Origin of the sequence: Enterobacter sp. T2, assembly GCF_010692925.1 — a bacterium.
Classification (GTDB): domain Bacteria; phylum Pseudomonadota; class Gammaproteobacteria; order Enterobacterales; family Enterobacteriaceae; genus Enterobacter; species Enterobacter kobei.
On sequence record NZ_CP048736.1, the window covers coordinates 2,461,028 to 2,518,698 of the forward strand.

Here is a 57,671-nt window from a genome sequence, read left to right on the forward strand (position 1 = left end):
AACGCCCAGGAAAGTGCTGGTCAGTTCCAGACGAAGGACAAGGCGCGTCTGGCGCACAGAGTATGGATAAATCATCTGCGTCAGTGGAGCCGTAATGAGGCCACGGCCGCCCGTCTCGGTCTGGAACCCGCAGTATTACAGCAAATCGCGGATGTTCTGGTGGTCACCAGCTACCGGCTTAAACTGGCGCAACAGCTTCAGCGTATTGTCGAAGCGGATAAGAGCAGCGCCGCGCAACTGCACGCCGTGATGGGCAATTTCGTTGGCTGGCTGGGGTATGACCAAACGCCTTCAGCAGAGCGTCCGGCAAGCCGCATCCGCAAGGGACAGGCTATCTTCGTTACGCCCGTCGTCAGCAGCGCCGCGCCACGTCTGACGCGTCTGGCGGAACAGCCAGTCCATGCGGCCACCGCGTACGTTTACGACTGGCTGGTTGCCCTCTATAGCCGGGCGATAGAGAACATTGATTACCAGCATCCGCATGATATTCAACCTGACGCACGTCAGGCATTACGGGCTTTAATCATGTAGTTGCCATTCTTGCCGGGTGGCGCTGCGCTTACCCGGCCTACATTCCGCCATAATATCAATACCTTGCAAAATTCATCGTAGGCCCGTGCAAGCGTCGCGCCGCCGGGGGAAACTTTTGCGCACATCACTCCGCCATACACCCGGCTAACGTCTGAGCCAGTGCTGACGGATTTTCCCACGACATAGAATGCCCCGCCGCAGGGATAATTTTTACCTCAACGCCTTTCTGCTTCAGATTATCAACATCGTCGTCAGGCAGAGAATGTTCGCCGAAGATCAGCGTCACCGAGCACGAGAGCGACAGGAATTGCGTTTCCCATACCGGCATTACACCCTCAACCAGGCTCTTTGCTCCGCGCCAGACTGCATACGGCGCATTGCTTTGCAGACACCCCGCCCACGCTGAGGTTTCTGCGCTGAGCATGGCGTCATAACCCTGTTCCAGAAACTGCTGTTCGGTTTGCGCCGCAATCGAGCGGCTGAACATCCCACCACCCGCGTGAAAATTAGGTTCCGACACCATCAGTCCTTTAACACGCGTTACCAGCATTGCCGCCGTTTCAATCGCGATACTGCCGCCCATGCTGTGGCCGTATAACCAGAAGGCATCCAATTCAAGATGGTCAATCAGCTCTGCCACCACGCGGGCCTGGTCAGTGGTGTGATAGCTGTAATGCTCGGGTTTATCGCTGTAACCGCTGCCGGGCAAATCAATGAGAATGGCCCGGCGTGCGCCAAACTGAAGGTCACGGACAACGCGGGGATATTCATAGGAAGAGGCACACCCCAGCCCGTGGATGAAGACCACGGGCTCGCCTGAGCCGGGCAAATCATGCCAGCGCACGGTGCAACCCGCCTGCTGCGAGTAAAAACTGTTCATAAGCACTCCTTTTACGATGCACTGTGTATTTATACAGTTATCGAATCAGGAATGCCATGTTCATCTGGAAAAAGTGGAAGCGTGCTTCAGAAAAGCGAGATCAGGAGCGCAACGGGGAAGCTCATCGGCCAGGTCGACCCCACCAGAAACGCGCTGAGCAGGCGGATGCGTTTGCGATCTTTTGAAAGGAACCAGGTAATTAATGCACAGATGGAAGCCATCACTGCGTAAAAAACCAACATCTTTTGATACAACGTCATTCTGTATACCAGAGCCGAAAAAATAACCGCACGCAATATGCGTCATATGTTGATACAGATCAAGTTTTTTCGTTACAGAATAACCACTTAAATATTATGGCTAATAACAATGGAGTAGCTTGCTTAACACGCAGGGCGAAGAAGGAGAATGCCCGGCCGCGCAAGCGGCCAGGCAGGATGGCTTAGTGTTTGATCATCACATGCCGGACGACCGTATAATCCTCAAGCCCGTACACCGACATATCTTTGCCGTAGCCGGATAACTTCATGCCGCCGTGCGGCATTTCGCTCACCAGCATAAAGTGGGTATTCACCCAGGTACAGCCGTACTGCAACCGCGCGCTCAGACGATGAGCACGGCCCACGTCTTTGGTCCAGACCGATGACGCCAGGCCATACTGTGAATCATTCGCCCAGGCCAGCACCTGCGCTTCATCGTCAAATTCAGTGACGCTCACCACCGGCCCAAACACTTCGCGCTGAACAATGGCATCGTCCTGTTTTGCCCCCGCCAGCAGGGTCGGCTGGAAGTAGTAGCCAGCCCCCTCCTTTTTGCTTCCGCCCGTCACAACGCTGATATGACCGAGCGCTTTCGCCTGATCGACAGCCTGACAGACGCGTGAAAGGTGAGCGGCCGAGCTGAGCGGCCCTAGTTCGGTAGCGGCATCTTCCGGCGCCCCCATTTTGAGGCTGGCGACCGCAGCTCCCAGCTTTTCAACCAGCGCAGGATATATGCCTTTCTGGGCATAAATGCGGCAGGCCGCCGTACAGTCCTGCCCGGCATTGTAGAAACCAAACGTTCGCACCCCTTCGACAACCGCGTCCAGGTCAGCATCATCAAAAACGATCACCGGAGCCTTACCGCCCAGCTCCATGTGGGTGCGCTTAATGGAGGACGCCGTATGGCCGATGATATGCTCGCCGGTGGCAATTGAACCGGTCAGCGACACCATGCGGACTTTGTCATGCCCGGTGAGCGGATCGCCAACCGTCTTACCACGACCAAATAACACGTTCACAACGCCTGCCGGGAAGATATCTTTCGCCAGTTCTCCCAGTTTTAACGCCGTCAGCGGCGTGATTTCAGAGGGTTTTATCACCACGCAGTTACCGGCAGCCAGCGCGGGTGCCAGCTTCCATGCTGCCATCATCAGCGGGTAGTTCCACGGCGCAATCGATGCAACTACCCCCACCGGATCACGGCGGATCATCGAGGTGTGCCCCTCAAGGTATTCACCTGCGGCCAGACCGTTCAGGCAGCGGGCCGCCCCGGCGAAGAAACGAAACACGTCGACCACCGCCGGAATTTCATCCCCCAGAGCACAGTGGAGCGGCTTCCCGCAGTTGAGCGATTCAAGCCTGGCAAATTCTTCACCCTGCGCCTCAATGGCGTCAGCCAGTTTCAGCAGACATTCCGCACGCGCTTTGGGCGTGGTCTGCCCCCAGTCGATAAAAGCCCGATCGGCGGCCTGAACAGCCGCGTCAACTTGCGCGACAGAGGCTTCAGCAATCTCCAGCAGTACTTCTCCGGTGGCCGGGTTATATACCGGCTGCTTTTCGCCTTGTCCGGCGACCAGTTCACCCTTTATCAGCAGATGTGTTTGCATAGCATTGTCCTGTTCAAATCAATGTTATTTCCCGCTGCCGGCGATGTTCTCGCCATCGCGGGTTAGCCACCAGGCACCCAGAATGGGGAAAGTTGTCACCAGCATGACCAACAGTGCAACAACGTTGGTGACCGGCACGTCGCGAGGACGGCCGAGCTGATTGAGCAACCACAGCGGTAACGTGCGCTCGTGTCCCGCCGTAAAGGTTGTGACGATGATTTCGTCAAACGACAGGGCAAAGGCCAGCATTCCGCCCGCCAGAAGTGCTGAACCCAGATTGGGCAACACCACATAGCGGAAGGTTTGCCACCCGTCGGCCCCGAGATCCATTGACGCCTCCACCAGACTCCAGGAGGTGCGTCTGAACCGGGCAATGACGTTGTTGAACACCACCACCACGCAGAATGTGGCGTGCCCGACAACGATGGTGAAAAAACCCGGTTCAAGGTTGATCGTTTTAAATGCGGTCAGCAGCGCCAGACCGGTAATGATTCCCGGTAAGGCAATGGGCAACAGCAGCAACAGTGAAATGGCGTTTTTGCCAAAAAAGTCGCTTCGCCACAGTGCCGCTGCAGCAAGCGTGCCAAGCACCAGGGCAATGGCGGTGGAGAGCGCGGCAATCTGAAGTGACAACGTCACGGATTCAATGATATCGCCACGCCCCGCCGCCACGCTAAACCACTTGAGCGTCAGCCCCTGCGGCGGGAAGCTGAAGGCAGCATCTTCAGTGTTAAAGGAGTAGATCGCGATAATCAGCAGCGGGAAGTGCAGGAAGATGACGCCTCCCCATGCCGCCACTTTCAGGAACAACGGTGCGCGTTCAGAGTGCATCGAATGCTCCCAGACGTTTCACGAACGCCAGATAAAGCGAAATCAGCACAATGGGAACCAGCGTAAACGCAGCCGCCATGGGCATATTGCCGATAGCGCCCTGCTGAGCGTAGACCATGTTACCGATGAAATAGCCCGGCGGCCCCACCAGCTGCGGGACGATGAAATCCCCCAGCGTCAGGGAAAAGGTAAATATCGAACCCGCGGCAATTCCCGGGATCGCCAGCGGCAATACAACATAGCGAAAGGTCTGGCGGGGGCGCGCGCCGAGGTCGGCTGAAGCCTGCAGTAACGACGCTGGCAGACGTTCCAGCGCGGCCTGCACGGGCAGGATCATAAACGGCAGCCAGATATAGACAAAGACCAGAAAGCGCCCCAGCCCGGAGGTGGATAACGTGTTACCGCCTATCGCCGGGAGCGTAAGAAGTGAGGTGAGGATCGGCTCCAGCCCCATATGACTGAGAAACCATTGCGCCACACCATCCTTCGCCAGCAGCAACGTCCAGGCGTAGGCTTTGACAATGTAGCTCGCCCACATCGGCAGCATCACGGCGATATAGAAGAACGCTTTCCACTTGCCGCGGGTGTAACGCGCCATATACCAGGCCATCGGGAATGCCAGAATGGCGCTGGCCAACGTGACCGCGATCGCCATCGTTAAGGTGCGCAGGATGATGTCGTAGTTTGCCGGATTGAAGAGCGCCTGAATATTCGCCAGCGTCAGGTCCGGCGTGACCGCCATGGTGAAGTCGTCAAAGGTATAAAACCCCTGCCACAGCAGGGTCAGCAGCGATCCGAGATAGACGATGCCAAACCACATCAGCGGGGCAAGCAGCAGCAGGAACAGGCCGAGCGACGGCTTACGCCAGAACAGTGCCGTCATGCGGCTCAAGCGGCCGTGCGGTGCGGGAGGATGAGCGACACTCATATCCATTTCACCTTTCCTCATGCAGGCGAATCATCGCCTCGCGTGACCACGAGGCCATCACCGCCTGCCCCGGCGCAATGCCGCTCAGCAGCGAGACATCGCTGAGGTTGGCCTGGCTGACCAGCAGTTTGGCCCCCTCGGCAAGCTTCAGCTCCAGGCGCGTGGCGGCTCCCTGATACTGAACGGCCTGCACGATACCCTGAACCTGAACCTCACCGCCCTCGTTCAGGCGAATATGTTCCGGGCGCAGGGAATAGATGCCTTCCATGCCGCAAATTTTCTGCGCAAGCGCTGCATCAAAGACGTTGGACGTGCCCACAAAACCGGCGACAAACGGCGTGCGCGGACGCATATAGAGATCGCGCGGGGTATCCACCTGCTCGATGCGGCCGTTATTGAATACCGCCACCCGGTCCGACATGGAGAGCGCTTCGCCCTGATCGTGGGTGACGAAAATAAAGGTAATGCCGAGTTCCTGCTGAAGTTTCTTCAGCTCGAATTGCATCTGTTCGCGCAGTTTGAGATCGAGCGCGCCCAGCGGTTCGTCCAGCAGCAGGACGCGCGGTTCATTGACCAGCGCCCGGGCGATGGCTACACGCTGGCGCTGGCCGCCGGAAAGTTGCGAAGGTTTGCGGGCGATGGCAAAGCTCAGCCCCACTTTTTCCAGGGCATCACGCGCCTGGGCATGGCGTTTCTTCTTGTCGACGCCTTTCACCATCAGTCCGTAGGCGACGTTATCGAGGATCGACATATGCGGGAACAGCGCATAATCCTGAAAGACGGTATTTACATCCCGCTCCCATGGCGGTAGCGCACTCGCCTCTTTGCCGAAAATAGAAATCGTGCCGCCTGACAGCTGTTCAAAACCCGCTATCAGGCGCAGGCAGGTGGTTTTGCCGGAGCCCGAAGGCCCCAGCATGGAGAAAAACTCCCCGTCGCGAATGGCAATGGTCACCCCGTCCACCGCCCGCACATCGCCATACAGCCGGGAAACATTGTTAAATTCTACTGCGTACGTCATGTTCTGCTCCCGGGCGATTATCGTCCACCCATGATGGCGATGTAATCCTGCGTCCAGCGGCTGTACGGCACGAACTTGCCACCTTGAGCGGTCGGGGTTTTCCAGAACAGGATTTTGTCGAACTCGTTATAACCGTTTGTTTCACAACCTTTATCACCCAGCAGCGTACTGGCTTTACACCCTTCAGGCACGACGGGCAGTGAGCCGAACCATGCCGCCAGATCGCCCTGCACTTTTGGCGTCAGCGACCAGTTCATCCATTTGTAGGCGCACATCGGGTGTTTTGCCTGGGCGTGGAGCATGGTGGTATCCGCCCAGCCGGTTACCCCTTCTTTCGGGAAGACGGTGGCGATGGGCTGGTTCTCAGCCTTCAGCGCATTTGCCTGATATGGCCAGGCGCTGGAAGCCACAACGCCTTCATTTTTGAAGTCGCTCATCTGGACGGTGGTGTCATGCCAGTAGCGGTGGATCAGGGCATGCTGGTCGCGAAGCACTTTCAGCACCGCGGCATATTGTTCTTCGGTGAGCTGGTAGGGATCGCTGATGCCCAGCTGTGGCTGGGTGGCTTTGACGAACAGCGCCGCATCGGCGATATAAATTGGACCGTCATATGCCTGCACGCGACCCTGATTGGTTTTACCGTCCGGCAGATCCTGTTTGGTAAAGACCACACTCCAGCTGTCCGGTGGCGTCGGGAAGGTTTTGGTGTTGTACATCAGCAGGTTAGGCCCCCACTGATAGGGTGTACCGTAGACCTTGCCGCCCACGTTAAACCATTCCCCCTTCACAATGCGCGTGTCGAGGGTTTTCCAGTTCGGGATGAGTTCGGGATTTATCGGCTGAACGCGTTTGCCCATGATCAGGCGAAGCGATGCATCGCCTGACGCGGTGACCAGATCGTATCCCCCTTTCGCCATCAGGCTGACCATTTCATCTGACGTGGCCGCCGTTTTCACGTTAACGGCACAACCGGTCTCTTTTTCAAACTGGGTGACCCAGTCATAGTTTTTATCGGTCTGCCCACGCTCGATATAGCCCGGCCAGGCAATAATATCCAGACGACCTTCCCCGTCACCTATCGCCTTAGGTGGTTCTGCGGCGTGCGCTGTCATGATAGTCATGCCGAGCGCGCACAGGCTGCTGCGGGCAAATTTTTTGCTCATAAGAATTACTCCTGTCGCAATGAAATTTAGCGGCAGCCGTGCCGTAAAAATATCTCCCTTATTAAACGTAGACCGCGCAATTGCGCCGCACCGTTTGGCTTCAGGAAATTTCATCAAGGTGTGACCGAGGGCGCATTCCCCGTTAACTGGATTATAGACAAGGGGTTAGCGGCGCGAGGCAGTATGCAGATTTCCTATGACCGGGCACTGCGAAATATTCGTAGCGCCGTCATCAGGATAAGAAATGTTTATTTAATTAAGGGGAAAAAGATTATTTCAACATCGTGCTAATTAATTTTCCTAACTGAATCACCGCCTGCTCTTCTCGCTCTCCCCACGCCCAGGAGGTATTAAAACGGAAGAACGGTGTCCATGCGTCAGAAGTGGAAAACATTTTTCCTGGCGCAATGCTGATATGGTGCGTTAAGGCCTTTTCACTCAGCAGCCCGGCATCCAGCAGTGCCGGAAGCTCCAGCCATAAAAAGTAGCCGCTGTCGTTATGGTGAATTTTGACCCCGGCGGGCATATGGCGCAGCAGTGACTGCCAGGCTTGCTGTTTTCGCTCAGCGAGCGTTCGTCGCAGGCGGCGAAGATGGGCGTCGTAGCGTTTAGTCGCCAGGTAGTCCACCAGCGCCAGCTGCATAGGGGAGCTGGTCGATAACGTGCTCATCAGTTGCAACTGCTGAATGCGTCGCGCATGTTTTCCGGCCGCCACCCAGCCGATACGAAATCCCGCCACCAGACATTTTGAAAAAGAGGAGCAGTGAAGCGTCATGTCGTCCCGATCCCAGGCTTTTGCCGGAAGCGGTTTTTCGCGGCCGAAATAGAGCTCGCTGTATACATCGTCCTCAATCAGGGTGACGTTATGCTTCGTCAGGAGGGCGACCAGACGGGCTTTTTTCTCTGCACTTAGCGTAAAACCAAGCGGATTCTGGCCGTTGGTCATCAGCCAGCAGGCTTTTACCGGATAGTCATTCAGCGCCTGTTCAAGGGCGTTCAGGTCTATCCCCTCCCGGACGTCCGTGGCGACCGACAACGCTTTGAGCTTCAGGCGTTCCAGCGCCTGCAGCGCGCCATAAAAGCAGGGGTTTTCGACAATCACCCAGTCGCCAGGCTCCGTCACCGCCTGCAAACTCAGGTTCAGCGCTTCGAGCGCGCCTGCGGTAATGACAATTTCGTCCGGCGAGATGTTCATCCCCTGCTGCGCATAGCGGCGCGCAATGGCGTGGCGGAGTTCAGCGTTACCCGGCGGCAGGTTTTCAATCACGCTCATCGCAGTCGCCGTTTTGCTGACGTTAGCCAGCGAGCGGTTGAGCTGCTGAAGCGGGAAAAGCCGGGGATCGGGAAAGGCGGATGCGAAAGGAACGACAGACGGATCGCGGCTGGCCTGAAGGACATCGAAGATATAGGTGTTGATATCCACCGCTTCGTCACGCATCACCTGGGCAGGCGGCACAGGCTGGTGCGTGGTCGGGCGCGAGGCAACGTAATAGCCCGATTGTGGCCTGGCGACAATGCGTCCCTGACTTTCCAGCATCTGATACGCGTGGCCAACAGTCATGAAACTCATGCCGCTGCTCGTCACCTGCTCTCGCAGGGAGGGCAGTTTATCGCCCGGCAGCCATACGCCAAGCTCAATTTGCGAGATAATTTGTTGCGCCAGACGCTGGTATTTTTTCATCAGATTCTCCTTATTGCCGACAGTGTATATCAGCAGGAGAAAAAGAGAAGATTTTGCTAACTGTTATGAAAAACCGGGTAGATTACTTACGGTACTCTGTGGTGTGATTCATCGCGGAGCGCGCAGCAGCGAGGTGGTCGAGCGTGATCATCGACGATTTGCAAAAAATGCATTTAGCGCCGAATGGGTTTTTCTCAGACACATCAAAGACTGAAGTGCGGTACTGCGAGCCATGACAGCATGGGCAGCGGAAATGGATATAAGAAGTCATAGGATTCTCCTGTTAACGTAAAAACGTAAATTACTAATGGGCCGATTGGGCAATATTGGTTTTAAACAAAACGAATCGGAATGTAGATAAAGACCCAAGAGAGGCTGCGGAGAGGCACAACGTGATGAGAACTGCTTTATAAAACTACGTCAGATATTTTTTTGGACTCAAAACCAGAAATCCATTAACGCATGTTGCTGACGGCAAAGCAAGCGGATTGATGCGTAAAATTCATAAAAATAATTTTTTTATTCCGTAACGGTAATCTATATCAGTTTGTAAAAGCGGGAGTCTGAATCAAACTGTTATGGTTAAAATTCGCTGTTCTGCGTCTGATAGTCCGATCTCTGCGCCTATACCATAACAACACACCGTTTGACATTGAGGCTGTGCATGTTTGGTTTGGATGCTTTTCACCTTGCGCGGATACAGTTTGCCTTTACCGTATCCTTTCACATTATTTTCCCGGCAATCACCATCGGCCTGGCAAGCTATCTTGCCGTGCTCGAAGGATTATGGCTGAAAACAAAAAATCCGGTCTGGCGCTCGCTTTACCATTTCTGGTCGAAGATTTTTGCCGTTAACTTTGGCATGGGCGTAGTCTCCGGCCTGGTCATGGCCTACCAGTTTGGCACCAACTGGAGCGGCTTTTCACAGTTTGCGGGCAGTATTACCGGCCCGCTCCTGACCTACGAAGTGCTTACCGCCTTCTTCCTTGAGGCCGGTTTCCTCGGCGTGATGCTGTTCGGCTGGAAGAAAGTCGGACCGGGACTGCACTTCTTCTCCACCTGCATGGTGGCGCTGGGGACTATTATCTCCACCTTCTGGATCCTCTCTTCGAATAGCTGGATGCAGACCCCGCAGGGCTATGAGATTGTCAACGGCCAGGTGGTGCCGGTGGACTGGTTCGCTGTGGTGTTCAACCCCTCCTTCCCTTACCGCCTGCTGCATATGTCGATCGCCGCGTTCCTCAGTAGCGCCCTGTTTGTTGGTGCATCCGCAGCATGGCATTTACTGCGCGGGAATAATAATCCTGCCATACGGGCAATGTTTTCAATGGCACTGTGGATGACGCTGATTGTCGCTCCCCTCCAGGCTATGGTTGGTGATATGCATGGGTTGAATACTTTAAAGCATCAACCCGCCAAAATTGCCGCCATTGAGGGCCACTGGGAAAACCCACCGGGTGAGCCGACCCCGTTGCTGCTGTTTGGCTGGCCTGACATGGAGCAAGAGCGCACCCGCTTTGGTCTGGAGATCCCGGCGCTGGGAAGTCTTATCCTGACGCACAGCCTGGATAAACAGGTCCCAGCCCTTAAGGAGTTCCCGAAAGAAGATCGCCCAAACTCGACCATCGTCTTCTGGTCATTCCGCATCATGGCGGGCTTAGGCATGCTGATGTTGCTGCTTGGGGTGATAGCGCTCTGGTTGCGCTACAAAAAGCGCGTTTATTCATCCCGCCCGTTCCTGTGGTTTGCCCTGTTAATGGGCCCATCCGGGCTGATTGCGATTCTGGCAGGCTGGGTCACCACCGAAGTGGGCCGCCAGCCGTGGGTGGTCTATGGACTCCAGCGAACGAAGGATGCGGTATCAGCCCACGGCGATCTGCATATGAGCGTGAGTTTGCTGGCCTTCTTCGTCGTCTACACCTCGGTGTTCGGCGTCGGCTACAGCTATATGGTTCGCCTCATCAAAAAAGGCCCGCAGCCACACGAATCTTTCGCCACCGCGTCCGATGGACGTCCTGCGCGCCCGCTTTCAGCCGTCACTACTGAACATAAGGAGCAGCCGTAATGGGTATCGATCTTTCCATTATCTGGTTTGTGATCATCGTCTTTGCCACGCTGATGTATATCGTCATGGACGGCTTTGATCTGGGGATCGGGATGTTGTTCCCCGCAACGCCAAACGCTGACGATCGTGATGTGATGGTCAACAGCGTCGCGCCGGTATGGGACGGCAATGAGACCTGGCTGGTGCTTGGCGGCGCCGCCCTGTTCGGCGCATTCCCGCTGGCGTATGCGGTGATCGTTGATGCCCTCACCATTCCGCTGACATTAATGCTGATCGGACTTATTTTCCGTGGGGTGGCATTCGAGTTTCGTTTTAAAGCCACGCCCGCCCACCGCCCCTTCTGGGATAAAGCGTTTATTGGCGGTTCCATTCTGGCAACGTTTACCCAGGGCGTGACGGTGGGCGCCGTCATTAACGGTTTTACCGTGACAGGCCGAACGTATACGGGTGGTCCGTTTGACTGGTTTACCGCATTTAACCTGTTCTGCGGTGCAGGTCTGATGGTGGCCTACGCGTTGCTGGGATCGACGTGGCTGGTAATGAAAAGCGAAAATGCGCTGCAGCAAAGGATGCGGGCGTTATCCAAAACGTTACTGATTATCCTGCTGGCATTTATTGCGGCGATCAGCCTCTGGACGCCGCTTGCCCACCCGGCCATTGCCGCACGCTGGTTTACGCTGCCGAATCTGTTTTATCTGTTGCCGGTTCCTGCGCTGGTCGTGATTTTTAGCCTGTGTCAGTGGCGCTGCCTGAATAATCCTGACAGCCATAACCGTCCGTTTATCCTGACGTTAGGGCTGATATTCCTTGGTTTTAGCGGGCTTGGGATCAGCATCTGGCCGCATATTATTCCGCCATCCATCACCTTGTGGCAGGCCGCTGCGCCAACGCAAAGCCAGGGCTTTATGCTGGTGGGTGCGCTGTTGATCATCCCCGTCATTCTGGTCTACACCTTCTGGAGTTACTACGTATTTCGCGGCAAAGTTCAGCATGGGGAGGGTTATCACTGATGCAACAACCGGTCTGGAAAAGAGTGTTGTGGCTGGCCATTATCTGGGGCGGCAGCGTACTGGCGCTGGCTGCGGTCAGTATGCTCTTTCGCATATTGATGACGGCAGCCGGGTTTAAATCTCATTAATCGTCATTCCGGGCAACCGCTGCGTTGCCCGGCTCTCCCCGCACTTTCAGATAAACCCCATTAACGCACGTCAGCGTATCGTTACACTGGTAAAAGATTCACAGTTGTACACAGACATTAAAGTTGTCTCCTTTAACATGAAAAAGACTTTAAAGTTGTCTACTTCTTCAGATAGACCTACTTAACAGGATACTAAGTAGGTCATCTCCTTTCTCGCGTAGCATCTCTCGACGTTCACAGCAGAGGACACGTTTCAAAATGTCATCCAAAATTTTTTTCCATTATCTGACGTTGGGTGATTTTGATGGTCAGCGAGTAGAGGCTTTAACAATGTGGGTTGCCCTGAGCAAAGTAAGGGAAGTAGATGTACCAGAAATGTACGCGTTGCCTTGCATGAAGGGGGGCATCTTAAAGCTCATTGATTAAACAAACTCACTATGCCGCTACAAACAGCCCAAAACCGTCACTTGATAACGTGTTATTTAGATAAATTAATGCTCAGGGCTTTTAGCCAAACTGTCACTTGATGTAAGAATCCAGAACCTTCAGCACAACGTCCAGGTCTTCTTCTCGTTTCTGTTCTTCACTTTCATGAACAATATGTTCAGTCAAATGTCCTTTAATCACTTCACGCAATAAACCATTCACGGCACCACGTATGGCGGCTATTTGTTGCAGTACAGCGGCACATTCGTGAGGTTCATCAAGCATTTTTTTCAGCGCAGCAACCTGCCCCTGGATCTTGCTTGTACGTGCTTTCAGTTTTTGTTTATCGCGGATGGTATGTGACATGTGGGCTCTCACTCTCCTGGATATTTTATGTAACTATACCAGCGTTATTCTACTGGGGGGTAGTATATTTTACTGGGGGGGAGTAGAATCCGGCCTACACTTAATAACCAAGAATGATTCTCATGAACGAATTTACGACACTTCTTCAGCAAGGCAACGCATGGTTTTTCATCCCCAGCGCCATTCTGCTTGGCGCGCTTCATGGACTGGAGCCCGGGCACTCCAAAACAATGATGGCAGCATTCATCATTGCTATAAAAGGCACCGTACGTCAGGCCGTGATGCTGGGTGTCGCGGCAACATTGTCGCACACTGCAGTCGTATGGCTGATTGCTTTTGGAGGGATGTATATCAGTAATAAATTTACCGCAGAATCAGCCGAACCCTGGCTACAGATGGTCTCTTCAGTGATCATCCTTGGTACGGCTTTTTGGATGTTCTGGCGAACCTGGAGCGGTGAGAAAAACTGGCTGGAGGGAATGCAGGAGAATGAACATCATCACCATGACGAAACAAGGTTGATCGATACTGGCCATGGAAAAGTTGAACTGTCCATTTTTGAAGAAGGACAACTTCCCCACTGGCGGCTACGCACTCTTAGTGGCCAAAGATGGGCTTCTGAAGATATCTCATTAACCACACTTCGGGAAAACAGTACGATCTCTCAGACTTTTGAATTTGTTGATCATGGTGATTATCTGGAGTCAACATCTCCCATCCCTGAGCCTCACAGTTTCAACGTACGTCTGTCTCTGGGACATCGTGGTCATGTCCATGACTATGATGTGGCGTTCGCTGAACACGACCATGACCATGACCACTCTGAGCTTGATGGGCTGGATGTGAATTCGAAAGAGTATCAGGACGCTCACGAACTGGCTCATGCCAATGACATAAAACGCCGCTTCGACGGGAAAGAAGTAACCAACGGGCAAATCCTGATATTTGGACTGACAGGAGGGCTTATCCCTTGCCCGGCAGCTATAACTGTATTGTTGATCTGCCTTCAGCTTAAAGCGCTTACGCTGGGTGCCACACTGGTTGTTTGTTTCAGTATCGGCCTGGCATTGACCCTCGTAACGGTTGGAGTGGGTGCGGCGATCAGCGTTCGTCAGGTCGCCAAACGCTGGAGTGGCTTCAATACCATCGCCAGAAGAGCCCCCTATATTTCAAGCGCCCTGATTGCTGCTGTTGGGATTTACATGGGTATACATGGCTGGAATGGGCTGGTGCATTAACACCGGTACTGATGACACACACTCTGGGTACTTACAAAGTACATCCTAAGCGCCACCGTTGAGGTTATGAGCAGAAAAACCCGGAATATAAAGCTGCTCTTTCCGGGACTTGTTGCTGAGGCAGGGATTAAGTAACTGATTAAATCCATTCCCATAAGACTCAATGATAAATGAAAGAATAAAAAAAACGCTCCCGGACGGGAGCGTAAGCCAGTGACTTCGGCGTCAAATGAGGGTCTAACAAGTGGAGCTGCGGGTTAATTCTGGGTGATCTGGCTGCGATGCTTTTCAGCCTGCTGCTGATGAATAACGGAAGACTGACCATTATTCGCCTTCTCGTGCACAACAGCGGCTTTTTCATGCTCGTTCATTTCTGAAAATGACGTTGCTGATTCGTTGGTGGCCCCTGGTTTGCCTTTCATCATTTTTTTATGCATCTCCGCCATGTCCTGGTGGGCAGAAGCGTTGCCGTTTTGCATCATTTCATGGGACATTGCAGCCTGATCGTGTCCGCTCATATCCATCATTGTCATACTGTCTCCCTGAACAGCGCTTTTTTCAGAGGTTGACTGCATCTGATGGGCGGGTGCCTGGGCATTATTTACCTGGTCATGCATGTTCATTGTCTCTGCAGCCATGGCGGATGAAGCGACAGCCATAATGGCAACAAATGATACAAGGATCTTTTTCATGGTTGGGTCTCCGGTGTTTTCATACCCAAACAATCAACGGCTTATAACAGAGAAAGCATTTGATCTCAGGGCGGGTTATTCATCACTCCAGGAACCAGGCGATTGCGTTATCACTCTGCTCCTGATTTATGTATGATTATAAAAAACCGCCTCTGTTTATCGCGTGACTGAATGATGACAATTTTGTCACCTTCCAGGTTTCTCCTGAAGAACGGGATTAATCCATTAACAGGCGCACACTGAACACAATTTCCCGCCCCTGCTGTTCTGCTGACAGCTCGCCGCCATGAGCATGAATGATCGACCTTGTAATTGATAATCCCAGCCCCGCGCCTTCCGTGTTGTGGACCCTTGATGAATCAGCTCGATAGAACCGATCAAACAAACGTTCCAGATTAGCGGGAACCTGGCCGGACATCGTATTCGTAATCATCACGTTCACACAGTCACTGTCACGCTCAAGGTGTATCGCTGTACAGGTGTTATCGGGAGAATACTTGATTGCATTGGAAAGCAGGTTACTGAAAGCACGTCGCAGCATATCGCTGTCTCCGGCAACAACGCCCTCTCCTTCAACGGTGATTGTCTTTCCTGTTTCGTCTGCCAGAGGCTCGAACAGCTCACGTAATTCATTCAGTTCGGCGGCCAGATCCACATCATGTTTATCCAGCTGCAGCAGACCATGCTCTGAACGTGCCAGAAAAAGCATATCACTGGTCATTCGTGACAACCTTTTCAGTTCTTCCAGGTAAGCGAATAAGATTTCGCGGTAATGCGAAACATCCCTTTCCTTAGCCAGTGCAAACTGCGTCTGCATCATCAGATTACTGACCGCTGTGCGCAGCTCATGCGCGATGTCAGACGAGAAATCTGACAGTTTCCGGAATGACCCCTCCAGGCGATCGAACATGTTATTGAACTCCTGCATGGTCTCAGAAATTTCCGGCGGAGCCAAATCGGGATTAAGACGCTGATCCAGGCTGTGTACGGTCATGGAGGAAGCCAGACTGGTCATTTCCCGTAGCGGTTTCAGACCAATACGTGTGGTCAGCCAGCCCAGAAAAACAGAAATAAAGACCAGACCGATATTGAACCAGAACAGCCAGGTACTGAGCTTATCCATAAACAGGGTGTGATACCCAGTATCCGTGGCAACCGTAATGATGACATGTTTGCTTTTACCCTGTTCCGGCGTCACGGCAACCCGCCGCGAGATACTGCGGTACACGGTGTTATTTTCTTCCGTCTGGATCATATAGTCGAGAATATCACCCGACTTATTAAGCAGGACCGCTGGAACAACAGAATTTTTGGCATAGAGTTCAACAATTTTTTCATTTTCCATGTTTTTTATAGAAATGAATAAACCATTGTGCCCTACCATCGCATCGTTTATTTTTTCTGATAATGACTTAATATCCGTTTTGTTCCGGAACGTCTCTGTTTTAAGAAACTCTTCGGTGAGCTGAAGTTTACCTGTCAGAAAATCGCGGTCCTGATTATCGAAATAGCCATTAAGGGTGCTAATCAGGATAAAACTTGATAACCACCATACCGTAAGCATCACCGCGGCTTTGTTGAATAAATCGAACTTTTGCTGAGTTGAAGGATCAGATCACGCATCTTCCCGACAACGCAGACCGTTCCGTGGCAAAGCAAAAGTTCAAAATCACCAACTGGCCCACCTACAATAAAGCCCTCATCAACCGTGGCTCCATAACTTTCTGGCTGGATGATGAAGCTATTCAGGCCTGGTATGAGTCGGCAGCGCCTTCTTCACGAGGCAGACCTCAGCGCTATTCTGACCTTGCCATCACGACTGTGCTGGTCATTAAACGCGTATTCAGGCTGACCCTGCGCGCTGCGCAGGGCTTTATTGATTCCATTTTTTCTCTGATGAACGTTCCGCTACGCTGCCCGGATTACAGCTGTGTCAGCAGGCGGGCAAAGTCGGTTAATGTCAGTTTCAAAACGCCCACCCGGGGTGAAATCGCACACCTGGTAATTGATTCCACCGGGCTGAAGGTCTTCGGTGAAGGCGAGTGGAAAGTCAAAAAGCATGGCCAGGAACGCCGCCGTATCTGGCGTAAGCTGCATCTCGCCGTTGACAGTAAAACACATGAAATCATCTGCGCTGACCTGTCGCTGAACAACGTTACGGACTCAGAGGCCTTCCCCGGGTTAATCCGGCAAACCCACCGGAAAATCAGGTCAGCCGCCGCCGATGGCGCTTACGATACCCGGCTATGTCACGATGAACTGCGGCATAAGAAAATCAGCGCGCTTATCCCTCCCCGAAAAGGTGCGGGTTACTGGCCCGGTGAATATGCAGACCGTAACCGTGCAGTGGCTAATCAGCGAATGACCGGGAGTAATGCGCGGTGGAAATGGACAACAGATTACAACCGTCGCTCGATAGCGGAAACGGCGATGTACCGGGTAAAACAGCTGTTCGGGGGTTCACTGACGCTGCGTGACTACGATGGTCAGGTTGCGGAGGCTATGGCCCTGGTACGAGCGCTGAACAAAATGACGAAAGCAGGTATGCCTGAAAGCGTGCGTATTGCCTGAAAACACAACCCGCTACGGGGGAGACTTACCCGAAATCTGATTTATTCAACAAAGCCTCGTTAAGGTTAACCTAAGATTTCAGAATGATAATCTCTGCTTTGCAGCGAATAAGGCAATCATAATATTAGATTGAATTGTTGTAATTATCATCAATGTTTTTACTGGTTTACTATTTTCCGGAGGTGTTAATGCCTGTACTTTTCAGGGTGAAAGTTATTCCGCTGGTTTTACTTCTGGCAATGATCTTTGCGTTTTTACTTAACTGGCCAATATTGCTGCATTTTTACGAGATTTTGTCGCATTTAGAGCATGTCAAAATTGGTTTTGTCATTTCTATTCCCTTTGTTCTGGTTGCGGCGCTTAACGTTGTTTTTATGCCTTTCTCAGTTCGTTTTCTGCTGAAACCTTTCTTTGCTTTACTGTTTATCACTGGCTCACTGGTCAGTTATTCGACACTAAAATATAAAGTAATGTTTGATCAAACGATGATTCAAAACATTATTGAAACTAACCCCCAGGAAGCGCATTCCTATCTTAATGGCTCAATTATTATATGGTTCGTCTTTACCGGTATCCTTCCTGCCATCCTCCTTTTTTCAATAAAAATTCAATATCCTGAAAAATGGTATAAAGGCATTGCTTACCGTTTGCTCTCCGTGCTGGCATCGTTGAGTTTGATTGCAGGTGTTGCCGCACTTTATTATCAGGATTATGCCTCTGTCGGCCGCAATAACTCGACATTGAATAAAGAGATCATCCCGGCGAACTACGCTTACAGCACTTTCCAGTATGTTAAGGATACGTACTTTACGACTAAAGTGCCTTTCCAGACGCTGGGGAATGATGCTAAACGCGTCGTCGCTCACGAAAAACCCACGCTGATGTTCCTGGTGATTGGCGAAACGGCACGCAGCCAGAATTTCTCGATGAACGGTTATTCGCGTGATACCAATGCCTTTACCAGCAAATCCGGCGGCGTTATTTCGTTTAAAAATATGCATTCCTGCGGTACCGCTACCGCAATATCCGTTCCGTGCATGTTCTCGAATATGAATCGCACCGAGTACGACAGTAAAAAAGCATCTAACAGTGAAAATTTCCTCGACATCGTGCAGAAAACCGGTGTCTCGCTGTTATGGAAAGAGAACGATGGCGGTTGTAAAGGCGTATGTAGCCGCATCCCGACTGTCGAAATTAAGCCTAGTGATAACCCGAAACTGTGCGATGGCAAAACGTGCCATGACGAGGTGATGCTGGAAAACCTTGATGATGAAATCGCCAAAATGCCAGGTGATAAGCTTGTCGCCTTCCATATCATTGGCAGCCATGGACCGACTTATTACCTGCGTTATCCGGCTGAGCATCGCCACTTCATGCCCGAATGTGCACGTAGCGATATCGAAAACTGTACTCAGGAACAATTGGTCAACACCTACGACAACACCCTTCGTTATACAGACTATGTATTAGCTGAGATGATTGAAAAGCTAAAAAATTACAGCGATCAGTACAACACCGTGCTGCTTTATGTGTCCGATCATGGTGAATCATTGGGCGAAAGCGGGCTATATCTGCACGGCACGCCGTACAAACTGGCACCGGATCAGCAGACGCATATTCCGATGCAGGTCTGGATGTCACCGGGCTTTATCGCCGGGAAACACATCAACATGTCTTGCCTTGAAAATAATGCGGCGAAAAAATCATATTCCCACGACAACCTGTTCTCATCGATTTTGGGGCTGTGGGACGTAAGCACCAGCGTCTATAATCCTGACCGCGATTTGTTCCGCGAATGCCGTGGCTAATCGATTGTTAGTATAACAAAAAGCCTTACGGCAACCTGGTTGCCGTAAGCTGCAAGAATGCAATAAGGCTTATAATATGAAACAACTTACTTTCAACGACCTACGCAAGCAAAGCGCACAAGCCGCAAATTCCCCCCGCTTACGTGCCCATCATAATTTCCACCCTGAATTGAGCGACCCGGTGCAGCGTCTGGCTATTGCTATGGAACCGGGAACTTATGTTCGCCCTCATCGCCACCCGCATACTTTTGAACTGCTGACATCCCTTACCGGTCGCTTTTTGGTATTGAACTTTGATGACCTGGGTAACCTGACCCAGCGCGTCGTGTTAGGTGAGGACTGTAAAGTGCTGGAGATGGATGCAGGCACCTGGCATACCGTATTGTCACTGGATGAAGGCGGCGTTATTTTTGAGGTAAAACACGGTAGGTACCAGCCTGTTGCTGATCAAGATGCCGCCCCATGGGCCCCCGCCGAAAACGAGCCGGGAACTGCAGAGCTGATGAAATGGTACACACAGGCGCAAGTAGGTGATGGCGGATATCCGCGGTAATTAATGCGTTGCACGGAGTGCCATTCTCTCCTTCGCGCCAACTTCAAAGGCTAAGACGCTTCCTCCCAAATCACCTACTCGTAAACCTGTGGCAAGAGTAGAGGCACTGTTGCAAATAGTCGGTGGTGATAAACTTATCATCCCCTTTTGCTGATGGAGCTGCACATGAACCCATTCAAAGGCCGGCATTTTCAGCGTGACATCATTCTGTGGGCCGTACGCTGGTACTGCAAATACGGCATCAGTTACCGTGAGCTGCAGGAGATGCTGGCTGAACGCGGAGTGAATGTCGATCACTCCACGATTTACCGCTGGGTTCAGCGTTATGCGCCTGAAATGGAAAAACGGCTGCGCTGGTACTGGCGTAACCCTTCCGATCTTTGCCCGTGGCACATGGATGAAACCTACGTGAAGGTCAATGGCCGCTGGGCGTATCTGTACCGGGCCGTCGACAGCCGGGGCCGCACTGTCGATTTTTATCTCTCCTCCCGTCGTAACAGCAAAGCTGCATACCGGTTTCTGGGTAAAATCCTCAACAACGTGAAGAAGTGGCAGATCCCGCGATTCATCAACACGGATAAAGCGCCCGCCTATGGTCGCGCGCTTGCTCTGCTCAAACGCGAAGGCCGGTGCCCGTCTGACGTTGAACACCGACAGATTAAGTACCGGAACAACGTGATTGAATGCGATCATGGCAAACTGAAACGGATAATCGGCGCCACGCTGGGATTTAAATCCATGAAGACGGCTTACGCCACCATCAAAGGTATTGAGGTGATGCGTGCACTACGCAAAGGCCAGGCCTCAGCATTTTATTATGGTGATCCCCTGGGCGAAATGCGCCTGGTAAGCAGAGTTTTTGAAATGTAAGGCCTTTGAATAAGACAAAAGGCTGCCTCATCGCTAACTTTGCAACAGTGCCGGACATAGATCCAAAACAAACCCCGGACGACGCAGCATATGCCTGGAGTAACATTGTAGACGACGCCAGAAGTAATCAGGCGGTACCGGCATTGTCCTTGTATTCAGGTAATCACTGGTCTACGGCAAAGGAAATTTTAAACTCAACCAGAAATCTGGAGTTGTGGATAATCTCTGCCGGGATGGGTTTTTTAAATTGTAGAGATCGGGTGCCCTCTTACGAGGCGACATTTCATCAAGTACCATTCAGGCATGATCTCTGGTGGAAAGCCATCACAAAATCACTAGGAAAGCATAACCGTTGCGCAACTATAAGCCAGTTAATGCAGTCCAGTCCGAATGATGAATATTTGATTGCGGCTTCGCCTGTTTATATTGCTGCTGTCCAGAATGACATCCTGAAGGGCATTGAGAGTTTGACTCATCCTCTTACGCAACTAACGATCGTGACATCAGGGGCATATGCTGGCCCACTTGAAGAATACTTAATTAAGAGTTCTTCGGTAATGACTCCAACTTATTGATAGTGTTTTATGTTCAGATAATGCCCGATGACTTTGTCATGCAGCTCCACCGATTTTGAGAACGACAGCGACGTCCGTCCCAGCCGTGCCAGGTGCTGCCTCAGATTCAGGTTATGCCGCTCAATTCGCTGCGTATATCGCTTGCTGATTACGTGCAGCTTTCCCTTCAGGCGGGATTCATACAGCGGCCAGCCATCCGTCATCCATATCACCACGTCAAAGGGTGACAGCAGTCTCATAAGACGCCCCAGCGTCGCCATAGTGCGTTCACCGAATACGTGCGCAACAACCGTCTTCCGGAGCCTGTCATACGCGTAAAACAGCCAGCGCTGGCGCGATTTAGCCCCGACGTATCCCCACTGTTCGTCCATTTCCGCGCAGACGATGACGTCACTGCCCGGCTGTATGCGCGAGGTTACCGACTGCGGCCTGAGTTTTTTAAATGGCGGAAAATCGTGTTGAGGCCAACGCCCATAATGCGGGCGGTTGCCCGGCATCCAACGCCATTCATGGCCATATCAATGATTTTCTGGTGCGTACCGGGTTGAGAGGCTGTGTATGTGAACTGTAACTGCCATGTTTTACGGCAGTGAGAGCAGAGATAGCGCTGATGTCCGGCAGTACTTTTACCGTTACGCACCACCCCGTCAGTAGCTGAACAGGAGGGACAGCTGATAGAAACAGAAGCCACTGGAGCACCTCAAAAACACCATCATACACTAAATCAGTAAGTTGGCAGCATCACCCGCAATCTATTCCGCCGGACTCATAATAACTGCAAATCAACATCGTCATATCGGCAGACCGGCCGCCAGTATTCTTTCACGTTGCTCGGCTGTCCGGGCAGGGTCTGACTGATTGTTAAATAATGCCCTGATTTCAGATGGTTTTTCTTCAAAGTGCGCCACTATGCGCCCGGTGAACCCACTCCGCTTAATTAGTACTGAATGGACTGGAGCAGACCCGATGAAAGTATCATTCTTTCACTGTCTGTCCCCGCTAAGTAACTCCTAAGTCTGGCTCATTAATCTGCGGTGGAAGCAGACTCACCCGATGAATACGGCAACAGTCATCCCAGGCAGGAAACAATGCGACCACAACAAAATACGTCCCCGGCTTTCCCGATGAATAAAGTTCCTGAAGTCACACTCTTTTTCTGGCTGATAAAAATGATGTCCACTACCGTGGGTGAAACAGCGGCAGACTTCCTGAATATGGATCTCAACTGGGGGCTGACTAATACCTCTCTGCTTACCGGCATATTGTTTGCCGTGGTACTGACCTTTCAGTTACGTGCGAATCGCTATATTCCGGCTCTTTACTGGTCAACTGTACTATTAATCAGCGTGTTCGGAACGCTGATCACTGACAACATGACCGACCACTTTGGAGTGCCGCTCGCGCTGTCAACATCGGTATTTGGCGGATTGCTGGTTCTGACATTCGGACTCTGGTACGCGAAGGAAAAAACCTTATCTATTCACAGCATCAACAGCCTGAAGCGGGAAACGTATTACTGGATCGCCATTTTGTTCACCTTCTCGCTGGGAACTGCCGCAGGAGACTGGGCAGCGGAAAGTCTGGGGCTTGGTTATCTGAATGCAGCCATTGTGTTTGGTGCGCTGATTGCGCTGACCGCGGTCAGTCGCTATCTGTTCAAAGCGAACAGCGTACTGTGTTTCTGGATTGCGTATATTTTAACCCGGCCTCTGGGAGCCTCTTGTGGTGATTTGTTATCTCAACCCCTTACCAGCGGTGGTCTGGGGCTTGGCACAACAGGAACCAGCATTTTGTTCCTGCTGACCATCACCAGTCTTATCGGTTACCTCACCTATAAAATGAAACTCGAAGAAATCAACAGATAAGACATTCAGTGCGGTACAGGTTGTACATCACCGGTATCGTGTTTATTCTTCGGTATATTTCGCTTATCCGTGAGCTATCAATCCTATGAGAATACTCCTTGTCGAGGACGATCCGATGGTTGGAGAGGTCGTCACCAGCTCGCTGAAAGACAACGCCTGGGCGGTAGACTGGGTTAAAAGCGGCAATGATGCCTGTGTCGGGTTTAGCACCTGGCAATATGATGTGATTTTGCTTGACCTAGGGTTGCCTGGCAAAGACGGCCTGACCGTGCTGGCCGAAATCCGCCAAAAAGCGCTTCCGGTGCCGGTGCTCATTCTGACCGCTCGCGACGCGCTCGAAGACAGGTTAAAAGGGCTCGACGGCGGTGCGGACGATTATATTCTCAAACCATTTGAAATGAGCGAGCTACTGGCCCGGATCCGCGCAGTCATTCGAAGAAACACTGGCAATGGAAACCCTGTCCTGAGTAATGGCGTACTGACGCTGGATCCGGTCACTCATGAAGCCAGCATTTCCGAAACCCAGCAAAAGTTTTTGCTCTCGAACCGCGAATACGCCCTGTTGGAAGCTCTGATGCTGCGTCCAGGAGGAATACTTTCCCGCAGCGCACTGGAAGACCGAATTTATGGCTGGGGTGATGAAGTCGAAAGTAATGCCATCGAATTTCTGATCCATGCGTTAAGAAAGAAGCTCGGGCGGGACGCGATTAAAAATGTCAGGGGAGTCGGATGGCTGGTTTCAAAAAACGGATGAAAACCTCCGTTCAGTTACGGTTATCACTGGCGCTGGGTATCGCTATCCTGCTTACCGCCGTTATTTCCGGAGGGATTACCTTTTATCTGGCGCTGGATGAAGCCAGGGAGCTTCAGGACGATACCTTAAAACAGATAGCTTACGTCACGAAGTCCCCCGGACATAACGCGCTGCCCGAAATAAAGGGGCAAAAGAGGGCCGACGAGGACAGCGATGGCAAAATACTGGTGGAATATCTCACCGTCTCGGGTACGCAAAACGATGACACAGGCATCACCTTTCATTTGCCCGCGCCCGTGAGGGAAGGTTTTCAGAACGCCACCATCACCGGTGTACAATATCGGGTTCTTGTTCACCGTCTGACGCCGGAACAGTTTGTGATTGTTGGTCAGCAGACCGAGGTCAGGGATGAAATCGCCTTTGCAAGCGCATTACGCACGCTGATCCCATTTATCCTGCTTTTACCTGTGCTGCTGCTGGTCACCACCGACCTGATAAAAAAATCCTTCCGGCCAGTGCTGAATCTTGCTGCAGGAGTATACCGGCGAGATGAACGGGATTTAACACCATTGAGGGATGATAACATACCGGACGAGATTCGCCCTTTCGTGGAAAGTATTAACAGACTTTTGCACAAAGTGAACAACACAATACAGGCACAAAAACGCTTCATTGCCGATGCCGCGCACGAATTACGCACCCCCCTGACGGCCCTGTCCCTCCAGGCTGAGCGGTTATCGGGTTCAGACATGTCGGCAGAGGCGCGTGAGCGTTTAGCCGCTCTGAGGCTGGGGTTGACGCGGGAAAAAAATTTGCTTGAGCAGCTATTATCTCTCGCCAGAGAGCAACAGCCTCTTCAGACGCAAGGGACAGAAGCGGTATCACTCAATGAAGTGTTTCGGCAGGTTATAGAGACCCTGCTCCCTCTGGCACTGGAAAAGGGTATTGATATCGGTGTGGTGGAAACCCCTTACCAGGCAGAGTCGCAGGTGATTACGGAAAAAAACACCCTGTACACGGCGCTCAAAAATCTGGTCGAAAACGCGATTCACTATATCCCTGAAAACGGGCAGATTGACCTGCGGTTACAGTTTATTGATAACAGCGCGGTGATTGATGTCGAGGATAACGGGCCGGGAATTGCAGCGGAACAAAGAGAACGAGTATTTGACGCATTCTACCGGCCTGCAGGCACCGAAAAACCTGGCTCAGGGTTGGGCTTGTCTATTGTAAAAGCATGCGTGCACCGGCTGGGAGGAACAATCATTCTTGCGCCATCCTCACACTTTCCATCCGGGTTGAGGGCAAGGATAATCCTGCCGGTTGAAAGCCACTCCGGGTAAACCAATATTCAGTTCGCTCAGTTTTCCCTAAGTTAACGCCGCTATGCTGTCCTTAACAAACAAGGAGGACAATCACATGAACATAAAGACGTTAAAAAATGATACGGTGGAAACCGTGTCATTTCTGGTGAAGGCTCTGTTTTTCGTTGTAAGAAAGATATATCTGAAGCCGGCAGTCGCGGTATGTCCGCTGCCGCAGACACTGGCGGAGTGCCGGATATACGCAGCACGGAGTATCTGCTAATTTCTGATGCCATGTCTTAACCCGGTCGTTATTTAGTGTGATGGTGCCAGTAAAATATTTGATGACGTTAAACGTAATAGACCTGAAAAAGAAACCATCACTTTGCAGGTAATGACTCCAACTTATTGATAGTGTTTTATGTTCAGATAATGCCCGATGACTTTGTCATGCAGCTCCACCGATTTTGAGAACGACAGCGACTTCCGTCCCAGCCGTGCCAGGTGCTGCCTCAGATTCAGGTTATGCCGCTCAATTCGCTGCGTATATCGCTTGCTGATTACGTGCAGCTTTCCCTTCAGGCGGGATTCATACAGCGGCCAGCCATCCGTCATCCATATCACCACGTCAAAGGGTGACAGCAGGCTCATAAGACGCCCCAGCGTCGCCATAGTGCGTTCACCGAATACGTGCGCAACAACCGTCTTCCGGAGCCTGTCATACGCGTAAAACAGCCAGCGCTGGCGCGATTTAGCCCCGACGTAGCCCCACTGTTCGTCCATTTCCGCGCAGACGATGACGTCACTGCCCGGCTGTATGCGCGAGGTTACCGACTGCGGCCTGAGTTTTTTAAATGGCGGAAAATCGTGTTGAGGCCAACGCCCATAATGCGGGCGGTTGCCCGGCATCCAACGCCATTCATGGCCATATCAATGATTTTCTGGTGCGTACCGGGTTGAGAAGCGGTGTAAGTGAACTGCAGTTGCCATGTTTTACGGCAGTGAGAGCAGAGATAGCGCTGATGTCCGGCAGTGCTTTTGCCGTTACGCACCACCCCGTCAGTAGCTGAACAGGAGGGACAGCTGATAGAAACAGAAGCCACTGGAGCACCTCAAAAACACCATCATACACTAAATCAGTAAGTTGGCAGCATCACCCTAGCGTTCCCGTTGTCAGGGGGGCCGGGTAATGATATTCATCATTTCTGCAGCCTCCTTATTCACACCATGTCACCCGATTTCATTCGTCTCCGGAGAGTCGGTTTCCGGAACAGCGGAAGAAAAAGCAGACCTGACGAGGGTCTGCTTTCAGTTCCTGAGACTCATCAGATGGCGTTAAGCCACACCATCCCGTATTTTTGCTCACGCGCTTCGAACGCCTGGCGTCCCCCTTCAAGCACATCACATATAGCCTTGCACATACTGTTTGGCGCCCCGTGATCTCCGTATTCCAGCGCCCCGCTACGGTAACTGATGACTTCATCATTATTGGCCGCGATGATGACCTGTTCAGCATCACAGTTAACCACCAGGTTGGCGTTATGCGTCACGATGATGACCTGCCGGTACTGTTTTATTTTTCTGAAAAGTGGGACCAGACTATGCATGATGAATTCATTGTCCAGGTCATCTTCCGGCTGATCAAATACAAACGGCGATCCGAAGGCATCTGCCGCCAGTTTAAGGCAGACATAGAAGGTCCCCCGTTGCCCGGCTGACAGTTTTTCCACGGTTTTACCTTTATCTTCAAATTCCGCCCTGACGTTCAGATAGCGCTGGATCTGCTCCGGACTGAACAGATAACTGAGAAGTGCATCCGGTCCCTGACTGTTAAAATATTCGTCGCGCCAGAAAAACGCCTCGAGGGTCAGTTTATTGTCCGGGCATTCCGGCAGAACCAGCATGGGTTCATTTGCCAGCAGGGCCCGGAACTCATCAATGCTGCTGATCCTGAACACCTCCCGCAGCCTGTCCTGGGTAGTCAGCTCCCCGGTCGCCCTGAACCGGCCCCGGTTCAGATAACTGAGCATCCCGTTGTAAAAGGCCGTGACATCAAAGTGAGGCTGGCCGTAAATGCGGATATCCGTAAGAATGTCCTGTATCAGGGCCTGCTGATCCTGCGTCAGATGCGGTTTTGTGGTCAGCGATGCGAAAGCCGTGTCGATCACGCCCTGTCTGGACAGCAATCCATACATGAATTCAGCCGCAAGCCTGGCGCGTTGTTCCAGTCCGCTCCAAGACGGTATGCATGAAGGGTTTCTGCCAGGCTAATCCTGGCTCTCGTTAATCTGGATATGTACCGGAAGACCCGCGTCATAACAGGTCTGATACAAGTCAGCCACCTGCAGGGGATCGCCTTCCATTATCTGACGTATTCCACCTGCATTCGTCACTTGCAGACAGGTGGAGCCGTCGAGCCGGATCACGTAGGCTGCCTGACAGATACGGTGAAGGCTGTCACCGAGAAAAACCTCCACCGCCTCACCGGTTGTCGACTCGCGCAAGGGCAGACTGTGCACCTTCAACTGGCGCTGGCGGGAGATTTCGTCATCACGGGCTGCCTGATAAAGCGGTTCCGCCACATCGCGTCCGGCCCCGGTCAGCTCCACGGCCAGCTGCTGGTTAGGCGCGCGCAGGGTGCGCAGCCAGCCCGCTGCTTCCATGCGCCGGCAGGAGGCGCGCAGGTTCGGCCCGTACACCGGGGCGTCCCCGCCCTGTTCCAGCACCCGCTCAATATCCCGCGTGGCCACCGGCCCCGGACGTTTCGAATCCAGGGCGGCCAGCACAATCAGCACCCGCCGCTGCAGCGGTGACGGGCGTCGCGCCTGTGTCATTGCTTATCCGTCTCCGGCCAGATGAGTTTTCTGAGACGCTGATGATCGACGTCAATGAGCGCTTTGGTTTGTTCGTAATTTTTCATTGGCGCACCAGTAATCGCCAGTTCATACCAGAATTGCAGAAGGGTGCTGGCCATACTCGATTCGCTGATGTATTTAGCGCCCTGACTGTCCAGCTCGCATTCACGGATACGTTCTTCCGCTATCCGGGTCAGCTGCTCATAGCTGAGTGAAAAATTCACTTCTTTCTCATCCATCCTGCACGCTCCGTCTGATAATGTCCGGTTTAGTCAAAAATCATACTTCATATGATTCATGTATTAACTGTAGAATATCATATCAGATATGATTATTATGAATAACGATAAATATCACACACAGTATGATTTTATGCGTTTTGTTTATTTATCATATTTCTTACCGTTTTCCCGCCACGCAGATCCGAAAAGATGCTTAGGCGGTTCTTTTGCGGCTGACATTCTTTTGAGTTTTAATGACGTGATATAGCAAGCCCACACAGAGGGAAAGAGGAATGAGCCAGCAACTGCGCAAGCGGTCTGACATTGAGAAAAAGGTTGCGGCCGGAGAGGCTGTTAAGGAACAGCCGCGTCAGCTAATCAGGGACACTATCACCGGGAAAATCATTTCTAACGAGCGGGTGCCTGAAACGCTCCCGGCCTGCCTGATAGCGATGCAGTCGAATACGCTTGTCTACAACGATGTAGATGTGGAGGCCTTTCAGCGGGAAGTCCGTCAGCAGGTATCACAGATACTGGACGCCATCAGGGATGAGCGATTTGAAAATGCCGGCATAGCCTATCAGCAGTTTATAGACCAGTATGATGCGTGTTTCGAAACGCCTTCCGTGGATGTACTTGGTGAGGTGAAACGACGTGGTATAGATCTTTATGCGGTGCTGGAACATCAGGGAACCCGTCTTACGGCAGAAATGTGCGTTGGAGGTAGTCATGATCGAGCGTCTGAACGCAGCTTTAATGCCGTCACCGAGGCTCATATCAATCTGTTGTTCTATATGCTCACGCTGAATCTGGCGATCCATAACAAGATTGATAATGTCCAGAAACAGCTACGTACTAAACTCGGTTTTCTGGAAGAGCGGCTCAGAACGTTGCTTAACGAGTACATCTATGCAAATCAACTTGGCCGGATCGTTCTGGACGGGTTACATGCAAGCGAGACCCTTTATGGCTGGATTTTGCTTGAAAAAAATGACCTGGATGCTGCCCGGTTGATTTATAAGAATGATTTAAAGCTGAATAACGAAATGAAGTTTGCCGAGCTTCATGCAGAGGTGATGAGCATCTACCAAAAGAGATACACATCTGAAACGCCTGAAGATCTTCGGAATAGAGCTTTCTCAAGGTGTGGGTTATCCGAAGACAGAGCACAATTCGCTTTTAAGCTGTGTTATTACCTTCACCAGACAGGACAGATTAGGAAGTATATCGATGAGCTGACGCTGGGTGCTGATAACAACGACACGAGTGACGCTACCGTGGATGTCCGGTCCCTCCTGGTTCCCTCTGCATCCGGGCTCGCAACTCAATGAAAGACGAAATAGCACGACAGATCGCCGGACTTATTGAGCTGAACAAATTTAATGGCTATACGCTGGTCAGCGGAGAAGACTGGCAGAAGCCTACAGTCACCGAAATCCTGCTGGTCCGGGGATTTATCCCCCTGACTGACAACCAGCTGGCTAACCGACTGGATGTGGACGAACGCACCATCCGTAAGTGGAAATCAGGAGAGACCAGTATGGTGTACACCACCTGGTGCTGCCTGTGCTGGCTGGCTGGGCTGGGGATGCCGCTCGATAACATTATCAGTGGCTGAAGATTCGCTTCCAGATGCGTCTGAAAATGAATCGTCTCTGATATCGGCAGCGGGAACGGATGATATGAGGGAGACGGTCATAGTTTTTCCAGAACAATGTCCAGCCCTGATACCCCTTGACCACTAATAGGATGAAGCAGCCGGCTTTGAAGATGCCATATGCGATGGCGGTGAGGATTAGAAATACAGTCATACGATTTTCCTTATGTAAAACTGTATTTAGAAAATCCGATGCGGCCTTTAAGGCCGGACTGTAAAAAAACCTGAAAAAAGTTTCTCTTTCCTCTTTGTTGCTATTACTGGCTTTGTCAGCCTTGAATTTTGCTTTTTATGCAATATTCCCCTAATGACAACTATCCAGAATTTTTTTGTGCTTCTGCAAAAATCCTTCTTCTCTTCTCCTGAGATCCGAAACTCATTGAGTCGGAAGACTGGGTACCTCTTCAGAACGCAGAATCACCTGAGTTACCAGAACAGCAGACGTAAAAAAGGCCGCTGAAGCGGCCTGATTAAATTATCCGGGCTATTCACTCAGCCTGGAAGTTTTTCAAGGAACTGGAGGACTGCCTTCTGGTATGCAGTCCAGTTTTTAGCGCTTTCCCACGGGGTTGAACCGTCGTTATAAAAATAAATATCGCTATCGAGTAATCCCGGAGCACCTGCAAGAAGATGATCACCGTAATCAGCGTATTCCGCGCCGTGGCCACCGGCCTGCGCCATAAATCCCAGAGGTTTATATTCACGATTAAGAAGCAGATATTTACCGGGTTCATGTTCTCGGACAGAGTACGGCAAATTGAATCGCATTAGCCATTTCATGGCATCGGTCTTACTGTTTCTGATTTTAAATCCGCGAAAATCATTTTCAAAACAATGTACTACCGTTTCAAGTCTGCTCTTTAGCGTTTGCATGTATCATCCTTTGTGCATTTGCCACGATGGGAATTAATTGCTTACAGCGCAGCTTCGAGGATACAGGATTCAGACAGTTACTTATAGCGATGCCTGAGAGAATGGCCAGTACATCTGACAACGCAGCAGGCTGAATTCCCGGATGTTGAATAATGACCCTCAATGCCACTCCCACCTTCAGCGCCTGTGGAACTGTCGTTCCACTCCTCGTCACGTCCGGTTCCGTGAGAGCGCTGGACCTGCTCCGGACTGAACTGATAGCTGAGGAGTGCCTCTGGTCTCTGACTGTTAAAATAATTGTCTCGTCAGAAAAACGCCTCAAGGGTCCGGATATTCCGGCATAACCAGCATGGGGTCATTTGCCTGTAGGGCCTGGAACTCATCAATGCAGCTGATCCTGAACACCTCCCGCGGTCTGTCGACGGTAGTCAGCTCCTTGTCGATTATTTATTCCTTTGTTTGTGACATCTACTTCTGATACCAGAGCAAAAATCTAATCCATATGTATATGAAATAATTTGTTGTTTAAAAAATGAGATTTAATATCCTTAGCCAGGACACCAGAATATACCTGGTAGAATGCACGAGCATATTGATTTTTTCGTGTATCAGTGGTTAAAACCGGACGGTATGCATATTTCAGAAACATCTAATCACCTAAATTTTTCAGTAAGTTACACATAACCCCCCCACTATTAAGAATTACTCTCAACACTATTTGTATCGTGCAGTATCAGGAATGATCGTGGTTGCTGACACAATAACGAAAATCCTGCATTTTTGTAATCGACCTCATCTATCACTACATTATTGCAACTTATTGGACACATTTAATCATGTGCTTAACAATGTACTTGCAAGTGAGTTTTTATCTCATACAAAAAAATGATTGTTTTCAATAGTCGAAATTTCTCATCAAGGCTCTGATTTGATAAGAAATAATTAATTATCAGTGTATTATCGGGGTTAAGGTGAACTATGTTCGGATTAGATGCCTTCCATTTGGCCAGGGTACAGTTTGCATTTACTGTTTCCTTCCACATTATTTTCCCAGCAATAACCATTGGTCTGGCCAGTTTCCTGGCCGTGCTCGAAGGGTTATGGTTAAAGACACGAAATGACACTTACAAGGAGCTCTATCACTTCTGGTCAAAAATTTTTGCAGTAAACTTTGGTATGGGTGTTGTTTCCGGTCTGGTTATGGCTTATCAGTTTGGTACCAACTGGAGTGGCTTCTCACAGTTTGCAGGGAGTATCACCGGTCCATTGCTGACCTACGAAGTTCTGACTGCGTTCTTCCTTGAAGCGGGTTTCCTTGGTGTCATGCTGTTTGGCTGGAATCGTGTTGGCCCCGGTCTGCACTTCTTTGCTACCTGTATGGTGGCGCTGGGGACACTGTTTTCCACGTTCTGGATCCTGTCATCCAATAGCTGGATGCAGACTCCACAGGGTTATGCCATCGAGAATGGTGTTGTTATCCCTGTAGACTGGCTGAAAATTATCTTTAACCCTTCCTTCCCGTTCCGCCTGTTACATATGTCCACTGCGGCTTTCCTTGCAAGCGCTTTTTTTGTCGGAGCATCAGCAGCATGGCATCTGCTAAAAGGCAATGATACTCCCGCTATTCGCAAAATGTTCTCTATGGCATTGTGGATGGCATTAATCGTTTCCCCGATCCAGGCCGTTATCGGTGATGCGCATGGTCTGAATACTCTTGAGCACCAGCCGGCAAAAATCGCTGCGATTGAAGGACACTGGGAAAATAAACCTGGTGAAGCAACCCCTCTGGTTCTGTTTGGCCTGCCAGATATGAATGCAGAAGAGACGAAGTACAAAATAGAGGTCCCTTATCTTGGCAGTATTATCCTTACACACAGCCTTGATAAGCAGGTGCCTGCCCTGAAGAGTTTCCCTAAAGAAGATCGTCCTAACTCCACTATCATATTCTGGTCTTTCCGCGTAATGGCTGGCTTAGGGATGCTGATGATTCTTCTCGGGGTGGTCAGCGTATGGCTGCGCTGGCGGAAACGTCTCTATACATCTAAACCGTTCCTCTATTTTTCTCTCTTCATGGGGCCTTCGGGACTGATTGCGTTACTGGCCGGTTGGTTCACAACTGAAATAGGTCGTCAACCATGGGTCGTTTATGGCGTACAGCGAACGAAAGATGCTGTTTCTGCACATGGCGATTTACATATGTCAATCAGCTTACTGGCGTTTCTTCTTGTTTACACCTCAGTCTTTGGCGTCGGTTATATATATCTCGTACGTCTGATCAAAAAAGGGCCTGTACATGCTGAGGAGCATCAGGAGGTAACGGATGGAACACCTGCCCGTCCTCTGTCAGCGGTAAATGAGGGTTTGGCAACACGTGGGAGAGACAAATAATGGGTATTGATCTGTCAATTATCTGGTTTGTCATCATCGTCTTCGCTACGTTGATGTATATAGTGATGGATGGATTTGATCTGGGAATCGGTATTTTGTTCCCGTTTCATAAGCACGATGTCGATCGCGATACAATGATGAATACCGTTGCGCCGGTATGGGATGGCAACGAAACCTGGATGGTACTGGGGGGAGCGGCATTGTACGGCGCGTTTCCTCTGGCTTACGCTGTTATCATTGATGCTCTTAGTATTCCGCTTACCGCAATGTTACTTGGGCTTATCTTTCGTGGTGTGGCCTTCGAGTTTCGTTTTAAAGCAATCCCGGAACATCGACCTATCTGGGACAAAGCATTTATAGTCGGCTCTGTACTGGCCACTTTCAGTCAGGGTGTTGCAGTCGGAACCTTATTAAATGGATTGAGTGTGTCCGGACGTGCATTTAGCGGTTCTGCATTGGTTTGGCTCGCCCCGTTCCCTCTGTTCTGCGGATTGGGACTGGTACTGGCCTATGCCCTGCTGGGTTGCACCTGGCTGATTATGAAAACAGAAGACTCGCTTCACCGCAGGATGTCAGAGCTTGCAACTCCGTTAACCATTGGTTTACTGGCAGTTATTGCAATTATCAGTGTCTGGACCCCATTGACTCATCCTGAGATTGCCAGTCGCTGGTTCAGTATGCCAAATGTCATCTTTTTCCTGCCTGTACCATTGCTGGTCCTTGTTTGTTGCTGGGGTATCGTTCGCAGTGTTTATAGCCGTCGATCCAGCTTTGGTCCCTTTATGCTGACGTTAGGATTAATCTTCCTTGGTTTCAGTGGTCTTGGGATCAGTATCTGGCCATATATCATACCGCCTTCTGTAACCATCTGGCAGGCCGCGTCACCTCCTCAGAGTCAGGGCTTTATGCTAATAGGTGGCTTGTTGATTATCCCTGTAATCCTGATGTACACCTGCTGGAGTTACTATGTATTCCGGGGGAAGGTAAAAACTGGCGACGGTTATCACTAATGGTGAGGTCAATGGAGAAACTTAAATGAAAACCGTTGATGAAACACCTCGTCCATTCTGGAAAAAATTGATGTGGCTGGTGATTATCTGGGCTGTCAGTGTAATGGCGTTGGGGGTCGTTGCCACAATATTCAAATTGCTAATGACAGCCGCTGGGATGAAAACTCACTAACGTTTAAATCGGGTTACCTCTGGTAACCCGATTTTCTTAGTATCAAAAAGACATGTTTATGGTCAATTTCTCTGGTCAGAAGTGATTTAAATTTCTGACCATGAACTTGTACAACTTTCCTTCAGATATAATTCAGATAACGGTGTAAAAAGGAGAATGCTTACATACGAGCTTTGTAGAGCTCAATAATCTCCGAAAGGCTTGCCTGACGAGGATTGGTTAAAGAACAAGCATCATTTAGTGCATTTTGTGCCATAAATGCAAGTTTATCCTCCGTTACACCAAGATCAGCCAGGCGTTGATTCGTACCGACTTTTTGCGACAACATCTCAATTGCTTCGATAGCAGAATTAATGGCCTGCTCCTGAGTCATTGTTGAGACATCAATCCCCATTGCCCGGGCGATTTCAACAAAACGATCGGGAACCTTTTTCGCATTAAATCGGGATACTTCACCCAGCAGGATCGCATTACACAAACCGTGAGACAGATTATAAACGCCACCTAACTGGTGAGCCATTGAATGGACATAACCAAGAGACGCGTTTGAAAATGCCATTCCAGCCAGATATTCACCATATTGCATGGCATCACGTGCTTCGCGGTTTTGGCCATCATCTACAACGTCTTTAAGATTATTAACAATAATTTCAATTGCTTTGATAGCACAAGCATCAGTAACAGGCGTAGCTGCTGTTGATACATACGCTTCAATTGCATGAGTTAAGGCATCCATACCTGTAGTTGCCGTAAGGAACGCAGGCATTGCGACCATAAGTTCAGAATCGTTAACCGCAATGATAGGCGTAAAGTGCTTATCCACTACCGGGTATTTAGTTTCATCTTCCTGGTTAGTGACGATTGCAAATACGGTCATTTCCGATGCCGTACCCGCTGTCGTATTTACAGTAACTAATGGTAATTGTGGTTTTTTGGACAGATGCACACCTTTCGAGTAATCCCGAATATGCCCACCATTAGTGGCCACCAATGCAATACCTTTAGCTGTATCGTGAGAAGACCCCCCACCAAAGGAAATGACAAAATCAGCATTACTTTTTGCAAGCAAGGCTAAACCGTCATCAATATTTTTCTCTGTTGGATTAGGTTGAACACCATCAAATATTGCATAACTAATTTTATGCGCCTCAAGCTCATCTGTCAGTTTGTTAACCAGTCCCGTGTCAGCCAAAACACGGTCAGTGACGATCAGCGCTTTTTTTAACTCCCTTGAAACAAGTTCATCCCCTAAAAGACGAATAGCATTAAGTCCCATTAGGGTTACAGGCGGCATATAAAATACATTACTCATAGTTAATATCCTTTCGTCAGTTTAAATATTAGAGAGGGCATTTTAAATCTTGATAGCCTTGTTGTTTCTGTGTGTACATCATCTGCTTCATATACTATACGGCAGTATAGTAACTGGCAATACCAATACTGTTGATAAGGATTAAAAAAAGATAAACACTTGATTTTTATCTGAAAATATTTTTTGATGTTTGATGAGGACTTGGGTTATCACTTCTGAGTAGTAACCTGTTGCGTGCGGGAAATATCTTCAGACAGGTCAGGTGACAACGCCGTACAGAATGGGCCTATACAGTGCTGTGGCCAGTCTCCAGTACCAGAACTGTCAGTTAGTACTGGTTTTCCGAACAGTGGGCGATTCTGCCCTATCGCCTGGACCGGTCTTGCGACGGTTTACAATTACAGATATCTGTAGGGTGAGGCGGCACCTGGAACACTGGTGCCGAGAATGATTACTGGATCAGAAAACTCAGGGCAGTATGTACTGCGCATGATAACGAAATTATCGCACCTGAACTGATGACAGCATTTGTCGTAGTGGTATACAAAGCAGAAATTTGTTTTGGCTGAACGACACTGGACTCCTGGGACATAGTCAGGGAATGAGTAGTATCTGTGGACTGGCTATGCCGTTCGGTTGGTGTTCATAATGACATCCAGCAGTGACCGGGTTTACCGGTCAGTTGCTATTTAAGATAGGCGCGAACCAGTTCAATCGTATCGTCAACTGATTTACTGACTTCATGGCTATAGTTGTCATTCTGGTCAAAGGTTTCTCGTATGTGACTCTCCAGAACCTCAGCCATCAATCCGTTAGATGCGCCACGAACGGCAGCAATTTGCTGGAGAATGGCGCGGCATTCAGCACCATTTTCAAGTGCTCTTTCCAGAGCATCAATCTGCCCTCTGATGCGGCGAACCCGTGTCAGTACCTTTTTTTTCTCTTCCGGAGTACTGGGCATTTCTTACCTCACTATCTTTAAGTTGATATACTGCATCGGAGTATGCATTATCCGATCAATGAATGTATACCTCCCATGTAGTATACAAACATAACAGAGCACATACCGATAAGCTTTATTTATAAAATAAAACAACTGGTTATATTATTGGCAAAATACAGGCTGAAGGGTGTGATATTAGCCCAAAAGCATGGTCAAAAAAAGCGCGTCGCAAACACTGATTTTCGATATCAAGCCACTTCCTGTTAGCGCATATTGCTTTAGCAGGCTAAATCCTCTTCCTTTTGTCCGAACATCGTCTGGTACCGTCATAGTCTGTGGGAGCTGTGTTCTGGTGTTCGGGCGTACAGACACAACCCAGCCACTATAAATGCATGATAGTGACATCAGGCCATTTATCTGCCAGGTACTCAGCAACCAGCCGTCTGTGGCAATGATGTGGTTTATGTTCGCTACACAATAAGCAAGCATCAGCAAACTGACTCTTTTCGAGCGTTTCGATATGTCTTTTTGTAATCAGATCGATGAAATCCGAAGAATATATATCCCAGTCTCCTTTCTGTAATTTGTATCGCTCAAACATTTCCCGCGTCGGGGCAAGATCTGGCATATGTGCGTAATCGATATCACACAGAGTACGGGCAAAGAACTTCAGATCGTCCTGTTTTGCAAAACCTGCCAGCTGAGAGCGATTATTGAGACGCACATCCAGAATACGTCTTGCTCCGGATTCCTTCAGACGCGTAAAAAAATCCTCCGCCGAAGATTGTGTGAAACCAATCGTAAATAGTTTCATCAGGTTCTCCTTACCACCTGCATAACAGTGATGTTTAACACTGGATAAGATTTGGTGTTTTTGCTGTGCCCTGGTACAACAGGTTTCTTATCACGTATTTTTTCAGGTAGTTACAATGACAGGTAAAATGTTCAGGGGATATACCAGTAGCGTGACAGTGTCGTCATTCACGCTATGACGACACTGTCCTTTTACCAGTTCCGTGACAACTCCCGGGCAATAAACGGTGCCGTGCGGCTTTCACAAACCTGTGATACCTGGGCGGGTGTACCTTCTGCAACCAGGTTGCCTCCCTCATGACCTGCTCCGGGACCAATGTCCATAACCCAGTCAGCCTGCACGACTGCACGCATATCGTGTTCAATCACAACTACGGTATTCCCTGTCTCAACAAGACGCTGCAACTGCACAAGCAGACGGTCGGCGTCTGACGCATGGAGTCCGGTGGTCGGTTCATCCAGAACATACAGCGTATGGCCACGTTGGCTACGTTGCAGTTCGGTTGCCAGCTTTATCCGTTGAGCTTCTCCTCCGGATAACTCAGTGGCTGGTTGACCCAGACGCAGATATCCCAGACCGATTTCGCCCAGCAGGCGCAGAGGTCGCGCCACGGGTTCTACATCAGCAAAGAAGCTGCAGGCTTCATCCACTGTCATCTGCAAGACTTCCGCAATGTTTCGCTCCTTCCAGCGAACCCTGAGCGTATCCGGGTTATAGCGTGCGCCATGACATGTCGGACAAGGGGCATACACACTGGGCATAAACAAGAGTTCAACGCTGACGAACCCTTCACCCTCACAGGTTTCACAGCGACCTTTTGCCACATTGAAAGAAAACTGTCCGGCATCATAATGATAGTTTTTAGCAGCAGGTGTTCCGGCAAAGAGCTTACGAATATGGTCAAACAGTCCGGTATATGTCGCCAGGTTAGAACGCGGTGTCCGGCCTATCGGTTTCTGGTCAACCTGCACCAGACGTTTGATCAGTCCGGTGTCGCCTGTCAGCGTACCGTAAGTTTTCTCAGTAACGGTTGGTCCCTCAGCATCACTGCCCTCGGATAACACGTCTTCTGGTTCATGGCCAAGCGAGGAAAGCACCAGCTCAGGTAAGGCCTGAGCAATCAGACTAGACTTTCCGGAACCCGAAATACCTGTAACAGCGGTCAGTACCCCCAGAGGAATACAGGCGTCCAGTCCCTTCAGGTTGTGACGGTGAATATCCTGTAATTTTAACCATCCTGCTGGCTGTCGGGCGTATGATTGTGGTGGCCTGATTTCATCAAACAAATACCGCGCCGTTCTGGATTCAGCAATAGCTTTCAGACCTTCAGGTACACCACTGTAGAGAATATGACCGCCCTGTTCTCCTGCAGCGGGTCCCACATCAACCAGCCATTGCGCCCGTCGCATCAGGTCAAGATCATGCTCAACGACAAACACTGAGTTTCCGGCATCCCGCAGGTTCTCCAGAGCATCGTAAAGTGCATGGCTGTCTGCAGGGTGCAGGCCTGCTGATGGTTCATCGAGAACATAGACGACCCCAAACAACATGGAGCTAAGCTGAGTGGCAAGACGCAATCGCTGGAGTTCCCCTGCGGAGAGTGTTGGCGTTGTTCTGTCTAATGTCAGATAACCAAGTCCCAGTTTCTGCAACTGATACAGCCGGTCCATAACACCTCTGGTCAGTCGTTGAGCAGCCAGTCGTTTCTCTGTCGATAATGCTGAGGTCCGGCGGACATCCGGCGTTACAGAATGGACTGCTCTGCCGGAACCTGCGCGTTCTGTCCGGTCCCGGCGGGTGATATCCCTGTCAGTATCAGCCCCGGCATGATGCGTACTGAAATCCCCCCGGGAGATAGGAAGAAGCAACTCAGCCAGCTGGTCTAAAGGCATCTGCATAAACTCACCGATGTCCACTCCAGCAAAAGTGACTGACAATGATTCCGGTTTAAGCCTTTTTCCGTGGCAGACAGGACACAGTTTACCTTCCATAAAACTGGAGACGCGTTTCCTCATCAGTGCACTTTGGGTGTGTGCAAAGGTATGCAGAACATAACGTCGCGCCCCTGTAAACGTCCCCATATAACCCGGAGTCATTTTTTCCCTGACTGCGACACGTGTGTCTTCCGGGCTGAGTCCGGGGTAGACCGGCACCGTCGGGGTATCTTCAGTAAACAGGATCCAGTGTCGCTCTTCTTCAGATAACTCTTTCCAGGGGATATCGACGTCATAGCCCAGTGTCACCAGAATGTCGCGAAGATTTTGTCCGTGCCAGGCAGGTGGCCAGGAGGCAATGGCTCTGTCCCGGATACTGAGTGACGGATCAGGTACCATCAGTGCTTCTGTCACATCATAGATATGTCCGAGACCATGGCAGGATGGACATGCTCCCTGAGGCGTGTTAGGAGAAAAATCCTCAGCATAGAGCATAGGTTGTTCTGCCGGATAGGCTCCCGCCCGGGAATACATCATGCGCACCAGGCTCGATAAGGTGGTCACACTGCCGACAGAAGAGCGTGCATTGCTGGTTCCTCGCTGTTGTTGAAGGGCAACTGCAGGGGGGAGTCCATCAATGGCATCCACATCCGGAACACCGGCTTGATCAATGAGGCGCCGCGCATACGGGGCAACCGATTCAAAGTAGCGTCGTTGCGCCTCAGCATAAATGGTTCCAAAAGCCAGTGAAGACTTACCGGAACCAGAGACCCCCGAAAAGACAACAAGTGCATCACGCGGAACAGAGACATCCACCTCTTTAAGGTTGTGCTCCCTGGCACCACGTACCACAACAGAATTACTGGCGTCTGTCAGGGTTGGGGGGGCACCAAAAAGTTTCTTTGACATAGTTTAATCCTGTAATACGTAAATCAACTTTACTTCTGACGCTGGTTACGTTGAATGGCGTTAACCGATGTGCCGAACCATTAGTTAAGAAGGAATAATGACAAAAGGGATTTATGCAGCAGTAAGCGGATTGCCTGCGCCGGCGCCGGTGATTAAATAAGGAATGCCGCTGATGTTTCAGCGGCATCAGTAAGGTTCAGGTATCACTCTTCTGAGCGGGAATGGACCGCACTCTTATCCGGATCAGGTGATTTACCTCCCGTGATAATGCGGGCTCCCCTGTATCCGATACTGTGGTTCCAGATCCAGCTGATAGCGACACTCAACCGGTTTCTGGTTCCGATCAAAAAATACAGGTGGATAATTTTCCAGAACCACCACGCCATGGCTCCCCGGAGTTTTAACCGTCCCATATCAACCACAGCCAGTCCGCGACCGATGGTCGCCAGGTTCCCCTGATGCCGGTACCGGAAAGGTTTCAGGACAGGTTTTTCATCCTTTAAACGGGACTGGATCAGTTTAGCCACATACTGTCCTTCCTGTTTTGCGGCCGGAGCAATGCCCGGGATCATCCTGCCGTCCTCTCCGGTCACGGCCGCGGTATCACCTATTACAAATATTTCAGGGTGTAACGGGAGCGTGAGATCAGCTCCCACGATAACCCGACCAGCCCGATCAGCTTCCGTCTTGAGCCAGCGTGCAGCCGGAGAAGCAGTGACGCCTGCTGCCCAGATGATCGTTTTGGCAGGAAGAGGTTGCCCACCATATACTACGCCTTCGGCAGAGCATTCCGTTACCGGTTGGCCAAAACTGACTTCCACTCCCAGTTTCTCCAGGGACTGACGGGTATATTCCGATAATGACTCCGGGAAGGCAGTGAGCAATCGTTGTCCGGCTTCAACCAGAATAATTCTGGTCTCTGTCGGATCAATAGAACGGAAATCATTTTTCAGCGTTTTCCTTGCCAGTTCGGCAATGGTCCCGGACAGCTCAACGCCTGTCGGTCCCCCCCGACAATGACGAATGTCTGGTAGGCAGCCCGTAACGCGGGATCAGTGGTATTCTCAGCTTGTTCAAAAGCGGAAAGGATCCGTGCGCGCAGGGTCGTGGCATCATCCAGGTTCTTCAGTCCCGGCGCAAACTGTTCCCACTCATCATGACCGAAATAAGCGTGCGTGGCCCCAGTGGCAACGACAAGCGTGTCATAATCAATTCGGGAACCATCTTTCAGCAGAACCTCCCGTGAATCGGTATCCACATCCTGGACCTCGGCCATCAGGGTACGTACATCCTCACGATGACGAAACAGAGAGCGAACGGGCCAGGCAATTTCTGCTGATGGCAGTGATGCGCCAGCGACCTGATAAAGTAAAGGCTGAAACAGATGGTGGTTACTCCGGTCAATGATTGTGATCGAAACGCCCGGCTCTTCCAGTTCTCTGACAACGGAGAGTCCACCGAACCCAGCCCCTATCACGACAACATGATGTTTTTGATCGCAGAAATGTACCATAACCATAATTCCTGAATTTAGCGCGTCAGTGCTGCTGCATGATGTGCAATGTGGTCGCCAATGTAGCTGGAGATAAAGTAATAGCTGTGATCGTGTCCCGGACGCAGGTTAAGCGTCAACGGATGACCGGTGTCCTCACAAACGCTCTTCAGTCTCTCCGGCTGAAGCTGAGTCTTCAGAAACTCATCATTCAGTCCTTGGTCTACAAGCAGAGGTAGCCTTTCCTGCGCTTTACGGATCAACTCAACCGTGTCGTACTGCTTCCAGTATTCCCGATCATCACCCAGATAAGCAGACAATGCATTTTCTCCCCAGGGCACCTGAGAAGGTGCGACGATCGGTGAGAATGCGGATACACTCTGATAGCGGCCCGGGTTTCTGAGCGCAATCATCAGGGCGCCATGTCCGCCCATCGAATGTCCACTGATACTTCTTTTATCAGACGCCGGGAACCATTCTTCAATCAGGGACGGGAGCTCGTTTACCACATAGTCATACATTTTGTAATGTGTCGCCCAGGGCTCCTGGGTTGCATTAACATAGAATCCGGCCCCCTGACCGAGAGCGTAGTCAGGATCATCAGGAATATCGGTGCCACGCGGACTGGTGTCTGGTGCCACAATCATGATCCCATGCTCTGCGGCATAACGCTGAACGCTCGATTTGGTAATAAAATTCTGTTCCGTACAGGTCAGACCGGAAAGCCAGTAGAGTACCGGTACATTACCGTTAAGCGCCTGGGGTGGAGTATAAACACCAAATTTCATCGTGCAGCCAAGCGTGCCAGACTCATGCTGATAAACTTCCTGCCACCCATCAAAGCTGGCATGATGTTCAAGACGTTCCATAATTTTCTCCGTATAACGACAGGACAATTCAGCAACAACGTAACAACTCAGTCAGAGCGGTTTTCGTTATGTTCAGGGTCGGTGTGCGAGTTTCTTATTCTTCGCACCACCCACCAAATCGCGAGCACAATGAAGGGCACGAGAATGGCAACCGCCAGCTCAGGTGGCATGACATCGTGGATCCCGGGAACCCCTTTCACCAGATACGAAATCAGACTCACCACATAATATGAAATGGCGGCAACAGACAATCCTTCAACGGTTTGCTGCAGATGTAGCTGTTGTCTGGCCCGGTTATTCATCGAAGCCAGCAGGTCACGGTTCTGATGTTCCAGTTCAACATCTATCCAGGAGCGAAGTAACGAAATAGCCCGCATGAGTTTGTCAGACAGCTTCGCCTGTCGTTCTTTCACAGAACGGCAGGTTCGCATGGCTGGGGCAATGCGCCGTTGCAAAAAATCAGACCAGGTGTAGTAGCCTGGAACCGGCGTTTCGGAGAGCGTATTCAGCCTTTCCTCAACAATTTCATAGTAGGCCTGGCTTGCGCCAAACCGGTACAGATTCGCTGCAGCGCCGGCTTCAAGTTCTGCGGCAAGATTGGTCAACGCAGAGAGCAACTGTTCATTTTTACGATGCTCTCCGGTGCGCATTTCTTCTGTAATTTCAGCCAGTCGGTTTTCCACTCGCCTCAGTTCAGAGGCCATGGTTCTTGTAAGTGGTAAAGAAAGCAAAGCAAGCGTGCGATAATTTTCAATCTCAAGCAGCCGCTGAACCAGTGCACCCAGCTGTGCCTCTGTCAGGTCCCGTTCAAGTATCAGAATGCGTGTCAGCCCGTCTTTATCCTGGCGAAAATCAGAGATAATTGCGGCACGGCCATTTTCTGTTACTGAATAGCACCTGCTGACAGGATCTAAATTCGTTACTGCAGCCTCAGATTCTGCAGTCCATGGCAGAATATCCAGACGGGTACCACAGATAACCGAACCCGGTGGCGTGAAACCATGCCGGAAGGGGTTCTCTCCCCTTAACTGTCCGTCACGCGGATCGCATGTGGTACTCCATAAGTAGGTGGAAAACTCACCGTGTTTTTCACAATACAAAGCGCCTTCCCGCCACGTGATACCGTGCAGGGGTGCTGAATTTTCTGATGGTGTTAAACCAAGACGATCTGACAGCTCAACCATGACCCGCTGGTCACCTGACTGGTCGCCTTTAGTCATGAAAGCAAACTGCAGCAGGGTCTGTGGTGATGTGATAAGCAGGTGCGGACGCGCATGTACTTCATTGACAGCGGCCGTTCTGTCTTTATGAGCCGGCATCCCGTACACGGTTTCGGGTGATTGCATCTCAGAACGGATAGCAGATAATGCTGACTCTTTCATAAGACTCTCTCTTTTTCTGACGGCCAGTCACATTACGCTTCGAGAAAGATACCCGCAGACGTAAACGTCTGCGGGTTGATCTTCATACGCTGGCACAACTCATACCGTTCGCCTGATCGGCAAACCGTACAACATTTGTGTCGGATGCACCCTACGATCAGATGAAGGTATAGGAGCAGATCTTGTTACCAGCCGGATCACGCAGGTAGGCAGCATAAGCACCTGGCAGATGACCACGAGGACCCGGTTGGCCTTCATCAGTCCCGCCAGCAGCCAGGCCTGCGGCATGGAAAGCGTCAACTTCAGCAGGCGTGGCGGCAGCAAAGCCAATTGTCACACCATTGCTGGATGGCGCTTCACCATTGCCAGGACGGGCAATGATGAAAGCCGGCTTGTCACGGCCAAACAACACCCAGCCATTACCAAAAGGACCAAGGTTGTTGATACCGAGTGCACCTAAAGTGGCGTCATAAAACTCAGCCGACTTTTGAACATCTACAGCACCGATAAAGACGTGAGAGAAGATGCCATTGCCTGAAATAACTGGATTGGACATGGATTGTTTCCTTTAAAACTAATATTGAAAGATCGCCAGTGAAACCTGAATCAGTAGTGGATCACTGTACGAATAGATTTGCCTTCATGCATCAGGTCGAAGGCGTCATTAATCTCTTCAAGGCCCATGGTATGAGTCACGAATGGTGCGAGATCGATTTCGCCTTTCATCGCATCTTCAACCATGCCCGGCAGCTGGGTACGACCTTTAACACCACCAAAGGCAGAACCCTTCCATACACGGCCGGTGACCAGCTGGAATGGACGAGTGGAGATTTCTTTACCTGCACCCGCAACACCGATAACGACGGACTGACCCCAGCCACGGTGTGCCGCTTCAAGTGCAGAACGCATTACGTTTACGTTACCGATACATTCAAACGTATGGTCGACACCCCAGCCTGTCAGTTCAATGAGAACGTCCTGGATAGGTTTGTCGTAGTCTTTCGGGTTAATGCAGTCAGTTGCACCAAATGAACGGGCCAGGTCAAATTTCTCCGGATTGGTATCGATGGCAAAGATACGACCCGCTTTTGCCTGACGCGCGCCCTGTACCGCTGCAAGGCCAATACCACCCAGGCCAAAAATAGCAACCGTGTCACCTGGTTGTACTTTCGCAGTGTTGTGAACCGCACCGATACCTGTCGTTACGCCACAACCCAGCAGACAGACATGTTCATGATTCGCCTGTGGATTAATTTTGGCTAAAGACACTTCTGCGACGACGGTATACTCACTGAATGTAGAGCAGCCCATATAGTGGAAAAGAGGCTGGCCCTTGTAAGAGAAACGGGTCGTGCCATCAGGCATAAGTCCTTTACCCTGGGTGGCGCGAACAGAGACACACAGGTTAGTTTTTCCGGATTTACAGAACAGACACTCGCCGCATTCTGCCGTGTAAAGCGGAATAACATGATCGCCAGGTTTCACACTGGTGACCCCTTCGCCGACTTCCACAACAACACCCGCACCTTCATGACCCAGTACTGCCGGGAACACACCTTCCGGATCATCACCGGACAAGGTAAATGCATCAGTGTGGCAGACGCCGGTATGGGTGATTTTTACCAGTACTTCACCCTTACGAGGCGGCTCCACATCAATTTCAACGATCTCGAGGGGCTTACCAGGAGCAAATGCTACAGCTGCACGTGATTTCATATGTCATATCCTTTTATTACTGTTTTTACTGACCCCATCAGACGTCTGCCTGGCAGAGTTAACGGAGATATGAGCGAACAATGGAAATAGCGTCGTTGATAGATTTCGTCTGCGACCCCCTTCTTTTGTTCGTATCGGGAAATTCTTCCCTGAGATAGCTTTCCAGAACAACAGTCATCAGGCCTTTAACGGCTCCTCGTACCGAAGCCAGTTGCTGCAACAATGAAGAACATTCCGCTTCGTTTTCAATCGCCTGTTCCAGCGCTGCAATCTGACCTTTGATACGTCGTACCCGGACAAGCGCCTGTTTCTTTTCTTCTGGAGAATGTGGCATTGATTGTCCCTGTTAATCAGGATTGAAGAGACTATAGTATACCCCCCTATACTATGCAAGAAAAAATGTTGACCCCACGATGTACAAATCCAGACAGATGACAGAGTTGTATCAGGCACATTCGTACTTTAACGGTACACAATAGAAGTGAACAGAACGCCAACTTATTGGTACAGAACAAATAACTTTTCTTCAGTCAGGCATAAATGCCTTACGTCGGGTTGTCATAAACTATAGTGTAGTAGTGTTAACGCTGTCCGGGGCGTTCCAACCAGGAGAGATCATAATGTCCACAGGAAAATTCATTTTACATTCAGGCTATATCCCGTCAGGAGATCAGCCCGAAGCAATAGCCAGACTGATAGCGGGAGTCGAAGCAGGAGCGACACATCAGACACTTCAGGGGATAACCGGTTCGGGTAAAACCTTCACCATGGCGAATGTGATACACCGTTTGCAGCGCCCTACATTAATACTGGCTCCTAACAAGACGTTAACCGCACAGCTTTATCTGGAGATGAAGCAGTTTTTCCCAGAAAATGCTGTCGAATACTTCGTTTCTTACTACGACTTTTTTCAGCCAGAAGTCTATATCCCCGGAAGTGACCGCTTTATCCCGAAAGATTCCGCTATCAACGATCATCTTGAAAGGTTACGGTTATCTACGACCAAGGCATTGATTGAACGTCAGGATGTGATAGTCGTCGCTTCCGTCTCTTCGATATACGGATTAGGTGATCCGGACGCATACAGAGAGATCCAGATCCCGGTATACCCGGGACGACAACTCGCCCAGCGGGAGTTAATTCATCAACTGGCACGTCTGCAGTATGCCCGTACAGACAAAACTCTGGGACGGGCGATGTTCCGGGTTCGCGGTGACGTTATTGATATATTCCCTGCCGATTCCGAACATCAGGCCATCAGGGTCGAACTTTTTGATGATGTTATAGAATCCGCAAAATGGATTGATCCTGTCAGTGGGAAAATTGCGGGCGACATTGAACATTATTTAATATCACCCAAAACACTCTTTGTTACACCGACCGCAAAAATACCCTCAGCCACCAAAAGCATTCTTACTGACATGGAGAAACGGGTTGCTGAACTTAACAAAGCAAATCGTCTGATAGAGGCTGAGCGCTTATACGAACGCGTCAACAATGATGTTGAAATGATCCGTGAACTGGGTTACTGCTCAGGTATGGAAAACTATTCCTGCTATTTCAGCGACAGAAATCCGGAACTCCCACCGACAACGCTGCTGGATTACCTGCCAAAAAATGGCCTGCTCTTTGTTGATGAATCGCACGTAATGGTCCCGCAAATCTCAGCCATGTACAGTGGCGATCAGAGTCGCAAGGATACTCTTATCGATTTCGGCTTCCGTCTGCCCTCCTCAAAAAACAATCGACCCCTGAGTTTTGCTGAGTTTGAGAAGATTAAGCCCCAGACTGTCTTTGTTTCCGCAACCCCAGGTAAATATGAATTGCAGAAATCAAAGAAAAATGTTGTTCAGCAAATTATCCGCCCCACCGGTTTACTGGATCCCGAAATTGAGGTCCGAAGCAAAGACCAGTGTGTGGAGAACTTACTTGAAGAAATCCGTCATTGCGTCAACAGAAACAATCGTGTCCTGGTGACAGTGCTGACCAAAAAGACCGCAGAAGAACTGAATGATTTTCTGACAGAAAATGGGATCCTGTCCCGATATCTGCATTCTGATATCAAAACAGATGAAAGACAGGAAATTATCAATGGATTACGGGCCGGGGAATTTGATGTCTTAATCGGCATCAGTCTGCTGCGTGAAGGACTCGACATCCCTGAAGCCTCACTGGTCGCGATACTTGATGCTGACCATGCAGGTTTTTTACGTTCATCACACGCACTTATTCAGATGATTGGACGTGTGGCACGTAATGTGGAGGGTAAAGCCGTACTCTATGCAAACAGGATCACTCCGGCCATGAAACAGGCGATGGATGAAACGCACAATCGCAGGGAACGTCAGATAGCCTATAACCTGGAACATCATATTAAACCAGTGACTTCAGTTCGTAAGCGGAGTACTGAACAGGATGAAAGCGTCTATCCTGCCACTCATACAGAGGCATTCTGTTCAACGCTATCAGAGTTGTGTGAAAGAATTACTGTTAAAGAAAAGCAATTACTGGCGATCGAGAATTCAGGTGAGGAGAAGGATATAGAAAAATTAAGAACAGAACTGAGTGATTTGTATCGTCAATTTATATTCATGTAACAGCATCATAAAAATCATCCTGTATTAATCAGGATGATTTTTATACACACAATACTTTCCCTCTTGAAATCCGTATTCACAGGAATTACTTTCCGTGCTTCCAGTAAGGAGTAGTTCCGATTTCATCGATAATAAAATCAATAAAATCAATAAAATCAATAAAACCCCTTACTTTATATGACATGTTTTTTTGCGGATAAATAATCCAGATCGCTGATTCATTGGGGTACATACTGAATTCCCAGTCCGGAATAAAAAAGAAGAAAATGGTCCGTAAGATGTTAAGTAAATCCTGCTGAGCTCATCCCATTCCAGTGGACTGACTGAGTAATACATCTATCTGGTGGTGATCCCTGAGTCTGAGTACGGTAATCAGCTCCGGACGTTCAGCAAGACGAACCAGTTCGGGCAACGACAACTGCAGGAGTTTATCTCCGGTACACTTGTCGATACCTAGCCGAAACAGGGCTGTGTCTTCGTAATGATTCAGAACCCGCTGGGCAAGCAATAAATAGGAAAGATTGTGATGCCAGATTTGCCTCTCAATCTCTGCATTCATTATTTTCATTCAGATTCTCCCTTTTTCCAGTAACGTCTGGGGGCAATAACAAAAGAGTCAGGGCTCTGTTGTCGCCAGGTAATGCCGTAAAGGATGTATTTGATGTCCCCGGTCATCGAAGTTGACAGTTCTAAGCCAGATAGTTATCGCACTGGATATTCTTTCCCATTCATCCTGAATGATTGAATACATTACAACGTCCACGCTCCTTGATTTAAGTATTTGTTTATTACGCAGTACACCCTCTTTCTGGAACCCTAATCTCTCGGCAGATCTCATACCCTGAGAGTTGAGCCTGTCGGTTTGCCATTCACAGCGACGATATTTAAGCACATCAAAAACATATGATAGTATCAGGAAAATTGCTTCTGTACTGACTGAAGTTCGTTTGATAACTGGAGTAAGATGTACGCCTCCTATTTCTGCTACGTCATTTTTATTGTCGAGGTTATACAGAGAAAGAGTTCCCACAGCATTTTCTGAATTATTTTCTATAATGGCGTAATGATATACTCCCTTCTGTTGAATGAGTTGCTGAATATAACTGTGGGTTGCCTGTTTTGTCGGCGGTCTTTCATCCGGAAGATAGGTCCAGTCACGTGAATCCTCTATACTGTGCCATCCCTGGAAGAGGTCATTCCCGTGACGGGTGGACAGCAACTGCAGAGTGCAATAACGCCCTGGTAATTGGCGCAAATCAGGTAATGAAAGAGTGACGTCATCGTCAAGGTGACTGCCTATATATTGACCGAAATTATTTTGCTCTGTCATATTCTTCTCCTTAAGAAACGTAAGGATAACAATGAGAAGTTTCGGCGTTTATTTTAGATATAAGCAACTGAAATCTTAACGGTATGTACCATATCAGATGTATCCTGAGAAACATCATATATTAACAATAGCATATATTGCGTTTGTATCAACGCTTATATTCATTTTGAGAACATGTTCGCAATTAGTTAATTATCTCGAAGTAACGGAAATATGTCAGATATTATATTGTGATTATTATTGTGTGGGTATTAATGATGTTGTTCATTATTTAAACAAAAAAGACTGAGGGACCGTTATCCGGAAAATGTTGTATCGCCAGGAGGATAAAACAGGACAAGTTTAGCAACATACGAGAAAACCGCAAACCAAATGAAAAACCGTTTTGGCAATTTCTGAATGAATCAAGAATTGCTCCCTGACTCACCGATCGTCAGCGTTTCCCGAAGGAATCTGATTCCGTCTGATATTTCTTAAGGATAAGACCAAAATATGAAAAAAGGGAAGTCAGGATGACCTCCCACTAATTGCCTGAAAACCTGTATTTTATACATTACTGGATGTTGAAAACACTGAGCGAACGCAAGGCATGATGTACGCGTGCTGTTCTGTTTCCAGTGCTGGATTCATTGATGGCGCAACCACCTCTGCCAGTCAGTCTCACATAACTACATACCAGGAACCGCTAGTTAACCCAGTCCTCAGGTACCAAGGTCGATATCCTCTCAAACTCCAGCGCATTATTCGTCACCAGCACGGCACCGGCGACAATTGCGTGCCCGGCGATAGCTATGTCGATCGGGGTGCCAGCGAGGCGCAGCACCAGTTTAATCTCCGTGGTCGCATCTACCGCTGCGCAGTCCCAGGTCAGAACGGCACACAGAACGCGTCAACCAACTGCTCGCGGGGTGGGGAGGCCTTCGGACCTGTGGCGCCAAAGCGCATCTCGGAGTAAGTGATAACCGAGACCACGATACGCTGGTCACGCAGCACCGCCGGCTCCAGGCGCTTCAGCACCACTTCCGACTGCTCGCGCATGATGAACGAGCAGATGTTGGTGTCGAGCATGTAGATCTTGTTCACAGGTCAAATCGACCTTCATCGCTGACAACGTCCCCACGTTCCACCATAAAGTCCGGTTCGGCTTTTTCAAGCTGCGCGAACGAGCACCAGGTCGGCCGGACGGGACGCAGGATGATACAGTCCCCCTCCCGAACAATCTTCAGCTCGCTGACGCCCTCAAAATCCAGATCGCGAGGCAGACGGATGGTTTTGAGAAAAACATCGGGTAATGTACGCCAACTGGAATTTATCTCGCTACGTTACCGACAGTTCTGGCTCTGGTATGGATAATGAGTCAACTGAGATTTCGGAGAAAAAAAGATGCGTTATACCCGAACCAGCACTGCAACTGATGTCACTGATACACTCAGACAATACCAGGCTGACTTGCTGACAGGTCCTTGCTGGATGTCGGTATGGCCACTGATAGAGCGGCTACTGAGTCGTGAGAATGAAATGCAGTCGGTCTGGCAGAATATTGCCCGTCAGGCGCTAACCTGGCAGCAATGCTATTGTCTTCTGGAGCAAATCATACTGGCGGGCCGTTTCAGTAGACCTGATATCGTTTCCCGATTGAAAGAGGATTATCGCCAGCTTGAAGAACTGAACCGGACTATCAGTAAGGAGGCCGGTGAACTGGCACAGAAGATATTGGTCCGAGATGCGATCCTGAACCGGAACGCATTCACACTTGAGAGAACCACGCACATCGTGGAACTGATGGAGATGGCTGAAGATAATGATGGGCTTTACCGTTATTATCTTCATGAAACACTCGATGGCCTGACCTGTCGTTATGACGGAAAATACTGGCCGGGACTCCCTGGCGTCCTGCAGGTTATAGCAAGGGAGCACCCGGAAATTGGATGTCTATCAGAAAGCGATCGGGCCATCATTAACGGGCGCGGCAAAATGCTCCCCGATTATCTCCGCGAATTATTCAGTAGCATCGAGAACGTCAGGCAGGGTCCATGGGGTCTGCCGAAAGAATTTACGTTGACGGACAGTAGCCTGGCTACGCTGGCCACTGTAACACTGGATCATACTGAAGTGTTCTCCGCTGATACGGTAAAAGTACGCCGGAGTGAATTCAGCAAAAGAGGAGAGCGGGGAGCATGGCCATTTAAGCCACTGAAGGCAGTCGATATGTAGACCCCCGATGTGGACGAAGGTCTTATTTGCCTTCTGACTTTTCCGCCAGACCGACTGAAGTTCATGCCAACAGCAATCATAACGGTTACTGAATTACCAGGTGAATGCTTCTATAGTGGGATTACCTTAGGCACCACATGGAAAAGAAACAATGACGGTAGGATCACGCTGGTTTAAATTTGATTTTCATAACCATACCCCGGCCTCAGATGACTACAAAGTCCCAGATCTCCAGCCCCGGGAATGGCTGCTGGCTTACATGCGGCAACAGGTCGACTGTGTTGTCATCAGTGACCATAACAGTGGGGCATGGATTGACGTGTTGAAAGCGGAACTGGCGAACATGTCCCGGGACGCCAGTTCCGGTGAACTGGCAGACTTCCGGCCGCTGACTTTGTTTCCCGGTGTGGAGCTCACGGCCACCGGCAACGTTCATATCCTCGCCGTGTTGCACACCCAGAGCACCAGTGCCGAGGTGGAACGGCTACTGGCACAGTGCAACAACAACTGTCCTATTTCGCGTGAAACCCCCAACCATCATCTTGTGCTTCAGCTGGGACCCGCGGGCATTATCAGTAATATCCGTCGTAACCCGGAAGCTATTTGTATCCTCGCACACATTGATGCGGCGAAAGGCGTTCTGACAAGCCTTACTAATCAGGGGGAACTGACGGCCGCTTTTCAGTCAAATCCTCATGCAGTGGAGATCAGACACCGGGAGGAGGAGATTACGAACGGGACTCACCGGCGTTTAATTGCGGATTTGCCATGGCTTCGGGGATCAGATGCGCACCACCCTGAACAAGCGGGAGTGCGCACCTGCTGGCTGAAGATGTCCGAGCCTGATTTTGACGGTCTCAGGCACGCATTACTCGATCCGGAAAACTGCGTGCTGTTTGATGATAATCCACCGGAGGCACCAGCTTCACATTTGCGCAGCCTGACATTCAGGACCCGTCTTTGCCAGCCGGCAGATCAGTATGGAGCCTCCGTTGAGTTTAGCCCGTTTTACAATGCGGTGATTGGCTCCCGGGGCAGTGGTAAATCCACGCTTATCGAAAGTATTCGTCTGGCCATGCGAAAAACCGAAGGGCTGACTGTGTCTCAACGCAACAAGTTGAACCAGTTTAGTCAGATGGGGATGGGCATGGATGCGGATTCTTTCATCGAATGTGTGTTCCGCAAAGAAGGCACAGATTTTAGGCTCAGCTGGCGACCCGATGGTCGTAATGAATTGCATATTTTCAGCGAAGGTCAGTGGGTGCAGGACAATCACTGGTCACCAGATCGTTTTCCCCTCTCAATATACAGCCAGAAAATGCTCTACGAACTGGCGTCAGACACAGGGGCATTCCTGCGCGTCTGTGACGAGAGTCAGGTAGTCAACAAACGCGCCTGGAAAGAGCGCTGGGATCAACTGGAAAGGGAATACCTGAATGAGCAAATAACGCTGCGTGGTCACCTGGCCAGCCAGACGATCGCAGATAAACTGCAGGGGGAGTTGTCTGATGCTGAACGGGCCGTCAGTCAGTTGCGGTCGAGCGCTTACTATCCGGTTTGCACCCGCCTGGCCACGGCTCGGGCTGAACTGTCTGCAGCAACGCTTCCTCTGGAGCATCATGAACAGCATGTCGCTGGTCTGAGGGCGCAGGAGAAAGAGCCAGTACAAGTCCCGGAGCTCCAGGTGGAGCCGTCTGCGACACTGACAGCATTTATGACGCGTCTTTCTGACGTACAGCAAAAGTATGACCAGCGTCTTGACACACTGTTGTCGGACTATGCCGCGGAACTCAGTACCATTAGGCAGGACCCCCCTCTTCTCGCACTGGAAGAGGCGGTGCGTAACCAGGAGGAAACTGTACAACGTGAGGCCATGGTGCTACGAGAACAGGGACTCAATCCGAATGTCCTCGATGAGCTGATGACGCGCTGTGAGTCGCTGAAGTCGGAACTGAGAAATTACGCCGATCTTGACGGGACGATCGCGGCCTCAGCAGCGAGATCCACAGGATTACTGGCTGAAATGCGTAACCACCGGATGGTATTGACGGAAAAGCGGAAGGCGTTTCTGTCCTCTCTGTCTCTCAGCGCGCTGGATATTAAAATTCTGCCGCTCTGTGCCCCACACGAAGACACCGTATCTGGTTATCAGGCGGTAACCGGGATCGGCAACTTTGCCGATCGTATCTATGATGATGGTGACGGGAGCGGGCTGCTTCATAGCTTCATCAGCTTGCGCCCGTACAGTCCGCTACCGTCGGCAACGGAAAACAAATATCTTGCGCTGGATACGCTTAAAGCTCTGCATCTTGCCATCCATCGCGAGGAGCCGGGAGCAGGGTCAGAGCTCCACGGAGCTTTCAGAAATCGCCTTAAAGGTCTGAATGATGCGCAACTGGATGCCCTGCAATGCTGGTATCCGGATGATGGGATCCACATTCGGTACCAGACGCCCGGAGGAGGGATGGAAGATATTTCCTCTGCCTCACCGGGACAAAAAGGGGCGAGCATGTTGCAGTTCCTGCTGTCATATGGCACCGATCCCCTCCTGCTGGATCAACCAGAAGACGACCTGGACTGCCTGATGCTGAGCATGAGCGTGATCCCTGCCATCATGGCAAACAAGAAACGCCGACAGCTGATTATCGTGTCGCATTCTGCCCCAATAGTGGTCAATGGTGATGCGGAATACGTTATCAGTATGCAACACGACCGCTCTGGCCTGCACCCGGGGCTTTGTGGAGCGCTTCAGGAGACGCCGGTGAAGGAACTGATTTGCCGACAAATGGAGGGAGGGGAAAAAGCATTTCGTTCCCGCTATGAGCGGATACTCAGCTGATAAACGGCACCATCCCTGGGACAGAGAGACATGTCAGAAGAGTGGCACCTGCGTGCCGCTGAGTATCTGAAAACCCGAACATAGACCCCGATCAGGCTGCCCCAAGAGTTTGATCGGGGCCTATGAGGCCGATGAGTTACCCTTTCTTCTGACAGTCTTCTCCTGAGTGTCAGTGGTGGGCATTGAGCCATGCTATCAAACGAGCATCGCTACGGGAAAGCGTCCCGTTTTTCAACTGATTATCAATGGCTGTGTATACTTTCTTTTCCGTGATCCCGTGAAGGGGGTTCAGTTCCCTGAAAACTGACTCACTGGTAAACTGGCACCGGGTAAATGCCTCCTCAGCGGTGCTGACGGTTGGGTGGATCACCACAATATTAAACAACGCGCTGATTGTTGCCCGCAGATAGTGTTCAAGGTTCACCGTCAGCAGGTCAATGTGCGGGCTGGTACCTGCATTGTGCACGATGGTATTTCTCAGCAGATACAGGCGGTGAAGATGTCGGGTGACTTTCTCGGCATGTTGCCCCAGTTTATCCGCCATTTTCTCGGGTGACGCACAGATCCCGGCAAGCTTACGCACCCGATACATGACATAGGGAAAGTGCTGTAAATCTGTCTGAAGTTCACGGACCCGGTCCGCATCTTTAAGAAGGGCATAGAGTTGCCCCAGCGGAAGTGAAGCGATCTCCGGTGTGCGCAAGGGGTGCCCTGGCTCTCGCAGAATGAAGCGCAGAACTTTTCTTAGAGAAAACAGTTGCTTAACAACATAGTCCAGCACCATACAGGGAGCCACAACACCGATGACATGCTGTTCATGTGATGGTGTGCCAGGGGCAACTCCTAGCGTTAATGATTCAAGCGCCGACCAGTAAGCGGTGAAACGACTCTCCTGAACTTGGCTTTCAATGCCGTTACGGAAAAACCGAAATGCGGAGCTGATTTTTTTACGGGACACATCCGGTGTATCCGTGAACAGTCGGTTCATCGCCACCATAAAGCGCGCAAACTCCTCGTCCGTTAACCGGTCCGCGTTTGCCTCGATTTCATTATCGAAGCGCGGCACTTCTGTTTCGTCTTCATCCCTGATTATCATGAACTGTTTCTGGACGGTGATATCTCCCTTACCTACCATGTAGGCAATGACATCCAGGGATTCACGAAGCATCTGACCGGCCATGTTACGGGCAGATGTGTCAGACATTGAGCAAACCGGTATATCGACTGAGAGGGAGAAGCGTTGTCGGGCTTCATCAAGTGGCATGAACACACATCCGTTGAACTGCAGTGTGGGTCCTTGCGTGTTAAGTAGGGTGTGCAGTTTCTCACTGGTAATAAACATCCGAACAGTCACGTCCCGAGTAGGCGTTACCAGTTTCTGCCGGAACGAGTGAAAGGCGGCCCGGAAAGCGTTCGGTTCAGTACTCACATTCCTGAAAATATTGATGTACAGCAGGTAACATTCCGTCAGTGTCATACCCCGGGTGAGGAGTACACTCATCACTCCGTTTGTCAGTGAGTAAATATCCCGTGCATGGTGTTCATCCAGAGGGGGCCATGCAAACAGTTCCTGTTCAAGCATCTCAAGAGCCTCAGTGATATAACTGGCCTCGGTGATATCCGCCAGTTGTACACATAGGCTACAGATAAGACGAGGACGCTTTTCCACCGGGCTGCGAGTGGGGTCAACCAGCAAATCTCTGTCCAGAAGAGTCACCAGTTGAGCGGGGATGTCCTCAAATGCTTCTCTCCTGAGAACTTGATCGGTCTCGAGTAACTCGAGCAGTTCAGTGGCCACCCGGAGTCTTTTTTTATCGGCACTGAAACGATCTTCCATTTCGTAAAGAAATAGCAGTTCGCGGATGGTGCTGAGTGGATTGCTGTATCCGACCCGGTCAGTATCCGGGCTGTTTTTATGGCAGAAGTTGGACCAGCATTCAATAAAATAAAGCTGACGCTCGGTGAGTACATCCCTGCTCAGACGTCGGTCGATACGCATAGGTCTGGAAATCTCTTGTACAGTGAGTTATTATTTATTCATACCATATTTAAACCATCTGCCGCCATGCGGGGGATGTCACCGAAAAAAACGGCTCTCCCTTCCGTCAGTGGCTCAGTCCCGGGAAGGCTCAGGGCCTCATATCCAGAAAGCCACCCTTGCGGGTGGCTTTTTTTTCAGAAGTCCGGATGGTCCAGTGCAGGCAACTACCTGGCGACCCGGATGATGTCCGCCTCCCGCCAGAACAGTGCTTCATTCATGTACCAGAACAGGTGGCGACGGAAGACATTTTGCTGAGGACGTTCCCGACCAGCCTGCTGCACACGCAGTGAAAGCCAGGGCACACCCATCCATCATGATGGGTTGGAGATTGAACATTCAGTCATCTCAGGCAGAGTAAACCCGGTCTCTGACAGAACGCCTGTGGGACGTTTATTGATGAAATTCATTCTCTTCCCCATTTATATTCCCTGCTGACCCTACAGAAAACTGAAAGGAAGTCATGAGACAATCATGAAGGTTTAAGGCTGGCTGTCCGTCAGCATGACTGAATAGTGAATACCTTGTGGCAGATTGATTGAGAATGGTTTATTCAGTGTAAGCGGGATGGTCTTTGGTGCAATCGGTATTGTCCTGATACTGTCTCCTACCAGGCGAGCATTCACGTATCGCTCGTGATCATAGTAATTTATCTCACCACTGATCTCGGCCGTTCTGCTTTTTTCACCCGGAGACAAATCAATATACATCGTCGCTGCGGCAAATTTTCTGTCCAGCTCAGAGGTGAATGCTTTTCCAGGCATCGGTCGAAGTGCATACAGTATAGCGTTATGTGTATTGTCTTGTTTCATAAGGCTGTCCGCAGTTACGGTAATTATGGTTGCCCCTGATACTGGCGACTGCATTTCCGTTCTGAGGTACTGCGCACTGTTTTCTGATGGCACGGCACTGCATCCCATCAGCGAGAGGCATAAAACAGCGAGTCCTGTCATTCTGTTCAATTTAAATGTCCTTTATC

The 57,671-nt window shown here is 50.4% G+C and carries 54 protein-coding genes and 4 pseudogenes (1 of these 58 cut by a window edge); 21 read left to right on the plus strand and 37 right to left on the minus strand.

Going from position 1 to position 57,671, the window contains the following annotated elements; translation table 11 throughout:
- Positions 1–531 carry the 3' end of a virulence factor SrfC family protein gene (locus G0034_RS11795; protein WP_100124682.1) on the plus strand. The gene continues 1,644 nt to the left of window position 1, outside the view, so only the last 531 of its 2,175 coding nucleotides appear in the window; its start codon lies off the left edge, out of view; its stop codon occupies positions 529–531.
- Between the two features lie 124 nt (positions 532–655).
- On the opposite strand, the gene G0034_RS11800 is transcribed toward G0034_RS11795, so the two are convergent.
- The 9 genes from G0034_RS11800 to ymcF all read right to left on the minus strand — a co-directional run bounded on the left by G0034_RS11800 (position 656) and on the right by ymcF (position 9,173).
- Positions 656–1,411, minus strand: a complete 756-nt coding sequence (locus G0034_RS11800; RefSeq protein WP_100124681.1) for an alpha/beta fold hydrolase — start codon at positions 1,409–1,411, stop codon at positions 656–658.
- Positions 1,412–1,497: 86 nt separating this feature from the next.
- Positions 1,498–1,671, minus strand: a complete 174-nt coding sequence (locus tag G0034_RS11805) for a GhoT/OrtT family toxin (RefSeq protein WP_014883956.1) — start codon at positions 1,669–1,671, stop codon at positions 1,498–1,500.
- 182 nt (positions 1,672–1,853) lie between these two features.
- A complete protein-coding gene (gene patD, locus G0034_RS11810; RefSeq protein WP_014883957.1) occupies positions 1,854–3,278 on the minus strand; it encodes an aminobutyraldehyde dehydrogenase in 1,425 nt (474 codons plus the stop codon).
- Between the two features lie 24 nt (positions 3,279–3,302).
- Complete coding sequence (locus G0034_RS11815) at positions 3,303–4,109, minus strand: ABC transporter permease (RefSeq protein ID WP_100124680.1); 807 nt, start codon at positions 4,107–4,109, stop codon at positions 3,303–3,305.
- On the minus strand, positions 4,099–5,037 hold the full coding sequence (locus G0034_RS11820; protein WP_369796272.1) for an ABC transporter permease: 939 nt from the start codon (positions 5,035–5,037) through the stop codon (positions 4,099–4,101). Before G0034_RS11820 ends, G0034_RS11815 begins: the two co-directional genes overlap by 11 nt.
- Positions 5,038–5,044: 7 nt before the next feature.
- Positions 5,045–6,058, minus strand: coding sequence for an ABC transporter ATP-binding protein (locus tag G0034_RS11825; protein WP_014883960.1), 1,014 nt, complete (start codon positions 6,056–6,058; stop codon positions 5,045–5,047).
- A gap of 17 nt (positions 6,059–6,075) precedes the next feature.
- Positions 6,076–7,221 carry a putative ABC transporter substrate-binding protein YdcS gene (gene ydcS, locus G0034_RS11830; RefSeq protein WP_014883961.1) on the minus strand — a complete coding sequence of 382 codons (1,146 nt, stop codon included), beginning with the start codon at positions 7,219–7,221 and terminating at the stop codon, positions 6,076–6,078.
- Positions 7,222–7,492: 271 nt separating this feature from the next.
- Positions 7,493–8,902, minus strand: a complete 1,410-nt coding sequence (locus G0034_RS11835) for an aminotransferase-like domain-containing protein (protein ID WP_100124679.1) — start codon at positions 8,900–8,902, stop codon at positions 7,493–7,495.
- 82 nt (positions 8,903–8,984) lie between these two features.
- Entirely contained in the window at positions 8,985–9,173 is a 189-nt protein-coding gene (gene ymcF, locus G0034_RS11840) for a cold shock small protein YmcF (protein WP_023330507.1), read from the minus strand.
- A 393-nt stretch (positions 9,174–9,566) separates the two neighbouring features.
- Between ymcF and G0034_RS11845 the strand changes: the two genes are divergently transcribed.
- Genes G0034_RS11845 through G0034_RS11855 form a run of 3 tightly spaced genes read left to right on the plus strand, consistent with a single transcriptional unit; the run spans position 9,567 to position 12,105 of the window.
- On the plus strand, positions 9,567–10,967 hold the full coding sequence (locus G0034_RS11845) for a cytochrome ubiquinol oxidase subunit I (protein ID WP_100124678.1): 1,401 nt from the start codon (positions 9,567–9,569) through the stop codon (positions 10,965–10,967).
- Complete coding sequence (gene cydB / locus G0034_RS11850) at positions 10,967–11,977, plus strand: cytochrome d ubiquinol oxidase subunit II (protein ID WP_014883968.1); 1,011 nt, start codon at positions 10,967–10,969, stop codon at positions 11,975–11,977. Before G0034_RS11845 ends, cydB (G0034_RS11850) begins: the two co-directional genes overlap by 1 nt.
- Positions 11,977–12,105 carry a DUF2474 domain-containing protein gene (locus tag G0034_RS11855; protein ID WP_023330509.1) on the plus strand — a complete coding sequence of 43 codons (129 nt, stop codon included), beginning with the start codon at positions 11,977–11,979 and terminating at the stop codon, positions 12,103–12,105. Before cydB (G0034_RS11850) ends, G0034_RS11855 begins: the two co-directional genes overlap by 1 nt.
- Before the next feature lie 519 nt (positions 12,106–12,624).
- Here the strand turns inward: G0034_RS11855 and rcnR are convergent.
- Entirely contained in the window at positions 12,625–12,897 is a 273-nt protein-coding gene (rcnR, locus tag G0034_RS11860) for a Ni(II)/Co(II)-binding transcriptional repressor RcnR (protein ID WP_000019951.1), read from the minus strand.
- Positions 12,898–13,019: 122 nt separating this feature from the next.
- Between rcnR and G0034_RS11865 the strand changes: the two genes are divergently transcribed.
- Entirely contained in the window at positions 13,020–14,135 is a 1,116-nt protein-coding gene (locus G0034_RS11865) for a nickel/cobalt efflux protein RcnA (protein WP_001572377.1), read from the plus strand.
- A gap of 257 nt (positions 14,136–14,392) precedes the next feature.
- Here G0034_RS11865 and G0034_RS11870 read toward each other — a convergent pair whose 3' ends face one another.
- Together G0034_RS11870 and pcoS are read right to left on the minus strand one after the other, a co-directional pair.
- Positions 14,393–14,827 carry a PcoE/SilE family metal-binding protein gene (locus tag G0034_RS11870; protein WP_000723070.1) on the minus strand — a complete coding sequence of 145 codons (435 nt, stop codon included), beginning with the start codon at positions 14,825–14,827 and terminating at the stop codon, positions 14,393–14,395.
- Between the two features lie 217 nt (positions 14,828–15,044).
- Complete coding sequence (gene pcoS / locus G0034_RS11875; RefSeq protein WP_004248839.1) at positions 15,045–16,391, minus strand: copper resistance membrane spanning protein PcoS; 1,347 nt, start codon at positions 16,389–16,391, stop codon at positions 15,045–15,047.
- A 38-nt stretch (positions 16,392–16,429) separates the two neighbouring features.
- On the opposite strand from pcoS, the gene G0034_RS11880 reads away from it, so the two are divergent.
- The 5 genes from G0034_RS11880 to G0034_RS11900 all read left to right on the plus strand — a co-directional run bounded on the left by G0034_RS11880 (position 16,430) and on the right by G0034_RS11900 (position 21,204).
- The gene (locus G0034_RS11880; RefSeq protein WP_072196614.1) at positions 16,430–17,398 is read left to right on the plus strand and encodes an IS5-like element IS903B family transposase; all 969 of its coding nucleotides are present in this window, start codon (positions 16,430–16,432) and stop codon (positions 17,396–17,398) included.
- 188 nt (positions 17,399–17,586) lie between these two features.
- On the plus strand, positions 17,587–19,206 hold the full coding sequence (locus G0034_RS11885) for a phosphoethanolamine--lipid A transferase MCR-9.1 (RefSeq protein WP_001572373.1): 1,620 nt from the start codon (positions 17,587–17,589) through the stop codon (positions 19,204–19,206).
- 76 nt (positions 19,207–19,282) lie between these two features.
- Positions 19,283–19,759: a WbuC family cupin fold metalloprotein gene (locus tag G0034_RS11890; protein ID WP_001572372.1), complete on the plus strand. Its 477-nt coding sequence runs from the start codon at positions 19,283–19,285 to the stop codon at positions 19,757–19,759.
- 165 nt (positions 19,760–19,924) lie between these two features.
- Entirely contained in the window at positions 19,925–20,629 is a 705-nt protein-coding gene (locus tag G0034_RS11895; RefSeq protein WP_001067855.1) for an IS6-like element IS26 family transposase, read from the plus strand.
- Positions 20,630–20,634: 5 nt separating this feature from the next.
- A complete protein-coding gene (locus tag G0034_RS11900; RefSeq protein ID WP_048221193.1) occupies positions 20,635–21,204 on the plus strand; it encodes a hypothetical protein in 570 nt (189 codons plus the stop codon).
- Here G0034_RS11900 and G0034_RS11905 read toward each other — a convergent pair.
- Together G0034_RS11905 and G0034_RS23365 are read right to left on the minus strand one after the other, a co-directional pair.
- A protein-coding gene (locus tag G0034_RS11905; protein ID WP_223822560.1) for an IS1-like element IS1B family transposase occupies positions 21,198–21,895 on the minus strand; the annotation gives its coding sequence in 2 pieces (ribosomal slippage) (positions 21,198–21,646 and positions 21,646–21,895; 699 coding nt in all). The genes G0034_RS11900 and G0034_RS11905 overlap by 7 nt on opposite strands.
- 100 nt (positions 21,896–21,995) lie before the next feature.
- A pseudogene (locus G0034_RS23365) lies at positions 21,996–22,103 on the minus strand (ExeA family protein); the annotation flags it as partial.
- Between the two features lie 189 nt (positions 22,104–22,292).
- Here G0034_RS23365 and G0034_RS11910 point away from each other — a divergent pair.
- The 3 genes from G0034_RS11910 (at position 22,293) to G0034_RS11920 (ending at position 25,166) form a co-directional block, all read left to right on the plus strand.
- Positions 22,293–23,069, plus strand: coding sequence for a COG4705 family protein (locus G0034_RS11910; protein ID WP_001805638.1), 777 nt, complete (start codon positions 22,293–22,295; stop codon positions 23,067–23,069).
- Positions 23,070–23,154: 85 nt separating this feature from the next.
- Positions 23,155–23,823, plus strand: coding sequence for a response regulator (locus G0034_RS11915; protein ID WP_003026030.1), 669 nt, complete (start codon positions 23,155–23,157; stop codon positions 23,821–23,823).
- Positions 23,799–25,166 carry an ATP-binding protein gene (locus G0034_RS11920; protein ID WP_000896835.1) on the plus strand — a complete coding sequence of 456 codons (1,368 nt, stop codon included), beginning with the start codon at positions 23,799–23,801 and terminating at the stop codon, positions 25,164–25,166. Before G0034_RS11915 ends, G0034_RS11920 begins: the two co-directional genes overlap by 25 nt.
- A gap of 366 nt (positions 25,167–25,532) precedes the next feature.
- Here G0034_RS11920 and G0034_RS11925 read toward each other — a convergent pair.
- The 4 genes and pseudogenes from G0034_RS11925 to G0034_RS11940 form a co-directional block, all read right to left on the minus strand.
- Positions 25,533–26,230 (minus strand): IS1-like element IS1B family transposase gene (locus G0034_RS11925; RefSeq protein ID WP_095033700.1). Its coding sequence is split into 2 segments (ribosomal slippage): positions 25,533–25,981 and positions 25,981–26,230, totalling 699 coding nucleotides; the frame shifts between segments, so codons are not numbered across the junction.
- Between the two features lie 222 nt (positions 26,231–26,452).
- Positions 26,453–27,355: pseudogene (locus tag G0034_RS11930) on the minus strand (TrlF family AAA-like ATPase); the annotation flags it as partial.
- A gap of 39 nt (positions 27,356–27,394) precedes the next feature.
- On the minus strand, positions 27,395–27,961 hold the full coding sequence (locus G0034_RS11935) for a hypothetical protein (protein WP_022646508.1): 567 nt from the start codon (positions 27,959–27,961) through the stop codon (positions 27,395–27,397).
- Positions 27,958–28,221 carry a hypothetical protein gene (locus tag G0034_RS11940; protein ID WP_022646507.1) on the minus strand — a complete coding sequence of 88 codons (264 nt, stop codon included), beginning with the start codon at positions 28,219–28,221 and terminating at the stop codon, positions 27,958–27,960. The genes G0034_RS11935 and G0034_RS11940 overlap by 4 nt, the downstream gene beginning before the upstream one ends.
- 275 nt (positions 28,222–28,496) lie before the next feature.
- Between G0034_RS11940 and G0034_RS11945 the strand changes: the two genes are divergently transcribed.
- Positions 28,497–29,534 (plus strand): hypothetical protein, encoded by a 1,038-nt coding sequence (locus tag G0034_RS11945; protein ID WP_022646506.1) that lies wholly within the window; start codon positions 28,497–28,499, stop codon positions 29,532–29,534.
- Positions 29,531–29,821, plus strand: a complete 291-nt coding sequence (locus G0034_RS11950; protein WP_007372364.1) for a helix-turn-helix domain-containing protein — start codon at positions 29,531–29,533, stop codon at positions 29,819–29,821. Before G0034_RS11945 ends, G0034_RS11950 begins: the two co-directional genes overlap by 4 nt.
- A 531-nt stretch (positions 29,822–30,352) precedes the next feature.
- Here G0034_RS11950 and G0034_RS11955 read toward each other — a convergent pair.
- Entirely contained in the window at positions 30,353–30,733 is a 381-nt protein-coding gene (locus G0034_RS11955) for a hypothetical protein (protein WP_007372363.1), read from the minus strand.
- Positions 30,734–31,711: 978 nt separating this feature from the next.
- Here G0034_RS11955 and G0034_RS11960 point away from each other — a divergent pair.
- Genes G0034_RS11960 through G0034_RS11970 form a run of 3 tightly spaced genes read left to right on the plus strand, consistent with a single transcriptional unit; the run spans position 31,712 to position 34,303 of the window.
- The gene (locus G0034_RS11960; RefSeq protein WP_007372362.1) at positions 31,712–33,121 is read left to right on the plus strand and encodes a cytochrome ubiquinol oxidase subunit I; all 1,410 of its coding nucleotides are present in this window, start codon (positions 31,712–31,714) and stop codon (positions 33,119–33,121) included.
- Positions 33,121–34,131, plus strand: coding sequence for a cytochrome d ubiquinol oxidase subunit II (cydB, locus tag G0034_RS11965; RefSeq protein WP_007372361.1), 1,011 nt, complete (start codon positions 33,121–33,123; stop codon positions 34,129–34,131). The genes G0034_RS11960 and cydB (G0034_RS11965) overlap by 1 nt, the downstream gene beginning before the upstream one ends.
- A 25-nt stretch (positions 34,132–34,156) precedes the next feature.
- Positions 34,157–34,303 carry a DUF2474 domain-containing protein gene (locus G0034_RS11970; protein ID WP_000859348.1) on the plus strand — a complete coding sequence of 49 codons (147 nt, stop codon included), beginning with the start codon at positions 34,157–34,159 and terminating at the stop codon, positions 34,301–34,303.
- A gap of 160 nt (positions 34,304–34,463) precedes the next feature.
- On the opposite strand, the gene G0034_RS11975 is transcribed toward G0034_RS11970, so the two are convergent.
- The 11 genes and pseudogenes from G0034_RS11975 to frmR (G0034_RS12020) all read right to left on the minus strand — a co-directional run bounded on the left by G0034_RS11975 (position 34,464) and on the right by frmR (G0034_RS12020) (position 46,008).
- Complete coding sequence (locus G0034_RS11975; protein ID WP_007372360.1) at positions 34,464–35,615, minus strand: iron-containing alcohol dehydrogenase; 1,152 nt, start codon at positions 35,613–35,615, stop codon at positions 34,464–34,466.
- A gap of 685 nt (positions 35,616–36,300) precedes the next feature.
- On the minus strand, positions 36,301–36,576 hold the full coding sequence (gene frmR / locus G0034_RS11980; protein ID WP_001141269.1) for a formaldehyde-responsive transcriptional repressor FrmR: 276 nt from the start codon (positions 36,574–36,576) through the stop codon (positions 36,301–36,303).
- Between the two features lie 364 nt (positions 36,577–36,940).
- A complete protein-coding gene (locus G0034_RS11985; protein WP_000765646.1) occupies positions 36,941–37,372 on the minus strand; it encodes a DUF488 domain-containing protein in 432 nt (143 codons plus the stop codon).
- A 191-nt stretch (positions 37,373–37,563) separates the two neighbouring features.
- Complete coding sequence (locus tag G0034_RS11990) at positions 37,564–40,215, minus strand: excinuclease ABC subunit UvrA (RefSeq protein ID WP_000038427.1); 2,652 nt, start codon at positions 40,213–40,215, stop codon at positions 37,564–37,566.
- Positions 40,216–40,418: 203 nt separating this feature from the next.
- Positions 40,419–40,787, minus strand: a complete 369-nt coding sequence (locus G0034_RS23650; RefSeq protein WP_502706671.1) for a hypothetical protein — start codon at positions 40,785–40,787, stop codon at positions 40,419–40,421.
- A 21-nt stretch (positions 40,788–40,808) separates the two neighbouring features.
- Positions 40,809–41,734: pseudogene (locus tag G0034_RS23540) on the minus strand (NAD(P)/FAD-dependent oxidoreductase); the annotation flags it as partial.
- A gap of 11 nt (positions 41,735–41,745) precedes the next feature.
- Positions 41,746–42,576 carry an S-formylglutathione hydrolase gene (fghA, locus tag G0034_RS12000; RefSeq protein ID WP_000440264.1) on the minus strand — a complete coding sequence of 277 codons (831 nt, stop codon included), beginning with the start codon at positions 42,574–42,576 and terminating at the stop codon, positions 41,746–41,748.
- 47 nt (positions 42,577–42,623) lie between these two features.
- Entirely contained in the window at positions 42,624–43,958 is a 1,335-nt protein-coding gene (locus G0034_RS12005) for a DUF3422 family protein (RefSeq protein WP_000664785.1), read from the minus strand.
- 157 nt (positions 43,959–44,115) lie between these two features.
- The gene (locus G0034_RS12010; protein ID WP_000070400.1) at positions 44,116–44,514 is read right to left on the minus strand and encodes a VOC family protein; all 399 of its coding nucleotides are present in this window, start codon (positions 44,512–44,514) and stop codon (positions 44,116–44,118) included.
- A 50-nt stretch (positions 44,515–44,564) separates the two neighbouring features.
- Positions 44,565–45,674 (minus strand): S-(hydroxymethyl)glutathione dehydrogenase/class III alcohol dehydrogenase, encoded by a 1,110-nt coding sequence (locus tag G0034_RS12015; RefSeq protein WP_000842119.1) that lies wholly within the window; start codon positions 45,672–45,674, stop codon positions 44,565–44,567.
- A 58-nt stretch (positions 45,675–45,732) separates the two neighbouring features.
- Positions 45,733–46,008 (minus strand): formaldehyde-responsive transcriptional repressor FrmR, encoded by a 276-nt coding sequence (gene frmR / locus G0034_RS12020; RefSeq protein WP_001120775.1) that lies wholly within the window; start codon positions 46,006–46,008, stop codon positions 45,733–45,735.
- Between the two features lie 286 nt (positions 46,009–46,294).
- On the opposite strand from frmR (G0034_RS12020), the gene uvrB reads away from it, so the two are divergent.
- Complete coding sequence (gene uvrB, locus G0034_RS12025; RefSeq protein ID WP_000103071.1) at positions 46,295–48,271, plus strand: excinuclease ABC subunit UvrB; 1,977 nt, start codon at positions 46,295–46,297, stop codon at positions 48,269–48,271.
- A 301-nt stretch (positions 48,272–48,572) separates the two neighbouring features.
- Here uvrB and G0034_RS12030 read toward each other — a convergent pair whose 3' ends face one another.
- The 4 genes and pseudogenes from G0034_RS12030 to vapB form a co-directional block, all read right to left on the minus strand.
- Positions 48,573–48,839, minus strand: a complete 267-nt coding sequence (locus tag G0034_RS12030; RefSeq protein WP_000699996.1) for a flagellar transcriptional regulator FlhD — start codon at positions 48,837–48,839, stop codon at positions 48,573–48,575.
- Positions 48,840–48,887: 48 nt separating this feature from the next.
- Complete coding sequence (locus tag G0034_RS12035; protein ID WP_000139428.1) at positions 48,888–49,601, minus strand: GNAT family N-acetyltransferase; 714 nt, start codon at positions 49,599–49,601, stop codon at positions 48,888–48,890.
- Between the two features lie 685 nt (positions 49,602–50,286).
- Positions 50,287–50,684 (minus strand): annotated as a pseudogene (locus G0034_RS12040) (type II toxin-antitoxin system VapC family toxin).
- The gene (vapB, locus tag G0034_RS12045; RefSeq protein WP_032140383.1) at positions 50,681–50,914 is read right to left on the minus strand and encodes a type II toxin-antitoxin system VapB family antitoxin; all 234 of its coding nucleotides are present in this window, start codon (positions 50,912–50,914) and stop codon (positions 50,681–50,683) included. Before vapB ends, G0034_RS12040 begins: the two are co-directional and overlap by 4 nt.
- Before the next feature lie 70 nt (positions 50,915–50,984).
- Here vapB and G0034_RS12050 point away from each other — a divergent pair, with 70 nt between their 5' ends.
- Together G0034_RS12050 and ppl are read left to right on the plus strand one after the other, a co-directional pair.
- Entirely contained in the window at positions 50,985–51,815 is an 831-nt protein-coding gene (locus G0034_RS12050; protein WP_001270901.1) for a hypothetical protein, read from the plus strand.
- A 151-nt stretch (positions 51,816–51,966) separates the two neighbouring features.
- Positions 51,967–54,654, plus strand: a complete 2,688-nt coding sequence (gene ppl / locus G0034_RS12055; protein WP_000215804.1) for an anti-phage protein Ppl — start codon at positions 51,967–51,969, stop codon at positions 54,652–54,654.
- A 169-nt stretch (positions 54,655–54,823) separates the two neighbouring features.
- Here the strand turns inward: ppl and G0034_RS12060 are convergent, their stop codons facing one another.
- From G0034_RS12060 to G0034_RS12070, 3 genes are all read right to left on the minus strand, one after another.
- Positions 54,824–56,653, minus strand: coding sequence for a hypothetical protein (locus G0034_RS12060; RefSeq protein WP_001217270.1), 1,830 nt, complete (start codon positions 56,651–56,653; stop codon positions 54,824–54,826).
- Positions 56,654–56,859: 206 nt separating this feature from the next.
- On the minus strand, positions 56,860–56,997 hold the full coding sequence (locus G0034_RS12065) for a hypothetical protein (protein WP_007372357.1): 138 nt from the start codon (positions 56,995–56,997) through the stop codon (positions 56,860–56,862).
- A 177-nt stretch (positions 56,998–57,174) separates the two neighbouring features.
- Positions 57,175–57,645, minus strand: a complete 471-nt coding sequence (locus G0034_RS12070; protein WP_001804960.1) for a hypothetical protein — start codon at positions 57,643–57,645, stop codon at positions 57,175–57,177.
- Positions 57,646–57,671 lie beyond the last annotated feature (26 nt).

Excerpts from the sequence above, each read along its gene's own strand:
- G0034_RS11845 (WP_100124678.1), top strand. The coding sequence starts at position 9,567 with ATGTTTGGTTTGGATGCTTTTCACCTTGCGCGGATACAGTTTGCCTTT.
- G0034_RS11960 (WP_007372362.1), top strand. The coding sequence starts at position 31,712 with ATGTTCGGATTAGATGCCTTCCATTTGGCCAGGGTACAGTTTGCATTT.
- G0034_RS11935 (WP_022646508.1), bottom strand. The coding sequence starts at position 27,961 with ATGACACAGGCGCGACGCCCGTCACCGCTGCAGCGGCGGGTGCTGATT.
- G0034_RS11805 (WP_014883956.1), bottom strand. The coding sequence starts at position 1,671 with ATGACGTTGTATCAAAAGATGTTGGTTTTTTACGCAGTGATGGCTTCC.
- G0034_RS12050 (WP_001270901.1), top strand. The coding sequence starts at position 50,985 with ATGCGTTATACCCGAACCAGCACTGCAACTGATGTCACTGATACACTC.
- rcnR (WP_000019951.1), bottom strand. The coding sequence starts at position 12,897 with ATGTCACATACCATCCGCGATAAACAAAAACTGAAAGCACGTACAAGC.
- G0034_RS11835 (WP_100124679.1), bottom strand. The coding sequence starts at position 8,902 with ATGAAAAAATACCAGCGTCTGGCGCAACAAATTATCTCGCAAATTGAG.
- patD (WP_014883957.1), bottom strand. The coding sequence starts at position 3,278 with ATGCAAACACATCTGCTGATAAAGGGTGAACTGGTCGCCGGACAAGGC.
- G0034_RS11910 (WP_001805638.1), top strand. The coding sequence starts at position 22,293 with ATGCGACCACAACAAAATACGTCCCCGGCTTTCCCGATGAATAAAGTT.
- G0034_RS11920 (WP_000896835.1), top strand. The coding sequence starts at position 23,799 with ATGGCTGGTTTCAAAAAACGGATGAAAACCTCCGTTCAGTTACGGTTA.
- G0034_RS12070 (WP_001804960.1), bottom strand. The coding sequence starts at position 57,645 with ATGACAGGACTCGCTGTTTTATGCCTCTCGCTGATGGGATGCAGTGCC.
- G0034_RS12005 (WP_000664785.1), bottom strand. The coding sequence starts at position 43,958 with ATGAAAGAGTCAGCATTATCTGCTATCCGTTCTGAGATGCAATCACCC.
- cydB (WP_007372361.1), top strand. The coding sequence starts at position 33,121 with ATGGGTATTGATCTGTCAATTATCTGGTTTGTCATCATCGTCTTCGCT.
- G0034_RS11940 (WP_022646507.1), bottom strand. The coding sequence starts at position 28,221 with ATGGATGAGAAAGAAGTGAATTTTTCACTCAGCTATGAGCAGCTGACC.
- frmR (WP_001120775.1), bottom strand. The coding sequence starts at position 46,008 with ATGCCACATTCTCCAGAAGAAAAGAAACAGGCGCTTGTCCGGGTACGA.
- G0034_RS11985 (WP_000765646.1), bottom strand. The coding sequence starts at position 37,372 with ATGAAACTATTTACGATTGGTTTCACACAATCTTCGGCGGAGGATTTT.
- G0034_RS11825 (WP_014883960.1), bottom strand. The coding sequence starts at position 6,058 with ATGACGTACGCAGTAGAATTTAACAATGTTTCCCGGCTGTATGGCGAT.
- uvrB (WP_000103071.1), top strand. The coding sequence starts at position 46,295 with ATGTCCACAGGAAAATTCATTTTACATTCAGGCTATATCCCGTCAGGA.
- G0034_RS11890 (WP_001572372.1), top strand. The coding sequence starts at position 19,283 with ATGAAACAACTTACTTTCAACGACCTACGCAAGCAAAGCGCACAAGCC.
- G0034_RS11955 (WP_007372363.1), bottom strand. The coding sequence starts at position 30,733 with ATGCAAACGCTAAAGAGCAGACTTGAAACGGTAGTACATTGTTTTGAA.
- G0034_RS11865 (WP_001572377.1), top strand. The coding sequence starts at position 13,020 with ATGAACGAATTTACGACACTTCTTCAGCAAGGCAACGCATGGTTTTTC.
- G0034_RS12010 (WP_000070400.1), bottom strand. The coding sequence starts at position 44,514 with ATGTCCAATCCAGTTATTTCAGGCAATGGCATCTTCTCTCACGTCTTT.
- G0034_RS11990 (WP_000038427.1), bottom strand. The coding sequence starts at position 40,215 with ATGTCAAAGAAACTTTTTGGTGCCCCCCCAACCCTGACAGACGCCAGT.
- cydB (WP_014883968.1), top strand. The coding sequence starts at position 10,967 with ATGGGTATCGATCTTTCCATTATCTGGTTTGTGATCATCGTCTTTGCC.
- pcoS (WP_004248839.1), bottom strand. The coding sequence starts at position 16,391 with ATGCTTACGGTATGGTGGTTATCAAGTTTTATCCTGATTAGCACCCTT.
- G0034_RS12060 (WP_001217270.1), bottom strand. The coding sequence starts at position 56,653 with ATGCGTATCGACCGACGTCTGAGCAGGGATGTACTCACCGAGCGTCAG.
- ppl (WP_000215804.1), top strand. The coding sequence starts at position 51,967 with ATGACGGTAGGATCACGCTGGTTTAAATTTGATTTTCATAACCATACC.
- fghA (WP_000440264.1), bottom strand. The coding sequence starts at position 42,576 with ATGGAACGTCTTGAACATCATGCCAGCTTTGATGGGTGGCAGGAAGTT.
- G0034_RS11870 (WP_000723070.1), bottom strand. The coding sequence starts at position 14,827 with ATGAAAAAGATCCTTGTATCATTTGTTGCCATTATGGCTGTCGCTTCA.
- G0034_RS12015 (WP_000842119.1), bottom strand. The coding sequence starts at position 45,674 with ATGAAATCACGTGCAGCTGTAGCATTTGCTCCTGGTAAGCCCCTCGAG.
- G0034_RS11820 (WP_369796272.1), bottom strand. The coding sequence starts at position 5,037 with ATGAGTGTCGCTCATCCTCCCGCACCGCACGGCCGCTTGAGCCGCATG.
- G0034_RS11885 (WP_001572373.1), top strand. The coding sequence starts at position 17,587 with ATGCCTGTACTTTTCAGGGTGAAAGTTATTCCGCTGGTTTTACTTCTG.
- G0034_RS11945 (WP_022646506.1), top strand. The coding sequence starts at position 28,497 with ATGAGCCAGCAACTGCGCAAGCGGTCTGACATTGAGAAAAAGGTTGCG.
- G0034_RS11800 (WP_100124681.1), bottom strand. The coding sequence starts at position 1,411 with ATGAACAGTTTTTACTCGCAGCAGGCGGGTTGCACCGTGCGCTGGCAT.
- G0034_RS23650 (WP_502706671.1), bottom strand. The coding sequence starts at position 40,787 with ATGATCCCGGGCATTGCTCCGGCCGCAAAACAGGAAGGACAGTATGTG.
- G0034_RS11950 (WP_007372364.1), top strand. The coding sequence starts at position 29,531 with ATGAAAGACGAAATAGCACGACAGATCGCCGGACTTATTGAGCTGAAC.
- frmR (WP_001141269.1), bottom strand. The coding sequence starts at position 36,576 with ATGCCCAGTACTCCGGAAGAGAAAAAAAAGGTACTGACACGGGTTCGC.
- ymcF (WP_023330507.1), bottom strand. The coding sequence starts at position 9,173 with ATGACTTCTTATATCCATTTCCGCTGCCCATGCTGTCATGGCTCGCAG.
- G0034_RS11975 (WP_007372360.1), bottom strand. The coding sequence starts at position 35,615 with ATGAGTAATGTATTTTATATGCCGCCTGTAACCCTAATGGGACTTAAT.
- G0034_RS12035 (WP_000139428.1), bottom strand. The coding sequence starts at position 49,601 with ATGACAGAGCAAAATAATTTCGGTCAATATATAGGCAGTCACCTTGAC.
- G0034_RS11970 (WP_000859348.1), top strand. The coding sequence starts at position 34,157 with ATGAAAACCGTTGATGAAACACCTCGTCCATTCTGGAAAAAATTGATG.
- G0034_RS11895 (WP_001067855.1), top strand. The coding sequence starts at position 19,925 with ATGAACCCATTCAAAGGCCGGCATTTTCAGCGTGACATCATTCTGTGG.
- G0034_RS12030 (WP_000699996.1), bottom strand. The coding sequence starts at position 48,839 with ATGAAAATAATGAATGCAGAGATTGAGAGGCAAATCTGGCATCACAAT.
- ydcS (WP_014883961.1), bottom strand. The coding sequence starts at position 7,221 with ATGAGCAAAAAATTTGCCCGCAGCAGCCTGTGCGCGCTCGGCATGACT.
- G0034_RS11855 (WP_023330509.1), top strand. The coding sequence starts at position 11,977 with ATGCAACAACCGGTCTGGAAAAGAGTGTTGTGGCTGGCCATTATCTGG.
- G0034_RS11915 (WP_003026030.1), top strand. The coding sequence starts at position 23,155 with ATGAGAATACTCCTTGTCGAGGACGATCCGATGGTTGGAGAGGTCGTC.
- G0034_RS11815 (WP_100124680.1), bottom strand. The coding sequence starts at position 4,109 with ATGCACTCTGAACGCGCACCGTTGTTCCTGAAAGTGGCGGCATGGGGA.